The organism is Pseudomonas persica (assembly GCF_900291015.1).
GTDB lineage: Bacteria > Pseudomonadota > Gammaproteobacteria > Pseudomonadales > Pseudomonadaceae > Aquipseudomonas.
In genome coordinates this window covers 57,672-99,010 of record NZ_OLKL01000007.1, presented here as the reverse complement: position 1 = coordinate 99,010, position 41,339 = coordinate 57,672, and the positions used below count along the sequence as shown (strand labels likewise).

The 41,339-nt window shown below is 63.7% G+C and carries 39 protein-coding genes (1 of these 39 only partly in view); 19 read left to right on the top strand and 20 right to left on the bottom strand.

Annotated features, from left to right (window positions below):
* Positions 1-466 precede the first annotated feature (466 nt).
* Positions 467-1,666: a tyrosine--tRNA ligase gene (gene tyrS / locus FQ664_RS02625; protein ID WP_061550921.1), complete on the bottom strand. Its 1,200-nt coding sequence runs from the start codon at positions 1,664-1,666 to the stop codon at positions 467-469.
* Positions 1,667-1,878: 212 nt separating this feature from the next.
* On the opposite strand from tyrS, the gene FQ664_RS02615 reads away from it, so the two are divergent.
* Positions 1,879-3,300 (top strand): peptidoglycan DD-metalloendopeptidase family protein, encoded by a 1,422-nt coding sequence (locus FQ664_RS02615; protein ID WP_144170313.1) that lies wholly within the window; start codon positions 1,879-1,881, stop codon positions 3,298-3,300.
* A gap of 4 nt (positions 3,301-3,304) precedes the next feature.
* Positions 3,305-4,396: an anhydro-N-acetylmuramic acid kinase gene (locus tag FQ664_RS02610; protein WP_144170312.1), complete on the top strand. Its 1,092-nt coding sequence runs from the start codon at positions 3,305-3,307 to the stop codon at positions 4,394-4,396.
* Between the two features lie 59 nt (positions 4,397-4,455).
* Here the strand turns inward: FQ664_RS02610 and erpA are convergent, their stop codons facing one another.
* Complete coding sequence (erpA, locus tag FQ664_RS02605) at positions 4,456-4,806, bottom strand: iron-sulfur cluster insertion protein ErpA (RefSeq protein ID WP_015268740.1); 351 nt, start codon at positions 4,804-4,806, stop codon at positions 4,456-4,458.
* Positions 4,807-4,952: 146 nt separating this feature from the next.
* A complete protein-coding gene (gene argC, locus FQ664_RS02600; protein ID WP_144170311.1) occupies positions 4,953-5,987 on the bottom strand; it encodes an N-acetyl-gamma-glutamyl-phosphate reductase in 1,035 nt (344 codons plus the stop codon).
* Positions 5,988-6,128: 141 nt separating this feature from the next.
* Between argC and hemJ the strand changes: the two genes are divergently transcribed.
* The 6 genes from hemJ (at position 6,129) to FQ664_RS02570 (ending at position 10,555) form a co-directional block, all read left to right on the top strand.
* The gene (gene hemJ / locus FQ664_RS02595; protein WP_003258833.1) at positions 6,129-6,554 is read left to right on the top strand and encodes a protoporphyrinogen oxidase HemJ; all 426 of its coding nucleotides are present in this window, start codon (positions 6,129-6,131) and stop codon (positions 6,552-6,554) included.
* 28 nt (positions 6,555-6,582) lie between these two features.
* Positions 6,583-7,539: an NAD(P)H-dependent flavin oxidoreductase gene (locus FQ664_RS02590; protein WP_144170310.1), complete on the top strand. Its 957-nt coding sequence runs from the start codon at positions 6,583-6,585 to the stop codon at positions 7,537-7,539.
* Positions 7,540-7,606: 67 nt separating this feature from the next.
* Complete coding sequence (locus FQ664_RS02585) at positions 7,607-8,389, top strand: SDR family NAD(P)-dependent oxidoreductase (RefSeq protein WP_085626276.1); 783 nt, start codon at positions 7,607-7,609, stop codon at positions 8,387-8,389.
* A 63-nt stretch (positions 8,390-8,452) separates the two neighbouring features.
* Positions 8,453-8,791: a histidine triad nucleotide-binding protein gene (locus tag FQ664_RS02580; RefSeq protein ID WP_027594412.1), complete on the top strand. Its 339-nt coding sequence runs from the start codon at positions 8,453-8,455 to the stop codon at positions 8,789-8,791.
* 65 nt (positions 8,792-8,856) lie between these two features.
* A complete protein-coding gene (gene coq7, locus FQ664_RS02575) occupies positions 8,857-9,504 on the top strand; it encodes a 2-polyprenyl-3-methyl-6-methoxy-1,4-benzoquinone monooxygenase (protein ID WP_144170309.1) in 648 nt (215 codons plus the stop codon).
* Between the two features lie 10 nt (positions 9,505-9,514).
* Positions 9,515-10,555: a DUF2157 domain-containing protein gene (locus FQ664_RS02570; RefSeq protein ID WP_144170308.1), complete on the top strand. Its 1,041-nt coding sequence runs from the start codon at positions 9,515-9,517 to the stop codon at positions 10,553-10,555.
* A gap of 143 nt (positions 10,556-10,698) precedes the next feature.
* Here FQ664_RS02570 and FQ664_RS02565 read toward each other — a convergent pair whose 3' ends face one another.
* A complete protein-coding gene (locus FQ664_RS02565; protein ID WP_004376171.1) occupies positions 10,699-11,121 on the bottom strand; it encodes an OsmC family protein in 423 nt (140 codons plus the stop codon).
* 191 nt (positions 11,122-11,312) lie between these two features.
* Between FQ664_RS02565 and crp the strand changes: the two genes are divergently transcribed.
* Positions 11,313-11,957, top strand: coding sequence for a cAMP-activated global transcriptional regulator CRP (gene crp, locus FQ664_RS02560; RefSeq protein ID WP_144170307.1), 645 nt, complete (start codon positions 11,313-11,315; stop codon positions 11,955-11,957).
* Here the strand turns inward: crp and FQ664_RS02555 are convergent.
* The 4 genes from FQ664_RS02555 to FQ664_RS02540 all read right to left on the bottom strand — a co-directional run bounded on the left by FQ664_RS02555 (position 11,954) and on the right by FQ664_RS02540 (position 15,308).
* Positions 11,954-12,658: a lipoate--protein ligase family protein gene (locus FQ664_RS02555; protein WP_144170306.1), complete on the bottom strand. Its 705-nt coding sequence runs from the start codon at positions 12,656-12,658 to the stop codon at positions 11,954-11,956. The two genes, crp and FQ664_RS02555, sit on opposite strands and share 4 nt — an antisense overlap.
* Positions 12,659-12,825: 167 nt before the next feature.
* Positions 12,826-13,659 carry an indole-3-glycerol phosphate synthase TrpC gene (gene trpC / locus FQ664_RS02550; protein WP_063914595.1) on the bottom strand — a complete coding sequence of 278 codons (834 nt, stop codon included), beginning with the start codon at positions 13,657-13,659 and terminating at the stop codon, positions 12,826-12,828.
* Positions 13,656-14,705, bottom strand: a complete 1,050-nt coding sequence (trpD, locus tag FQ664_RS02545) for an anthranilate phosphoribosyltransferase (RefSeq protein ID WP_144170305.1) — start codon at positions 14,703-14,705, stop codon at positions 13,656-13,658. Before trpD ends, trpC begins: the two co-directional genes overlap by 4 nt.
* Positions 14,706-14,714: 9 nt before the next feature.
* Positions 14,715-15,308 carry an aminodeoxychorismate/anthranilate synthase component II gene (locus FQ664_RS02540; protein ID WP_003259809.1) on the bottom strand — a complete coding sequence of 198 codons (594 nt, stop codon included), beginning with the start codon at positions 15,306-15,308 and terminating at the stop codon, positions 14,715-14,717.
* Positions 15,309-15,677: 369 nt separating this feature from the next.
* Between FQ664_RS02540 and estP the strand changes: the two genes are divergently transcribed.
* On the top strand, positions 15,678-17,558 hold the full coding sequence (gene estP / locus FQ664_RS02535) for an esterase EstP (protein WP_144170304.1): 1,881 nt from the start codon (positions 15,678-15,680) through the stop codon (positions 17,556-17,558).
* Between the two features lie 131 nt (positions 17,559-17,689).
* Here the strand turns inward: estP and trpE are convergent, their stop codons facing one another.
* The 9 genes from trpE to FQ664_RS02490 form a co-directional block, all read right to left on the bottom strand.
* The gene (trpE, locus tag FQ664_RS02530; protein WP_144170303.1) at positions 17,690-19,171 is read right to left on the bottom strand and encodes an anthranilate synthase component I; all 1,482 of its coding nucleotides are present in this window, start codon (positions 19,169-19,171) and stop codon (positions 17,690-17,692) included.
* Between the two features lie 69 nt (positions 19,172-19,240).
* Positions 19,241-20,059 (bottom strand): phosphoglycolate phosphatase, encoded by an 819-nt coding sequence (locus FQ664_RS02525; protein WP_144170302.1) that lies wholly within the window; start codon positions 20,057-20,059, stop codon positions 19,241-19,243.
* Entirely contained in the window at positions 20,056-20,730 is a 675-nt protein-coding gene (rpe, locus tag FQ664_RS02520) for a ribulose-phosphate 3-epimerase (RefSeq protein ID WP_144170301.1), read from the bottom strand. The genes FQ664_RS02525 and rpe overlap by 4 nt, the downstream gene beginning before the upstream one ends.
* Before the next feature lie 178 nt (positions 20,731-20,908).
* The gene (locus tag FQ664_RS02515) at positions 20,909-21,736 is read right to left on the bottom strand and encodes an ABC transporter permease (RefSeq protein WP_144170300.1); all 828 of its coding nucleotides are present in this window, start codon (positions 21,734-21,736) and stop codon (positions 20,909-20,911) included.
* An 11-nt stretch (positions 21,737-21,747) separates the two neighbouring features.
* Entirely contained in the window at positions 21,748-22,995 is a 1,248-nt protein-coding gene (locus FQ664_RS02510) for an ABC transporter permease (RefSeq protein WP_144170299.1), read from the bottom strand.
* A gap of 60 nt (positions 22,996-23,055) precedes the next feature.
* Positions 23,056-24,090, bottom strand: coding sequence for an ABC transporter substrate-binding protein (locus FQ664_RS02505; protein WP_144170298.1), 1,035 nt, complete (start codon positions 24,088-24,090; stop codon positions 23,056-23,058).
* A gap of 40 nt (positions 24,091-24,130) precedes the next feature.
* A complete protein-coding gene (locus FQ664_RS02500) occupies positions 24,131-25,255 on the bottom strand; it encodes an ABC transporter ATP-binding protein (RefSeq protein ID WP_063914589.1) in 1,125 nt (374 codons plus the stop codon).
* 295 nt (positions 25,256-25,550) lie between these two features.
* Complete coding sequence (locus FQ664_RS02495) at positions 25,551-26,183, bottom strand: response regulator (RefSeq protein ID WP_170929296.1); 633 nt, start codon at positions 26,181-26,183, stop codon at positions 25,551-25,553.
* A 7-nt stretch (positions 26,184-26,190) separates the two neighbouring features.
* Positions 26,191-28,578, bottom strand: coding sequence for a PAS domain-containing sensor histidine kinase (locus FQ664_RS02490; RefSeq protein WP_144170297.1), 2,388 nt, complete (start codon positions 28,576-28,578; stop codon positions 26,191-26,193).
* Positions 28,579-28,673: 95 nt separating this feature from the next.
* Here FQ664_RS02490 and FQ664_RS02485 point away from each other — a divergent pair, with 95 nt between their 5' ends.
* Positions 28,674-29,672, top strand: a complete 999-nt coding sequence (locus FQ664_RS02485; RefSeq protein ID WP_144170296.1) for an alpha/beta hydrolase family protein — start codon at positions 28,674-28,676, stop codon at positions 29,670-29,672.
* Between the two features lie 108 nt (positions 29,673-29,780).
* On the opposite strand, the gene FQ664_RS02480 is transcribed toward FQ664_RS02485, so the two are convergent.
* Genes FQ664_RS02480 through FQ664_RS02470 form a run of 3 tightly spaced genes read right to left on the bottom strand, consistent with a single transcriptional unit; the run spans position 29,781 to position 32,237 of the window.
* Positions 29,781-30,548: a TerB family tellurite resistance protein gene (locus FQ664_RS02480; RefSeq protein ID WP_144170295.1), complete on the bottom strand. Its 768-nt coding sequence runs from the start codon at positions 30,546-30,548 to the stop codon at positions 29,781-29,783.
* A 1-nt stretch (position 30,549) separates the two neighbouring features.
* Positions 30,550-31,221, bottom strand: coding sequence for an N-acetylmuramate alpha-1-phosphate uridylyltransferase MurU (gene murU, locus FQ664_RS02475; protein ID WP_144170294.1), 672 nt, complete (start codon positions 31,219-31,221; stop codon positions 30,550-30,552).
* On the bottom strand, positions 31,218-32,237 hold the full coding sequence (locus tag FQ664_RS02470; protein ID WP_144170293.1) for an aminoglycoside phosphotransferase family protein: 1,020 nt from the start codon (positions 32,235-32,237) through the stop codon (positions 31,218-31,220). The genes murU and FQ664_RS02470 overlap by 4 nt, the downstream gene beginning before the upstream one ends.
* Positions 32,238-32,367: 130 nt before the next feature.
* On the opposite strand from FQ664_RS02470, the gene FQ664_RS02465 reads away from it, so the two are divergent.
* From FQ664_RS02465 to FQ664_RS02425, 8 genes are all read left to right on the top strand, one after another.
* Complete coding sequence (locus tag FQ664_RS02465) at positions 32,368-35,175, top strand: LPS-assembly protein LptD (RefSeq protein WP_144170292.1); 2,808 nt, start codon at positions 32,368-32,370, stop codon at positions 35,173-35,175.
* A complete protein-coding gene (surA, locus tag FQ664_RS02460) occupies positions 35,156-36,475 on the top strand; it encodes a peptidylprolyl isomerase SurA (RefSeq protein ID WP_144170291.1) in 1,320 nt (439 codons plus the stop codon). Before FQ664_RS02465 ends, surA begins: the two co-directional genes overlap by 20 nt.
* Positions 36,472-37,461, top strand: a complete 990-nt coding sequence (gene pdxA, locus FQ664_RS02455) for a 4-hydroxythreonine-4-phosphate dehydrogenase PdxA (protein ID WP_144170290.1) — start codon at positions 36,472-36,474, stop codon at positions 37,459-37,461. Before surA ends, pdxA begins: the two co-directional genes overlap by 4 nt.
* Positions 37,458-38,258: a 16S rRNA (adenine(1518)-N(6)/adenine(1519)-N(6))-dimethyltransferase RsmA gene (rsmA, locus tag FQ664_RS02450; protein WP_025337458.1), complete on the top strand. Its 801-nt coding sequence runs from the start codon at positions 37,458-37,460 to the stop codon at positions 38,256-38,258. Before pdxA ends, rsmA begins: the two co-directional genes overlap by 4 nt.
* A 206-nt stretch (positions 38,259-38,464) precedes the next feature.
* Positions 38,465-38,845, top strand: coding sequence for a Co2+/Mg2+ efflux protein ApaG (gene apaG / locus FQ664_RS02440; protein ID WP_012270198.1), 381 nt, complete (start codon positions 38,465-38,467; stop codon positions 38,843-38,845).
* The gene (locus FQ664_RS02435) at positions 38,845-39,711 is read left to right on the top strand and encodes a symmetrical bis(5'-nucleosyl)-tetraphosphatase (RefSeq protein WP_144170289.1); all 867 of its coding nucleotides are present in this window, start codon (positions 38,845-38,847) and stop codon (positions 39,709-39,711) included. Before apaG ends, FQ664_RS02435 begins: the two co-directional genes overlap by 1 nt.
* Positions 39,712-39,725: 14 nt before the next feature.
* Entirely contained in the window at positions 39,726-40,058 is a 333-nt protein-coding gene (glpE, locus tag FQ664_RS02430; RefSeq protein ID WP_144170288.1) for a thiosulfate sulfurtransferase GlpE, read from the top strand.
* A 283-nt stretch (positions 40,059-40,341) separates the two neighbouring features.
* Positions 40,342-41,339: the 5' portion of a PrkA family serine protein kinase gene (locus FQ664_RS02425; protein ID WP_144170287.1), read on the top strand. 925 nt of this gene lie beyond the right edge of the window; 998 of the gene's 1,923 nt are visible here — the first part of the coding sequence; the start codon lies at positions 40,342-40,344; its stop codon lies beyond the right edge, outside the window.

Genomic DNA, 41,339 nt, shown 5'->3' with positions numbered 1-41,339 from the left:
GAATTTGCGAGAAACTCGTTTGACTTCAAACACTTGACTCGCTGCGATCTCTCGTAGCGGGAGGCGAATCATACAGCACCTAGAAGCGCTGTCAACCATCATCTCAACCGCTGGCGATCAGTCGATCGTAGCGCTTCCGGCTTCTTCTGAACTATTTAACTCATTGAATTTCAAGGAGTTTGTCGTTCCGATGTCGCTGGAAGTGGGGCGCATTATAAGGGGATTCGAAAGGCCGTCAACCGTTAATTTCAAGAAAGTGAAATATAAGGGCAAAAGACCGCATCAGGGCCACCAGGTGCTCGTCAGAAGAGCAAAGGCAGGCACCTTCCACAGCCAACACCATCTCAAGACAGGCCCATAGCCGGCCTGACGCATCCAACAACCAAAAGCCAAAAACAAAACCCCAAAAACAAAGCGGGGAGGCCTACCGGCCTCCCCACTTCTATATAGCTACACCACCAGGCGATCATTCAGCCTTGAGGGTAACCCGCGCAAACGACTTCTTGCCCGCCTGGCACACATGCGTCGCACCCAGCGCAAACACGAAATCGCGATCAACCACCGCACCATCAACCTTGACCGCACCGCCACTCAGCAAATCCCGCGCCTGCGCCGAGTTCTTCACCAGGCCAGCCCGATTCAGCACGGCAGCAATCGGCAGGCTTTCCGCCGCAGCCACTTCGACTTCCGGCAGGTCTTCCGGCAGCTCGCCTTCCTTCATACGGTTACCCGCGGCACGGTGAGCATTGGCCGCAGCCTCCTCGCCATGGAAGCGCGCAACGATCTCTTCGGCCAGCTTGATCTTGATGTCGCGCGGGTTGGCGCCATTGGCAACATCGGCACGGAACTGCTCGATCTCTTCCATCGAACGGAAGCTCAGCAGTTCGAAGTAGCGCCACATCAGGGTATCCGGGATCGATACCAGCTTGCTGTACATCACCCCTGGCGCTTCCTGGATGCCTACATAGTTACCCAGCGACTTGGACATCTTCTTCACGCCGTCGAGCCCTTCGAGCAGCGGCATGGTCACGATGTTCTGCGCTTCCTGACCATAGGCACGCTGCAGCTCACGCCCCATCAGCAGGTTGAACTTCTGGTCAGTACCGCCCAGCTCGACATCCGCCTTCAGCGCCACCGAGTCATAGCCCTGCACCAGCGGGTACAGGAACTCGTGGATGGCGATCGGCTGGTTGGTGGTGTAGCGCTTGTCGAAGTCATCGCGCTCGAGCATGCGCGCCACGGTGTACTGCGACGCCAGGCGAATGAAGTCGGCCGGGGTCAGCTTGTCCATCCAGGTGGAGTTGAACGCAACCTCGGTCTTGGCCGGGTCGAGAATCTTGAACACCTGCTGCTTGTAGGTCTCGGCGTTTTCCAGCACCTGCTCGCGGGTCAGCGGCGGGCGTGTGGCGCTCTTGCCGCTGGGGTCGCCGATCATCCCGGTGAAGTCACCGATCAGGAAGATGACCTGGTGCCCCAGGTCCTGGAACTGGCGCAGCTTGTTGATCAGCACCGTATGCCCAAGGTGCAGGTCAGGCGCAGTCGGGTCGAAGCCGGCCTTGATGCGCAGAGGTTGGCCGCGCTTGAGCTTCTCCACCAGTTCCGACTCGACCAGTACTTCTTCCGCACCGCGCTTGATAAGCGCCAGCTGCTCTTCAACCGACTTCATAGACAAACCCGCAAGGCTCAGATTCAGGGGGAGCCAACCATACAAGATCGGCCGTCAATTACAAGTTTCGCAAAGGAATGTGACCCGAACGCAGGCTTGCGGCGTCTACGCGCCCTTGCGTGAAAATGGATTTGGTTATATTTTATACAGTTATTTCATCTTCATCATGTCATTCATCTTTTCCATTTCACTTTTTCAAAGTCACCTTGCCCATGACCAACGAACCGCCTAAAGCGCCCCCGCTTTATCCGAAAAGCCATCTGTTGGCCGCCAGCGGCATCGCCGCCCTGCTCAGCCTGGCCCTGCTGGTGTTTCCCTCCAGCGAAGTGGAAGCCAAGAAAACCACCCTCAACCTCGAGCTGGAGAGCCCTGCCGAGCAGTTGAAGGACGAATCCCGCGCTGCGCCCCTGGTTCAGGCCGAAGGTGAGCAAGGCTCGCCATTCGCCCAGATCGAAGATGCCACCCCCGAGACCCAGAAGGCCGAGCAGGAAGCCCCTGCTGCCGAACCGGTCGTCGAAGCCGCCAAGCAGCCCAGCCACCGCGAAGTCACCGTGGCCCGTGGCGATACCCTGTCCACCCTGTTCGCCAAGGTCGGCCTGCCGAGCAATGCGGTGCACGACCTGCTGGACAGTAACAAGCAGGCCAAGCAGTTCAGCCAGCTCAAGCACGGCCAGGTGCTGCAGTTCGAACTCGACAAGGACGGCCAACTGGCCAGCCTGCACAGCAAGGTCAGCAACCTCGAAACCATTCGCCTGACCAAGACCGACAAGGGTTACACCTTCAACCGCGAAATCAGCAAGCCGGTAGTGCGTACCGCCTACGCCCACGGCGTGATCAAAAGCTCGCTGTCGGCCTCGGCCCAGCGCGCCGGACTGTCCCACAGCATGACCATGGACATGGCCCGCGTGCTGGGTTACGACATCGACTTCGCCCAGGATATTCGCCCGGGCGATGAGTTCGACGTGGTCTATGAACAGAAGGTGATGGACGGCAAGGTCGTCGGCACCGGCAACATCCTGTCCGCGCGTTTCACCAACCGCGGCAAGACCTACACCGCCGTGCGCTATACCAACAAGCAGGGTAACACCAGCTACTACACCGCCGATGGCAACAGCCTGCGCAAGGCCTTCATCCGCACCCCGGTTGACTTCGCCCGCATCAGCTCGCGCTTCTCCGCCGGCCGCAAGCACCCGATCCTGAACAAGATCCGCGCCCACAAGGGCGTCGACTATGCCGCCCCACGCGGCACTCCGATCAAGGCAGCCGGTGACGGCCGCATCGAACTGGCCGGGCGTCGCGGTGGTTACGGCAACACGGTGATCATCCAGCACGGCAACCGCTACAAGACGCTGTACGGCCACATGCAGGGCTTTGCCAAAGGCATCAAGACCGGCAGCTCGGTCAAGCAGGGCCAGATCATCGGCTACATCGGCACCACCGGCCTGTCCACCGGCCCGCACCTGCACTACGAGTTCCAGGTCAACGGTGTCCACGTCGACCCGCTGAGCCAGAAAGTGCCGATGTCCGACCCGATCGCCAGGAACGAGCGCCAGCGTTTCCTGCAGCAGAGCCAGCCCCTGATCGCCCGCATGGATCAGGAAAAGGCCACTCTGCTCGCAGCGAACAAGCGCTAAGCCCATGGCGCTCTATCTGGGGGTGATGTCCGGCACCAGCCTCGATGGCCTGGACATTGCCTTGATCGAACAAGGCGAGCAGCCAGAACTGCTCGCCACCCACTACCTGCCCATGCCCAGCGACCTGCGCCAGGAACTGCTAAGCCTTTGCAGCAGCGGCCCTGACGAGATCGCCCGCGCCGCACTGGCAGAAAACCGCTGGGCCAGCCTGGCAGGCGAAGGCATCCGCCAACTGCTGGCCAGGCAAGGGCTGCAAGCCGATGCCATTCGTGCCATCGGCAGCCACGGTCAGACCATCCGCCACGAACCTGCACGCGGTTTTACCGTGCAGATCGGCAACCCTGCGCTGTTGGCCGAGCTTACCGGTATCAGCGTGGTCGCTGACTTCCGCCGTCGCGATGTGGCGGCCGGTGGCCAAGGTGCGCCACTGGTGCCGGCCTTCCATGAAACCCTGTTCAGCCACCTCGGCCAGCGCCTGGCCATCCTCAACGTGGGCGGTTTCAGCAACCTCAGCCTGATCGAACACGACAAGCCAGTCCACGGCTTCGACTGCGGCCCGGGCAACGTGCTACTGGATGCCTGGATCGAGCGCAAGCGCGGCCAGGCCTACGATGCGGATGGGGCCTGGGCTGCCTCGGGTGTGGTGCAGCCCGACTTGCTCAGCGCACTGCTGGCCGATCCGTTCTTCGCCGGTAGCGGCCCGAAGAGCACCGGCCGCGAAGTGTTCAACCTGCCCTGGCTGGATGGCCAGCTGGCCCGCCTGCCCGCTTACCGCGACGAAGATGTGCAGGCGACCTTGCTGGAGCTGACCGCACGCAGCATCATCGACTCGCTGAGCAACGCCCAGCAAGGCACCGAAGCGCTGCTGGTCTGCGGTGGCGGTGCGCGCAACGGCGCCCTCATGGCACGCCTCGGCCAGTTGCTGCCCGACGCCCGTGTCGCCAGCACCGGCGCCCATGGCGTGGACCCGGACTGGGTCGAAGCCATGGCCTTCGCCTGGCTGGCCCACTGTTGCCTGGAAGGCATCGCCGCCAACCGCCCTAGCGTGACAGCGGCCAAGGGCCTGCGCGTACTCGGCGCAATCTACCCGGCCTGAGCGCTACGCCAGAAAGCAAAACGCCGCGCAATTGCGCGGCGTTTTTGTATGGCCAGGCCTCAGATCGAGAACGAGGAACCGCAGCCGCAGGTGGTAGCAGCATTCGGGTTCTTGATCACGAAGCGCGAACCTTCCAGGCCTTCCTGGTAATCCACTTCGGCGCCGGCCAGGTACTGGAAGCTCATCGGGTCGACCACAAGGGAAACACCCTCGCGCTCGACGATGGTGTCGTCTTCGGCCACGTCCTCATCGAAGGTGAAGCCGTACTGGAAGCCCGAGCAGCCGCCACCAGTGACGAACACGCGCAGCTTCAGACGATCGTTGCCTTCCTCGGAAACCAGGTTCTTCACCTTTTGCGCAGCGCCGTGGGTGAATTCCAAAGCCGTGGGGGTGAAGGTTTCGACGCTCATGTTGATTCTCCCGGCGCGGTAGCCGCCATAAAACTCGATGACGCGCATTATCCGCTTTCCCGAGAAAATCGGTCAAGAATTGTGCGGCTTTAGTCGCGACATACAAAAAGGCCCGCACGACGCGGGCCTTTTCGAACGTTGGCAGCTTACGGCAGCAAGCCCGCGTGGGACAGGCCCATGCGCTCGTCCAGGCCGAACAGGATGTTGAGATTCTGCACCGCCTGGCCGGACGCGCCCTTGACCAGGTTGTCGATCACCGACAGCACCACCACCAGGTCACCACCCTGCGGGCGATGAACGGCAATGCGGCAGACGTTGGCGCCGCGCACGCTGCGGGTTTCCGGGTGGCTGCCAGCCGGCATCACGTCGACGAACGGTTCATCGGCGTAGCGCTTCTCGAACAGCGCCTGCAGGTCAACCGAGGTGTCGGCGACAGTCGCGTACAGGGTGGCATGGATGCCACGGATCATTGGTGTCAGGTGCGGCACGAAGGTCAGGCCGATCTCCTTGCCAGCGGCCAGGCGCAGGCCCTGGCTGATCTCCGGCAGGTGGCGGTGGCCCTTCACAGCGTAGGCTTTCATGCTTTCGCCGGCTTCGCAGAACAGCGAGCCCACCGCAGCACCACGACCAGCGCCACTGACACCCGACTTGCAGTCGGCGATCAGGCGCGACGGGTCGGCCAGGCCAGCTTCCAGCAGCGGCAGGAAGCCCAACTGGGTGGCGGTCGGGTAGCAACCCGGCACTGCAATCAGGCGCGCCTGGCGGATCTTCTCGCGGTTGACTTCAGGCAGGCCGTACACCGCGTCCTTGAGCAGCTCTGGCGCACCGTGCGGCTGGCCGTACCACTTGCCCCATTCGACGGCGTCCTGCAGGCGGAAGTCGGCCGACAGGTCGATCACCTTGGTACCGGCCGCCAGCAGCTCACCGGCCAGGGCGTGGGCCACACCGTGCGGGGTGGCGAAGAACACCACGTCGCAGGCGGCCAGGGTCTTGCTGTCCGGCACGCTGAACGCCAGCCCGTCATAGTGGCCGCGCAGGTTCGGGTACATGTCCGCCACTGCAACGCCCGCCTCGGAGCGCGAAGTGATGACCGCCACCTCGGCCTGTGGATGCTGTGCCAGCAGACGCAACAGTTCGACGCCGGTGTAACCCGTGCCGCCGACGATACCGACCTTGATCATAACGCTTGCCCCTTATCAACGAGCCGTCTGGAAAGCGCACGATAATAGGGGCGCAAGGCGCCTGTAACAACTCTTCGGGTGACCCTTCGGGCGCTTGACCACTACTATCTGACGACCGTGAATACCTGAAGGAACTCCCCCATGCTTTACCTATGGATCAAAGCGCTGCATATCGTCAGCGTGGTCTGCTGGTTCGCCGGCCTGTTCTACCTGCCGCGGCTGTTCGTCTACCACGCCCAAAGCCAGGACAGCATCAGCCAGGAACGCTTCGTGACCATGGAGCGCAAGCTGTTTCGCGGCATCATGAACCCGGCGATGATCGCCACCTACGTGTTCGGCGCGTGGATGCTCTACCTCACGCCCGGCTGGCTCAGCCAGGGCTGGCTGCATGCCAAGCTGACCCTGGTCATCCTGTTGACCGTCTACCATCACATGTGCGGCGCCCAGCGCAAACGCTTCGCCAGCGGCAGCAACACCCGCAGCCACGTCTACTATCGCTGGTTCAACGAAGTACCCGTGCTGTTCCTGCTGGGTATCGTAATTCTGGTGGTGGTCAAACCGTTCTGACCTAGCCACCCGCCCAAGGAGCCTTGCCATGTCGCTACCCGCCTCGCTCGAACAACGCCTGCGCCTGCCCGTGGTTGCCGCACCGATGTTCCTGATTTCCAACCCCAGGCTGGTACTGGCCTGCTGCGCCAGCGGCGTGGTCGGCAGCTTCCCGGCACTGAACCAGCGTGACAGCGCCGGTTTCAAGGCCTGGCTGGAGGAAATCGAGGCAGGCCTGGCACTGCTGCTGGCGCCAGCGCCCTATGCCGTCAACCTGATCGTCCACCAGACCAACCCGCGCCTGCAGGCCGACCTGGCGTTGTGCCTGGAACACCGCGTGCCGATCGTCATCACCAGCCTCGGCGCGGTGAAGGAACTGGTCGATGCCGTACACGGTTACGGCGGCCTGGTGTTCCACGATGTCACCACCCGCCGCCATGCCGAGAAAGCCGCCGAAGCCGGTGTCGATGGCCTGATCGCCGTCGCCGCCGGCGCAGGCGGCCATGCCGGCACCTGGAGCCCGTTTGCCCTGGCTGCGGAAATTCGCCAGTTCTTCGACAAGACCCTGCTGCTGGCCGGCTGCCTCAACCACGGCCACGAGATCCTCGCCGCGCAAATGCTGGGGGCGGACCTTGCGTACATGGGCACGCGCTTCATCGCCACCACAGAAAGCCAGGCCCCGGGCGAATACAAGCAGATGCTGCTCGATGCCCATGCCGCCGACATCATCCACACCCCGGCGGTGTCCGGCGTCCCTGCCAGCTTCCTGCGTCCGAGCCTGGAGCAGGCCGGTTATGACATGAACGCCCTCAAGAGCGGCCACGAGCAAGGCAAGCTCAAACCGATCGACGACGAAGCCAAGGCCTGGAAGACCGTGTGGTCGGCGGGCCAGGGTGTCGGTGGTATCGACGACCTGCCCAGCGCCAGCGCGCTGATCGAACGGCTGCATGACGAGTACCGGCACGCCCTGGAACGCTGCCAGGCCCTGCGCCCCCGTACCTTGTAGCAAAAGGCAACACCTTGCCCGGCCAAGCTGTACACTAGGCGCCCTCTTCAGCCCCCAGGAGCCTTGCATGACCCGTTACGCCATGATCACTGGTGCTTCCAGCGGCCTGGGCCTGGCCCTGGCGGAAGCCCTGGCGCGGCGCGGGCGCAACCTGATCCTGGTGGCACGCCAGCGTGAAACGCTGGAGCCAGTGGCCATCGAGCTGACCCAACGCTTCGGTGTCGAGGTGCTGTTCCGTGCCTGCGACCTCAGCCAGCCGCTGCGCCTGTCGGGCTTCGTGCTGGAGCTGGAAGAAGGCGAGCGGCGCATCGACCTGCTGGTCAATTGTGCCGGCCTGCGCACCTACGGGCCATTCCTGGCCCATGAGTGGGCCGACGAACAGGACCTGCTGGAAGTCAACGTGCTGGCCCTGAGCCGCCTGTGCCACGCCATCGGCAACCTGATGGCCGTGCAAGGCGGCGGGCAGATCCTCAATGTCGCCGGCCTGGCCGGGGTGGCGCCTGGCCCGTGGATGGCCACCTATGCCGCCAGCAAAGCCTATGTGCTGAGTTTCTCCCAGGCCTTGCGTGAAGAACTCAAGCGCACCGGTATCAAGGTCTCGGTATTGTGCCCCGGCCCGGTGCGCTCCTCGCGCCGGCGCATTCCGCGACTGGATGGCAAGCCGCGCTGCCTCAGCCCTGAGGAAGTGGCGCTGTACACCGTGCGCGCGCTGGACAAGAACCGCGCACTGATCCTGCCCGGCCGGCGCAACCGCTGGCTGGCGTTCGCCCCACGCCTGCTGCCGCGCTGGCTGGTGCGCAAGCTGGCCGGCGCAATCCACCGCCGCTACTGCCCGGTCGGCATGGAATAGCCACTGGGCGAGCGGCGCCCGGCTGAGTACACTCGGCCCGACCCTCACCATGGAGCAAGTGCTGTGGACGATTTATTCACCAGGATCATCAACCGGGAAATCCCGGCGAAGATCATTTACGAGGACGACCAGGTTCTGGCGTTCCACGATATCGCCCCCCAGGCGCCCGTGCATTTTCTGGTCATCCCGAAAAAGCACATTCGCACCCTCAACGACCTGACCGAAGAGGACAAAGGCCTGGCTGGCCACATCCTGTTCACCGCCCAGCGCCTGGCCAAGGAACTTGGCTGTGATGACGGCTTCCGCGTGGTCATGAACTGCAACGAGCAGGGCGGCCAGACCGTCTACCACATCCACATGCACGTGCTTGGCCAGCGCCAGATGCACTGGCCACCGGGCTGATCCACGGCAAGCGACCCCGCCACTATTGCGGTAAACTGTCGGGCACATTCTTGCGGAGGTGCCCGATGGCTACCGAACGTCACTACTCGCCGCTCGACCGCTTGTTGCTGCAGGCCGATACCGCCATGCGCACCCTGCTGCCCTTCAGCGGCCAACCCGCCCGCCCATCGCCGGCCATCGTCCAGGCGGACGTCGACCTGGACGAACAGCAGGCCCGCCATGTTGCCGGGCTGATGCGCATCAACCACACCGGTGAAGTCTGCGCCCAGGCGCTGTATCAGGGCCAGGCCCTGACTGCCAAGCTGCCCGAAGTGCGCAAGGCCATGGAACACGCCGCCGAGGAAGAGGTGGACCACCTGGCCTGGTGCGAACAACGCATTCGCCAGCTGAACAGCCACCCCAGCGTGCTCAACCCGTTGTTCTACGGTATGTCGTTCGGCATCGGCGCACTCGCCGGGCTGGTCAGCGACAAGGTCAGCCTGGGCTTCGTCGCCGCCACCGAGCACCAGGTGTGCAAGCACCTCGACGAGCACCTGGAACAGATCCCGCAGGAAGACGAAAAGTCCCGGGCCATCCTCGAACAGATGCGTATCGATGAGGAACAGCACGCCGAGTCCGCACTGGAAGCCGGCGGTTATCGCTTCCCCGCCCCGGTTCGCTTTGGCATGAGCCTGTTGGCCAAGGTCATGACCAAGAGCACCTACCGTATCTGAAGGCATCCCCATGACGGACCGTTTCGACGCCAAGGACCTGGCGCGCGCCGTGCAAGCCGGCATTCTCCAGCCGGGCCAGGACCAGGCCCTGCTGGCCTTCCTGCGCCAGCAACCGGCACAACGTGGCAGCTTCCAGCTGGCCCATGTCGCTTTCTACTTCGGCGCCATGCTGATCATGGCCGCGATGGGCTGGTTGCTCACCGAGGCCTGGATGAGCATCGGCGACTGGGCGCTGCTGGTCATCGCCAGCCTCTATATCCTGTTGCTCACGCTGTTCGCCGTTAACCTGCAACGGCGCGTACAGCCCGTCGCGGCCGGGGTACTGGCGGCGGTAGCGGTCAGCATCGTGCCGTTGGCGGTATTCGCCATCGAACGGCTGGCCGGCTGGTGGCCAATGGATGATGTGCAGGCGAACTATCACCAGTACTACACCTACGTGCAGGGCGGCTGGCTGGCGATGGAAGCGGCCACGGTACTCGCCGGGTTGTTGATGCTGAGGCTGATTCCCTACCCGTTCATCGTCATGCCGATTGCCGTGGCCTTGTGGTTCATGTCGATGGACCTGAGCGAATGGTTCTTCGGTTCGCCATTCAGCTGGGAGCAACGCCGCGAGGTTTCGTTGTGGTTCGGGCTGGGGATGCTGGTGGTGTTCGTCGCGGTGGATGGTCGCACCCGTGAAGACTACGCCCACTGGGGCTACCTGGCCGGGCTGGCGGCATTCTGGGGCGGGCTGACGCTGGTGGACAGCGGCAGCGAGTTGGGCAAGGCCCTGTACTGCCTGATCAATATTGCCCTGATGGGCATGGCAGTGCTGCTGCGTCGGCCGGTGTTCATGGTGTTCGGGGCGCTGGGGGTGGCGGCTTACCTGGGGTACCTGGCGTACGAGGTGTTTGCCGACTCGCTGCTGTTCCCGGTGGTGGTGACTCTGATCGGGCTGGGGGTTATCGGGCTGGGGCTGGTTTACCAGAAGCGGCGAGAGCGGTTGAGCCGGGTGATGCGCGGTTGTTTGCCGGGGTGGGTGCGTGCTGCACTGCCGGCGCTTCGGGGCTGATATTGCCGGGAGCCGCTTTGCGGCCCATCGCCGGCAAGCCAGCTCCCACAAACAAATACAGCACCGGCTTCGAAAACAGCGCTTGACCTGGGGGAGCTGGCTTGCCGGCGATGGGCTGCAACGCAGCCCCGAAAATCTGGGGTTCAACCCAGCTCTACAATCTCGTACCCGTGGGTAATCTCGACCCCGGCACGCTCGAGCATGATCGAAGCCGAGCAATACTTCTCCGCCGACAGCTCCACCGCACGCTTGACCTGGGCTTCTTTCAGCCCACGCCCCTTCACCACGAAGTTCATGTGGATCTTGGTAAACACCTTCGGGTCTTCGCTGGCACGCTCGGCCTCCAGGAATGCCTCGCAGCTTTCCACCGCCTGGCGCGACTTCTTCAGAATGCTGACCACGTCAAAGCTGCTGCAACCACCCAGGCCCAGCAACAGCATTTCCATCGGGCGCACGCCCAGGTTGCGGCCGCCGGCCTCGGGCGGGCCGTCCATCACGACGACATGGCCGCTCCCCGATTCGCCGAGGAACATCGCCTCACCGGCCCACTGGATACGTGCCTTCATCTACCCGGACTCCTGATATTCGGAAAAGGGTGTCAGCTTAGACCTTGTGCGGCCGTGGGAAAAGTACGAGTCGTGTCGGTTTAGTACCGAAACATTCTGTAGCGTCTGATAAGCTGGCGCCAAATGACTGGCGCGCGCCGCCAGCCAACCTTTATAAAAAGCCTATGCGTCGTATCGAACAGGATTTCGTGATGGTTGCCTCCGCCCTACCCGCCAAGATCAAGAACATCGACAAGTTGCTGGCGCACTGCCAGCGCCGCCGCTACACCGCCAAAAGCAACATCATCTGCGCCGGCGACCGGGCCGAGACACTGTCGTTCATCATCAAGGGTTCGGTCACCATCCTCATCGAGGACGACGACGGCCATGAAATGATCATCGCCTACCTCAACAATGGCGACTTCTTCGGCGAGCTGGGCCTGTTCGAACCGGCCGAGGGTGAACAGCAGCGCAGTGCCTGGGTGCGCGCCAAGACCGAATGCGAAGTAGCCGAAATCAGTTACGAGAAGTTTCGAGAACTGGCGCGCCAGGACCCGGAAATCCTCTACGCCCTGGGCAGCCAGATGGCCCAGCGTCTGCGCAACACCACGCGCAAGGTCGGCGACCTGGCGTTCTTCGACGTTACCGGGCGCGTCGCCCGTTGCCTGCTGGAGCTGTGCAAGCAACCCGACGCCATGACCCACCCCGACGGCATGCAGATCAAGATCACCCGTCAGGAAATCGGTCGTATCGTCGGTTGCTCCCGGGAAATGGTCGGCCGCGTCCTCAAGGACCTTGAAGAACGCAGCCTGGTGCAGGTCAAAGGCAAGACCATGGTGGTCTACGGTACCCGCTAGTCCTTGGGCAGGTCGGCCAGCACCTTGGCATAAGCCTGCGACAGCCGCTCGAACCAGGGCGCCGCGGGCGCCACTTCGTGCAGGGCGATGTGCGCATCGGCGCGGCAGCGCTGCTCCAGTTCGCAGCACTCGTTGAAGCGGTTGACCGCTGCCACCATCGACTCACGCTCGTTATCCAGCAACAGCGCACCGTGCACCAGCACCACCGGGCGCTTGCCGCCCAGCCCCTGGCGCCAGCGCTGGGCAGTGCCCACCAGTTTGCGGCCATTGAGGTTGACGTTGTAGCGGCCATCGCAGAAGGCGCCGTCGATTTCGCCCACCGACGCCACCCCGCCCCACTCGCGCAGCACATCGCACAGCGGCAGGCACAGGCGCTCGTAGGCGTTTTCGATACGGCCATGGTCGCCTTCGCAGCGTGGGGCGACATAGACCAGGGCAACGTTCACCGTCGAATGCGACTGCGGCACCGGCTCACCACCGGTCTCGCGCAGCAGCACCGGCCAGCCAGCGATTGCCAATTCCGCACAGGCGGCCTCGAAGTTGTCCAGCCGGCTCATGCGCCGGGGCATGACCAGGGCGTGGTCGGTCGGACGCCAGAACAGCACGCCACTGTCGCGCTCGCCACGGCAGACGGCGGCCAGCAATTCCTGTTCGGCGTGCAGGCCCTGTTCTACGGTCAGGGCCAGGGGTTGATCGGTCATTGATCCACCTTTGATGTTGTTATTGATGGCCTCTTCGCGGGTGAACCCGCTCCCGCTGGGACATCACGGGCCCTAGGGTGGTGGAGAACCTGTGGGAGCGGGTTTACCCGCGAAGAGGCCTTTGCCGGCATACAAAAAAGCCGGCAGTAACGCCGGCTTCGTTTCGATCAGTCCAGTTGCTGAACAGTCTTCTTCACCTGATCCGGGAAGAACAACCGCTGCAGCTCAAGCCCTGGCTGCTCGGCGCGCATGAACGCCTCACCGACCAGGAACGAGTAGACCTCGTTGATCGCCATCAGCTCCACATCGGCCCGATTCAAGATACCACTCTCGGTGATCGCCAGGCGATCACGCGGAATACGCGGCAGCAAGTCGAGGGTGGTTTCCAGGCTGACCTCGAAGGTGTGCAGGTTGCGGTTGTTCACCCCCACCAACGGTGTATCCAGGGTTTTCAACGCGCGCTCCAGTTCATCGCCGTCGTGCACTTCCACCAGCACGTCGAGGCCGACATCCTTGGCCGTGGCCGCCAGTTCGGCCATCTTCACGTCATCCAGCGCCGAAACGATCAGCAGTACACAGTCCGCACCCAGCGCCCGGGCTTCGACGATCTGGTACGGGTCAACCATGAAGTCCTTGCGGATCACCGGCAGCGACACCGCCGCACGGGCCTGCTGCAGGTACTCGTCAGCGCCCTGGAAGTAGTCCACATCGGTCAGCACCGACAGGCAAGTCGCCCCGCCCTTCTCGTAGCTGACGGCGATTTCCGCCGGCACGAAATGCTCGCGAATCACGCCCTTGCTCGGCGAGGCCTTCTTGATTTCGGCAATTACCGCCGGCTGCTTGCGCCCGGCTTGCTCGATCAGGGCCTTGGCAAAACCACGCGGGGCGTCGGCAGCCTTGGCCAGGCCCTCCAGTTCGGCGAGGCTGACGCGCGCGCTGCGCTCGGCCACTTCCTGGAACTTGCGGGCAATGATCCTTTCCAGCACCGTCGGCACACTCATGCTTCGTTCTCCACCTTGAATACTGCAGTAAAGGCACCCAGCTCCTGCAGCTTCTCCCAGGCCAGCCCGGTGTGCAGAACGTCGTGGGCCAGTTCCACACCGGCTTTCAGGCTCATGGCATGGTCAGCGGCATACAGCGCCGCGCCCGCATTGAGCACGATCATCTCGGCGGCCTTCTGGCCGTTTTCAGTCTTGCGGCGGCCCAGCGCATCGCGGATCAGCTCCAGCGACGCCTGCGGGTTCTCGACGGCCAGGCCGTGCAGGCTCTGGCTCTTCATGCCGAGGTCTTCCGGCTCGACCCAGTATTCGGTGATTGCGCCATTCTTCAGTTCGGCGACAAAGGTCGGCGCGGCCAGGCTGAACTCATCCAGACCGTCCTTCGAGTGCACCACCAGCACGTGCTTGCTGCCCAGGCGCTGCAGTACTTCAGCCAACGGGCGGCACAGGGTCTGGGCGAATACACCGACCACCTGATGCTTCACTCCGGCCGGATTCGTAAGCGGGCCGAGCATGTTGAACAGGGTGCGCAGCCCCAGGTCGCGACGCGGGCCGGCAGCGTGCTTCATGGCCGAGTGGTGGCTTTGCGCGAACATGAAGCCTATCCCTAAGCTGTCGATGCAGCGGGCCACCTGGGTAGGCGTCAGGTTCAGGTAGATGCCGGCGGCTTCCAGCAGGTCGGCACTGCCGCTCTTGCCCGATACCGCGCGGTTGCCATGCTTGGCCACGGTGCAACCCGCCGCCGCCAGGACGAACGACGAGGCGGTGGACACGTTGAAGATGTTGGCGCCATCACCGCCAGTACCGACGATATCGACCACGCCATCGAGGCTTTGCAGTTCGACCTTGTCGGCCAGCTCACGCATCACCGACACCGCACCAACAATCTCGTCGATGCTTTCGCTCTTCATGCGCATGCCCATCAGGAAGGCGCCGATCTGCGCTTCACTGCACTGGCCGGTCATGATCTGGCGCATGACGTCGCGCATTTCTTCGGTGGAAAGGTCCAGCTGGCCGACGATACGGCTCAACGCGCTCTTGATATCCATGTTCGATCCTTAGCGGCGGCCGCCGGTCTGCTTGAGGAAGTTGGCGAACAGTTCGTGGCCCTGTTCGGTCAGGATCGACTCGGGATGGAACTGCACCCCTTCGATATTCAGCGTTTTATGGCGCAGGCCCATGATCTCGTCGACCGAACCGTCAGCATGGGCGGTCCAGGCGGTCACTTCCAGGCACTCGGGCAAGGTTTCGCGCTTTACCACCAGCGAGTGGTAACGGGTCACGGTCAACGGGTTGTTGAGGCCGGCGAACACGCCCAGGTCACGGTGATGGACCGGGCTGGTCTTGCCGTGCATCACCTGGCGGGCACGTACCACATCACCACCAAAGGCCTGGCCGATGGACTGATGGCCCAGGCAAACGCCGAGGATTGGCAGCTTGCCGGCAAAATGCAGGATGGCCTCGATCGACACACCCGCCTCGCTCGGCGTGCACGGGCCTGGAGATACGACGATGCGCTCGGGGTTGAGGGCTTCGATCTGGGCGATGGTCATTTCGTCATTGCGAATGACCTTGACCTCGGCGCCCAGCTCGCCAAGGTACTGAACGACGTTGTAAGTAAATGAGTCGTAATTGTCGATCATCAGTAACATCGGGTTAAACCTCTTGAATCTACTGACTTCAGAATTCGAACCTTTCTGCCCCAGCCAACAGGCGCGGCTTTGCCACAAGGGGCGGTAGGCAGGAAGGCAAACGGGGGCGGGCCGGACGGGCCGGCAGGAGATAAAGTCAGGCGCGCCAACGCCAACGGGCGTGGGCCTTGATTACGCGCATCAAGAGTTTGCTGACGATCAACACAGGATAGGTCTCGCTCATACGTCACGGCACAGTAGCCTACCGGGGCGGCGGGCGCAATATGCCTGTAAACACGGGGAAACGAATGGACTTGGGAGGGATGCACTGCGATTTGCTAAGGTCGATCGGGTTGTCCTTCATAAAAACAAAGAAAAGGATGTTCACCGATGCGAAAAGCACCGTTATTGCGCTTTACCCTCGCCTCGTTGGCGTTAGCCTGCAGCCAGGCCTTCGCTGCACCCTCCCCCTACTCCGGCATGATCGTGTTCGGCGACAGCCTCAGCGACTCGGGGCAGTTTGGCGGCATACGTTTCACCAACCGCGATGCCAATGGCAACTATGCCCCGGTGTCGCCGATGATCCTTGGTGGGCGGCTCGGGGTAGACCCGACAGCGCTGGGCCCTTCCACCTCCCCCATCAACCCGGCGCTGGGGATTCCCGATGGCAACAACTGGGCCGTTGGCGGCTATACCACCCAGCAGATCCTTGATTCGATCACCAAGACGTCCAAGACGGTCATCCCACCCGGGCGCCCCGGCGCCGGGCAGGTACTGCGAGAAAAACCGGGCTACCTGGCCAACGGCCTGCGCGCAGACCCCAACGCGTTGTACTACCTGACCGGTGGCGGCAACGACTTCCTGCAAGGCCTGGTCAGCAGCCCGGCCGATGCCGTGGCCGCGGGCGTCCGCCTGGCCGCCAGCGCGCAGGCCCTGCAGCAAGGTGGCGCCCGCTACATCATGGTCTGGCTGCTACCCGACCTCGGCCAGACGCCGAACTACAGCGGCACGCCGCAGCAAAACCAGCTGTCGCTGCTGTCCGGTGCCTTCAACCAGTCGCTGCTCGGCCAACTGCGGCAGATCGATGCCGAGATCATTCCACTGAACATCCCTGTGCTGCTGAGCGAAGCATTGGCCAGCCCCGAGCAGTTCGGCCTGGCCATTGGCCAGAACCTGGTCGGCACCTGCTACAGCGGTGAAGGCTGCGTGGAAAACCCGGTGTATGGCATCAACGGCACCACGCCAGACCCGACCAAGCTGCTGTTCAACGACTCGGTACACCCGACCATTGCCGGCCAGCAACTGATTGCCGACTACGGCTACTCGATCCTTTCCGCTCCCTGGGAACTGACCCTGCTACCGGAAATGGCCCACGCTAGCCTGCGCGCCCATCAGGACGAATTGCGCAACCAGTGGCAGACACCCTGGCAGGCAATTGGCCAGTGGCAGGCCTTCGTCGCCACCGGTACCCAGGACCTGGACTTCGACGGCCAGCGCAGCGCAGCCAGCGGCGATGGCCGCGGCTACAACCTGACCCTGGGCGGCAGCTACCGCCTGAACGACGCCTGGCGCCTGGGCCTGGCCGGCGGTGTGTACCGGCAGAAACTGGAGGCCGGCGCACAGGACTCGAACTACAAGCTGGACAGCTACCTGGCCAGCGCCTTCGCCCAATACCGCCAGGACCGCTGGTGGGCCGACGCGACACTGACCGCCGGGCACCTGGCCTACAGCGACCTCAAGCGCACCTTCGCCCTTGGCGTGAACGACCGCAGCGAAAAGGGCGACACCGATGGCGAGGCCTGGGCGATGTCGGGGCGGCTGGGCTACAACCTGGCGGCCGAGGGCAGCAGCTGGCAGCTGGCGCCGTTCATCAGCGCCGACTATGCGCGGGTGAAGGTGGATGGCTATGACGAGAAGAGCGGGCGCTCGACGGCGCTGGGCTTCGATGACCAGGAACGTACATCACGCCGTTTGGGCGTGGGGTTGCTGGGCAGTGTGCAGGTGCTGCCGAGTACCCGGCTGTTCGCCGAGGTGGCGCAGGAGCATGAGTTCGAGGATGACCAGCAGGATGTGACGATGCACCTGACCAGCCTGCCGGCGAATGACTTCACCCTGACCGGGTATACGCCGCACAGCGACCTGACCCGGGCGAGCCTGGGGGTGAGCCATGAAGTGGTGGCGGGGGTGCATTTGCGCGGCAACTACAACTGGCGCAAGAGTGATGAGTTGACGCAGCAGGGGGTGAGTTTGGGGGTCAGCGTCGACTTCTGAATTGATGGGGCCGCTCTGCGGCCCATTCGCGGGTAAACCCGCTCCCACAGGGTCGGCACAGCTTTCGAACCTTGCGCTGTACCTGTGGGAGCGGGTTTACCCGCGAATGGGCTGTGCAGCACCCCAACTGTTTACTTCGCCGACGTCTGCTCAGCCAACGCCACCGCGCGGAACATCGCCCGGCGCTTGTTGATGGTCTCTTCCCACTCCAGCGCCGGCACCGAGTCGGCTACGATGCCACCCCCGGCTTGCACATGCAGCTCGCCGTCCTTGATTACCGCAGTACGGATGGCAATGGCGGTATCCATGTTGCCGTTCCACGCGAAGTAACCGACCGCACCACCATAAACCCCACGCTTGACCGGCTCCAGCTCGTCGATAATCTCCATCGCCCGAATCTTCGGCGCCCCCGAAAGCGTACCGGCCGGCAGGATCGCCCGCAGCGCATCCATCGCCGTCAGCCCTTCGCGTAGCTGGCCAGTGACGTTGGACACAATGTGCATCACGTTGGAATAACGCTCGATCACCATCTTCTCGGTCAGGCGCACGCTGCCGGTCGAGGACACACGGCCGACGTCGTTACGGCCCAGGTCGATCAGCATCAGGTGCTCGGCAATTTCCTTGTCGTCCGACAGCAGGTCGTCTTCCAGCGCGCGGTCGGCCTCTTCGCTAGCACCACGCGGGCGGGTGCCGGCAATCGGGCGCACGGTGACCAGGTTGTCCTCGACGCGCACCAGTACCTCGGGCGAGCTGCCGACCACATGGAAGTCACCAAAGTTGAAGAAGTACATGTACGGCGTCGGGTTGAAGCAGCGCAGCGCACGGTACAGGTCGATAGGCGCGGCCTTGAAGTCGATCGACATGCGCTGCGACGGCACCACCTGCATGCAGTCACCGGCCAGGATGTATTCCTTGATACGGCCGACGGCGTTCTCGTAATCCTCACGGGTGTAGCTGGAGCGGAACTCCGGCTCGGCAGCCTGCGGGCCACTCAGGTCCAGGCCACGGCGTGGGGTGATCGGCTGACGCAGGGTTTCCAGCAAGCCTTGCAGGCGCGCCTGGCCCTGCTCGAAAGCCTGCTCTTGAGCCGGGTCGACCAGCACGATCGCGTGCATCTTGCCCGCCAGGTTGTCGAACACCACCACCGCATCGGACACCATCAGCAGGATATCCGGCACGCCCAGCGGGTCCGGGTTGGGGCTGGCGCCCAGGCGCTTCTCCACATAGCGCACGCAGTCGTAGCCGAAGTAGCCGACCAAGCCGCCGTTGAAGCGCGGCAGGCCAGGGATATCGGCGACCTTGTAACGGTCTTTGAAGGTTTCGACGAAGGCCAGCGGGTCTTCGACATCATGGCTTTCCACCTCCACGCCATCCTGCAGGATGCTGACGTGGTAACCGTGCACACGCATCACGGTACGCGACGGCAGGCCGATCATCGAGTAACGGCCCCATTTCTCGCCGCCCTGTACCGATTCGAGCAGGTACGAGTTGGGCTGGTCGGCCAGTTTCAGGTAGATCGACAGCGGCGTGTCGAAGTCGGCCAGGGTTTCGCAGGCCAAGGGAATGCGGTTGTAGCCGGCAGCGGCCAGGCGCAGGAATTCTTCGCGGGTCATGGGTAGCCTCGTGGCAAGCAGCAATAGGTCAGGCAAACGGACGGGCCGGCACGCGCCGGCTGGCTAAAGTCAGGCGCGCCAACGCCAACGGGCCAGGGCCTTGATGACTTTCATCCAGAATTTGCCAGTAACCGCCACGGTGGACTCTCTGTCTTGTGAGGCTTGAAGGTCCGCCAACGTTATCCCAGTGGCCGGGTCTGCGCAACCGGGCAGCAATGCGCGCAGGTCGTCGATCACCAGGCTGGGCGATTCATCGTGGATCGGCCGGCCATGGTTGTAGCCGTAGGTCAGGCCTACGCACTGCACGCCAGCCGCCTTGGCCGCCAGCACGTCACTGCGCGAATCACCGACGAACAGCGACTGTTGCGGGGCAACGCCGGCCATCTGCATGACGAATAGCAGCGCCGCCGGGTCAGGCTTTTTCTGTGGCAGGGTGTCGCCGCCGATGATCCAGCGGAAGTAGTTGCCGATCTTCATCTGGTCCAGCAGCGGGCCGATGAAGCGCTCGGGCTTGTTGGTGATCAGCGCCATCTCCACGCCCTGCTTGCGCAGCCAGCGCAGGGTGTCCTGTACACCAGGGTAAACCACGGTCAGTTCGTGGCTTTCGGCATAGGCCTCCATGAACAGCGCCAACGCCTTGTCGGCCAGCGCATCATCCACGTCGGCGTGGTCGATCCCGCCCGCCAATGCCCTGCGCACCAGCACCTGGGCGCCATTGCCAACCCAGTGGCGCACCGCCTCAAGGCCGGCAGGCGGGCGCCCCAGTTCGAGCAGCATGCGGTCCACAGCGGTGGCCAGGTCTGGCACGGAATCGATCAGGGTACCGTCCAGATCGAACATCACCAGCCTGGGCAGCGTCCCCGGGAACAGCTGCTCGAAGCCGCTCATGGGCGGGCCTGAGCCAGTTCGGCGCGCATCCTGGCGATGACTTCCTGGTAGTCCGGGGCGTTGAAGATCGCTGAACCGGCCACGAAGGTGTCGGCGCCAGCGGCAGCGATCTCGCGGATATTGTTGACGTTGACGCCACCGTCGATTTCCAGGCGGATATCACGGCCACTGGCATCGATCAGCGCACGCGCCTCGCGCAGCTTGTCGAGGGTACCAGGGATGAACTTCTGCCCGCCGAAGCCTGGGTTGACGCTCATCAGCAGCACCATGTCGACCTTGTCCATCACGTACTTCAGGGCATCCAGGCTGGTGGCCGGGTTGAACACCAGGCCGGCCTTGCAGCCCCCGTCCTTGATCAGCTGCAGCGAACGATCGACGTGCTGCGAGGCTTCCGGGTGGAAGGTGATGTAGGTGGCACCTGCTTCGATGAAGTCACCGATGATGCGGTCGACCGGGCTGACCATCAGGTGCACGTCGATCGGGGCGGTGACGCCGTACTTGCGCAGGGCGCTGCAGACCATCGGGCCGATGGTCAGGTTGGGGACGTAGTGGTTGTCCATGACATCGAAGTGGACGATGTCGGCACCCGCGGCCAATACCTTGTCGACGTCCTCGCCCAGGCGGGCGAAATCGGCGGAGAGAATGGAGGGGGCAATAGCGTAGGGCTGCATGGCGCACCTGTTGGCAGAATCACGGTGGCGCGCATTGTAACCCAGGCAAGCGGATGAAGGCTGATTAGCATCAACCTGTGCCGACCTCTTCGCGGCTAAAGCCCACCGGGACCGAAAGCTACACAAATCCTGTGGGAGCGGCTTTAGCCGCGAAGAGGCCGGTACAGACAACACAACATCAACCAGGCTGCTGGGTTCTCAGCTTCTCGCTACGCCCACGTAACCACTCCAGGGTCAGCAGCAAGATCACCGAGAAGGCAATCAGCAAGGTCGCCGCCGCGGCAATGGTCGGGCTGAGGTTCTCGCGAATACCACTGAACATCTGCCGCGGCAGGGTCGCCTGCTCCGGCCCGGCCAGGAACAGGGTCACCACTACTTCGTCAAACGAGGTGGCAAAGGCGAACAGCGCCCCCGAAATCACCCCGGGCGCGATCAGCGGCAGGGTCACCCGGCGGAAAGTCAGCAGCGGCGAGGCGCCCAGGCTGGCTGCCGCGCGCACCAGGTTGTAGTTGAAGCCCTGCAAGGTCGCCGACACGGTAATGATGACGAACGGCACGCCCAGTACCGCATGCACCAGGATCAGCGAGGTGAAGCTGTTGCCCATGCCCAGAGGGGCGAAGAACAGGTAGCTGGCCACACCGATGATCACCACCGGCACTACCATCGGCGAAATCACCAGCGCCATCACCAGCGACTTGCCGGGGAAGTCGCCACGGGTCAGGCCGATGGCTGCCAGGGTGCCGAACACCATGGCCAGCACCGTGGCCGCCGGGGCGACGATGATGCTGTTCTTCAAGGCCCGCATCCACTCGGCCGAGGCGAAGAAGTCCTGGTACCACTGCAGCGAGAAGCCCTGCAGCGGGTACACCAGGAAACTGCCACTGTTGAACGACAGCGGCACGATCACCAGAACCGGCAGGATGAGAAACAGCAGGATCAAGCCGCAAAGAATGCGCAGGCTGTAGAACCACACCCGCTCCACGGGCGACATGTAAGGGCTCAGCATGACAAGGCTCCTCAGCTCAGGCGCAGGCGGCTGGCGCCGACCAGCCAGCTATAGATCAGGTACAACAGCACGGTCGCCAGCAGCAACAGCCCGCCCAGTGCGGTGGCCATGCCCCAGTTGATGCTGGTGTTGGTATAGAAGGCCACGAAGTAGCTGACCATCTGGTCATTCGGGCTGCCCAGCAGTGCCGGGGTGATGTAGTAGCCGATGGCCAGGATGAACACCAGCAGGCAACCGGCGCCAACCCCGGCGTAGGTCTGCGGGAAGTACACCCGCCAGAAGCTGGCGAACGGGTGGCAGCCCAGCGAGATTGCCGCACGCATGTAGCTGGGCGAAATACCCTTCATCACGCTGTACAGCGGCAGGATCATGAACGGCAGCAGGATGTGCACCATCGAGATGTACACACCGGTACGGTTGAACACCAGTTCCAGCGGCTGGTCGATGATGCCCATGGCCATCAGCGCGCTGTTGATCAGGCCACCCGACTGCAGCAGCACGATCCACGCCGCCACCCGAACCAGGATCGAGGTCCAGAACGGCAGCAGCACCAGGATCATCAGCAGGTTGCTCTGCCGGGTCGGCAGGTTGGCCAGCAGGTAGGCCAGCGGGTAGGCCAGCACCAGGCAGATGGCGGTAATCACCACACCCATCCACAGCGTGCGGGCGAAAATGTCCAGGTAGATGGCCTGGTCCGGGGTGGCCTTGGCCAGTTCGCCAAGGTCATCGATACGGTGATCGAGCGAAGCCAGCAGGTAGAACGAGGTGACCGTGCTGGTGTTGCGGCGGATCGCCTGCCAGTAGGCCGGGTCGCCCCAACGCTCGTCGAGGGCCTGCAAGGCATCTTTATAGGAAGCGGGTTCGCTCTTGAACGGCAGCGCCCGCGCGGTCTTGGCCAGCAGGCTGCGGTAGCCGGCCAGCTCCATGTTCAGGCGCTTGGACAGGTCGCCCAGGGTCTGGTTCTTGCGCGATTCGGCCAGGTCCTGGCTCAACGCCTTGTACACGTCCTCGCCCGGCAGGCTCTTGCCATCCCACTGGGTGATGACGCCCACGGTGCGCGGCAGGCCGCCAACCACTTCCGGGTTGCCGACACTCTTGTACAGCAGCGCCGCGATCGGCACCAGGAACACCAGCAGGAGAAACAGCGCCAGCGGCGCGATCAACGCCTGCGCCTTCCAGCGGTTGACCCGCTCGGCGTGCTTGAGGCGCTGCTTGAGACTTGGACCTGCGCCTTCGTTGAGGGGCACTGCAATGGCCATGGCGAACTCCGCGATACGAACTGAAAATGGGGCCGCGTTGCGGCCCCCTACGCTGGCCGTTTACTTCTTCGCCGCCCAGGCGTTGAAGCGTTGTTCCAGCTGCTCGCTGTTGTCAGCCCAGAAGGCCACGTCGATCTGCACCTGGTTGGCGATGTTCTCCGGCGTGGTCGGCATGTCCTTCTTCACCGCGTCCGACAGCAGGCTCACGGCCTTGGAATTGGCCGGGCCGTAGGCGATGTTCTCGGAGTAGGTCTTCTGCTGCTCGGGCTGCACGCTGAAGGCGATGAATTTCTTCGCTTCCTCGGCATCCTTGGCACCTTTCGGGATGGCCCAGGCGTCAAAGTCGTAGATGCCGCCGTTCCACACTACCTTGAGGTTGCTCTCTTTCTGCACTGCAGCAATGCGGCCGTTGTAGGCCGAGCTCATGACCACGTCCCCCGAGGCCAGGTACTGCGGTGGCTGGGCGCCGGCTTCCCACCACTGGATGCTTGGCTTGAGTTCGTCGAGCTTCTTGAAAGCGCGGTCCACGCCCTCTTTGGTGCCCAGCACCTGGTACACGTCCTTCGGCGCCACACCGTCGGCCATCAGGGCGAATTCCAGGGTGTACTTGGCGCCCTTGCGCAGGCCGCGCTTGCCCGGGAATTTCTTGGTGTCCCAGAAATCGGCCCAGCTGGTCGGTGCGGTCTTCAGCTTGTCGGCGTTGTAGGCCAGTACCGTGGACCATACGAAGAAGCCCACGCCGCAGGGCTGGATGGCGCCAGGCACGTAGTCACCCTCGTTGCCGAACAGCGCCGGGTCGAGCTCTTCGAACATGCCCTCGTCACAACCGCGGGCCAGCTCCGGCGACTCTACTTCCACCAGGTTCCACGACACGCTCTTGGTGTCGACCATGGCTTTGACCTTGGCCATTTCGCCGTTGTACTCGCCAGCGACGATCTTGCCCTTGCCGGCCTTCTCCCACGGCTCGTAGAACGCCTTGACCTGGGCCGCCTTGTTGGCACCGCCGAACGAGATCACAGTGAGGTCTGCGGCCATGGCCTGGCCAGCGGCGAACAGCCCCAGGGCCAGGGCGGTCAGTTTCAACTGCTTGCGCATTATTATTCTCTCCACAGTACAGGGTTGGTGAAGCAATCCATCAATGGGCTTCGGCAATCGGATCGAGCGCGCGGGCGTGCTCCACCTCCCAGCCCAGCGGTACCACATCGCCCACGGCCAGGGCCGGGTCGAGCTCGGCAATCGGCTGCTTCACGAAGAAGTCGCCCTTGCCGCAAACCTCCAGGCGCACCCGCACGTGGTCGCCCAGGTAAATGAATTCGGCCACCCGCCCCGAGAAACGGTTTACGCAGCTCTCGCTGTGGCCGTTCAGCCGCACGCGCTCGGGGCGAATCGACAGGGTCACCGGCTCGCCGGCCTGGCCGACATTCACCGCCAGCGCCTCGACCCGCTCGCCACGTGGCAGCTGCACCTGGCAGCGCTTGCCATCGCTGCCCAGCAGGGTGCCGTTGATGCGGTTGTTCTCGCCGATGAAGTTGGCGACGAAGGTGTTGCAGGGTTCTTCATACAGCGTGCGCGGGTCGGCGATCTGCTGGATTTCGCCCTGGTGGAACACGGCCACACGGTCGGACATGGTCAGCGCTTCGCCCTGGTCGTGGGTCACGTACACCACGGTCACGCCCAGGCGCTGGTGGATGTGCTTGATTTCCATCTGCATGTGTTCACGCAGCTGCTTGTCGAGGGCGCCCAGCGGTTCGTCCATCAGCACCAGCTGCGGCTCGAACACCAACGCCCGGGCCAGGGCCACCCGCTGCTGCTGGCCGCCGGACAGCTGGCCGGGGTAGCGCTTGGCGAAGGCGTCGAGCTGGACCATGTTCAGCACCCGCTTGACCCGCTCGCTGATGTCGGTCTTGCTCAGGTTGCGCACGGTCAGCGGGAAGGCCAGGTTCTCGGCCACGGTCATGTGCGGGAACAGCGCGTAGTTCTGGAACACCATGCCGATGTCGCGCTTGTGCGGCGGCACGTTGTTGATCGAGCGCCCGGCCAGCTGGATTTCACCGGCGGTGGGGGTTTCGAAGCCGGCCAGCATCATCAGGCTGGTGGTCTTGCCCGAGCCGGACGGGCCAAGCAGGGTGAGGAACTCGCCCTTGCGGATATCCAGGTTGAGGTCTTTGACGATCAGCGACTCGCCGTCGTAGCTCTTCTGCACACCACGGAAGCTGACCAGCGTTTCGCTGGTTGCAGCGTTCGACTTCGCCTCGCTCATGCCTGCACCTTCTTGTTGGATGACTGCGTAGGCAAAGACTAGACAAGCGGCAAGCGCCAGGAAATCGGGGGTGCTGAGAGAATGCCATCATCCGGATGGAAGATTTTTTGTAGGGATTCCCCTACAAAGATGGCGGGTTTGGAATGCTCCCCTGAGCCCTGCTGCGGTCCTTGTGGGAGCGGGTTCACCCGCGAAAGGGTCTAGCCTGCCATGCGCGGTGCCTAGGCAGGCCTCTTCGCGGGTGAACCCGCTCCCACAAGGGGCCGGTACAGGCTGCAAGAAGTGCATGTCGCAATCAGACCAGCTTGTGCTCCATGGCGTACTTCACCAGTTCTGCCAGCGAGTTCACTTTCAGCTTCTGCATCAGGCGCGCCTTGTGGGTGCTGATGGTCTTGCTCGACAGCGCCAGCTGCTGGGCGATGTCGTTGACGTTGGCGCCCTGGGCCAGGCGCTCGAACACCGAAAACTCCCGCTCCGACAGCAGCGTGTGCAGCGGCCGCGACTCGGTCAGGCCCACTTCGAAGACCATACGGTCGGCCAGCGCCGGGTCGATATAGCGCCCGCCAGCGGCAACCCGCCGAATCGCGGTCAGCAACAGCGCCGGGTCGCTGTCCTTGGTGGCATAGCCCGCCGCCCCGGCCTTCAGCGCCCGCGCCGCCATCTGCGCTTCGTCGTGCATCGACAACATCAGGATTGCCGGCGCATCGTGCAACGCACGGATCCTCGGGATCGCCTCCAGGCCATTCACGCCCGGCATCGAGATATCCAGCAACACCACTTCGCACGGCGTGTGGCGCAGGGTTTCCAGCAACTGCTCGCCATTACCGGCCTCGCCCGCCACCTGCATGTCCTTGGCCAGGCCAATCAACTGCTTGATGCCCTCACGGACAATGGTGTGGTCTTCGGCCACCAGCACTCGAATCACGATCGCTCTCCTACTCCAACGGTATGGCCACGCTCAGGCTGGTGCCTTCGCCCGGTTCACTGTCCAGCGCCATGCTGCCGCCCAGCATCAGCACCCGCTCACGCACCCCTACCAGGCCGAACGAGGTGGGCCGGGGCTGGTCACGGCAAAAACCCTGGCCGTCATCGCTGACGGTCATGCGCAATTGCCCGTGCTCACGCACCAGTTCGATCTCCACGCTGTGCGCCTGGGCATGGCGCATCACGTTGGTCAGCGCCTCCTGGAGAATACGGAACAGCCCGATGGCCTTGGCATCGCTCAATGCTGGCAGATTATCCGGTACTTGTACCAGGCAGGGGATCTGGGTGCGTGCTTCAAAGCGCCGCGCCTGCCATTCGATGGCCGAGGCAATGCCGGCATCGAGAATCGGCGGGCGCAAGGCGGTGGCCACGTCGCGCACCAGCTGGAACAGTTGGGCGATCAGGCGCTTCATGCTGGCCAGGCGCTCGTTCAGGCCCGGGTCCAGCTCGGCAAAGGCCAGCTCGCACATCGATACCTCCAGCTTGAGCACGGTCAGCATCTGCCCCAGTTCATCGTGCACTTCCCGGGCGATGCGGGCCTTTTCTTCCTCCCGCACACTCTCCAGATGGGCCGACAGTTCGCGCAGTTGCTCCTGGGATCTGGCCAGCGCCAACTCGGCCCGCTTGCCCTGGGTGATGTCCCACACCACGCCATCCCACACCACCCGGCCGTTGCCCAGGCGCCGGGTACTGGCCTTGATGTCGGCCCAGCGCTGTTCACCCTCGCGGGTGAGGATGCGCCCCTGCCAGGACCAGTCCTGATCGCTGGCCAGGGCCAGATCCTGCACCCGGTGGTAATCGGCGCGGTCCTCGGGATGTACCAAATTGCGCAGGCCCATCTGCGGGTGCTGGATCTCGCTGGGCGCATAACCCACCAAGGCCTCGCTGCCCTCGCTGATGTAGGGGAACTCCAGGTCGCCCTCGGCCGGGTCGCGCTCCAGGCGGAACACCAGCCCCGGCACATTGCCAGCAATGCCCTTGAGCCGCGCCTCGCTTTCGCGCAGGGCCGCCAGGGCGCGGTGGCGCTCGGTGACATCGGCGAGGTAGACCACCAGGTACTCGGAGTCACGAAAGCGCAGAAAACTCAGCGACAGCTCGACCGGCAGCAGGCTGTGGTCAGCCCGCCGGCACTGCGTCTCGAACTGGCCGATACCGCCCGACCCGGTGCGCGCGCCCTTCCACAGCTCCAGCCAGCGGTCCATGCTCAGGCTGGGTTCAAAGTCGCTCAGCGGCCGCTCCAGCAGCGCGCCTTCACCGTAGCCCAGCATGCGCTCGGCGGCATGGTTGGCGTAACGTACGTGGCTGTCCCAGTTGACCCAGAGGATGCCCACCGTACTCTGGTCGATGGCGAACTGGCTCAGGCGCAACGCTTCTTCGCGCACCTGCCGCTCCGCCAGGCTTTCTCGCGTCGCCAGCAGGCTGCGCTCCAGCTGGCGCTGCTGCCGACGCTGCCACACCAGGGTAGCCAGTGCGCATAACAGCAGCATGCCCGACAGCAAGGCCAGGTTCTGCCAGAAACCGGTCGACTCGCTCAGGCGTGGGTACTTGGGCTGCAGCCAACGCTGGTGCAACTGCTCCAGTTCCTTGGCCGGCAACGCCTGCAGGCCACGCTCGAGCACATCGGCCAGCAGCGGCCAGTCGCGCCGCGAACCGATGCGCAACAGCTGCGGCAGGCCGATATCACCGACCACCGCCAGCTCGCCGAACTCGCTCTCGCGCGACAGGCGGCTGAGCTGGGCTTCGTCCAGCACCGCGAAACTGGCCTGGCCACCCACCACCAACTGCAGGGCCTCGCGCTCGTTGGGCACCCCTTGCAGGTTGAGGTTGCTGTAGTTGCCGCGCAGGTAGTCCGCCAGCTGGCCAGGCATGCGCACCGCCACCCGCTGCTCGGCTTCGAGCGTTTCCAGGTCCACCGCCATGGCCCCGGTGCGCGGCCCCACCACCAGTTGCGGCACGCGCATGTACGGGTCGCTGAACAGCCACAGACGCAGGCTGGCGGGGGTCTGGGTAAGCCCCGGGGCAAAGTCGATTTCACCGGCCTGCAGGGCATGTTCGAGGCTGGCCTGGTCGGCGAAGTTGCGCCAGGTAAGGTCCAGCCGCAGCACCTGCGCCAGGCTGCTTACCAGTTCCACGTTGGCCCCGTACAGTTGCTGCAGGCGCCGGTCGAACTGAGCGTAGGGCGCCTGCAGCACCAGGCCGACGCGCAGGCTGCGGTGCGTATCCAGCCATTGCTGCTGGGCCGGATCCAGGGCAACCGTGGGCACTGCCTCGGGCCTGGCCAATGCAATCAAGGGCAGCCACAAGCAGCCGATAACCAACAGGCGACGCACTCGCTTCATCTACACGCTCGTCTTGGCAAAGGCGGCCATGCAGCATGGCCGTCACGGGCAAATACTATTAGGCTGCCGGTATCATTCTGGCCCCGGGTTGACTCATGTCCACACTTTATCGCACGACGCTGGCAATGTGCTGCCTGGCCTCGATCGTTCCACTCGGCGCCCTGGCCGCCGATGCCGAAAAACCATCCACCACCACCGAGGCACCCGCTGCCCAAGCCCCGCGCCCACCGTTGCTGGAGCGCAGTCAGGAGGATGCCCAGGCCCTCGAGCGGCTGGTGCCCAAGGCCGAGCAGCAGACCCTGCAGGCCGGTGCCGACAGCTTCCTGGCACTGTGGAAACCAGCCAACGACAGCGACCCGCAAGGGGCGGTCATCATCATCCCGGGCGCTGGCGAAACGGCTGACTGGCCGAATGCAGTCGGCCCGCTGCGGCAGAAGTTCCCCGATATCGGCTGGCACAGCCTGAGCATCAGCCTGCCCGACCTGCTCGCTGACAGCCCGCAGGCGCGGGTCGAAGCCAAGCCGGTTGCCGAGCCGGAGCAGGACAACGGCGAAAGTGCCCCGGCCAAGGACGTGCCGGCCGATGCCAATGCCAACGTCGCCCAGGCTACGGCAGCCGATGCCGACACCGCAGAGAGCACTGACGCCAAACAGGCCAGCGAGCAAACCGACCCGGCCGATGCCGAGCGCATTTTCGCCCGCCTGGATGCCGCGGTGGCCTTTGCCCAGCAGCACAATGCTCGCAGCATCGTGCTGATCGGCCATGGCAGCGGCGCGTATTGGGCGGCCCGTTACCTGAGCGAGAAACAGCCACCGCAGGTGCAAAAACTGGTGATGATCGCCGCCCAGACACCGGCGCGGGTGGAGCATGACCTGGAAAGCCTGGCCCCGACCTTGAGAGTACCGACTGCCGACATCTATTACGCCACCCGCAGCGGTGACCGCAATGCAGCCGCGCAGCGCCTGCAGGCCAGCAAGCGGCAGAAGGACAGCCAGTACCGGCAGTTGTCGCTGATTGCCATGCCGGGGAACAAGGCGGCCGAGCAGGAGCAACTGTTCCGCCGGGTGCGGGGGTGGATGAGCCCGCAGGGGTAAGGGCTGTATTGATGGCCCTATCGCCGGCAAGCCAGCCCCCACCCCGACCGCGCTGCCCTCCAGGCCTGTGCAGTACCTGTGGGAGCTGGCTTGCCGGCGATGAGGCCCTTACAGGCCCCGCCGCTTGCGGATCATTGCGTAGGCCTGATGCAACTCCCGGGTCCGCTCGGTCGCTTCGCGCACCTGCGCTTCGCTGGCACCGGTCCCCGCCAGCTTGTCCGGATGATACCGGCTGACCAGCCGACGATACGCCTGCTTGACCTTGTCGCCATCGGTATCGGCCTCGACCGCCAGCAAGCGCAACGCCGCCGCATAGGTCATGGCCACCCCTTCCGGCCCCGCCGCCTTGCGCGGCTCGTACTCCAGCGACATGGCCTGCACCTGCCGCCGGCTCAGGCCCAGTTTCTGCCCCCAGTCCAGTAACAGTTCACGCTCCTTGTTGCCCATTTTGCCGTCGGCCCAGACCATGCGCCAACAGGCACGCAGGGTGCCTTCGGCCGCATGCGGCTGCTGGCGAATACGCCGCAGGTGCCCACCCAGCCGGTCCTTGCCCGCCTTGCCGCGGTTGAACGCGGCAATCGCGCGCAGCCGGGCCGCTTCGGCCAGGTCCAGGCGCACCATTTCCTGGCGTGCCTGCTGGATATGCTGCTCTCCCACCCGGCCATCGCACTTGGCCAGGCGCCCGAGCATCACGAACAGCAACTCGTCATCCTGCAAGGCCGGGCGCCCGCCCAGGCGTTCGCGCATGTCCTCCCAGCCTTGCAAACGCAGGCGGCGGTCCATGGCCTGCCCGAGCAACGCACCGAGCAAGGCGCCGGGGATGCTAGCAACGGCAAAGCCGGCACCGGCACCAATCACCGTGCTTGGCCACCACATGTCAGGCGCGCTCGCCGATCAGGCGCTCGGCCTCGGCCAGGCGTTCGAGCGTACCGACATCCACCCAGTGCCCACGGTAGTGCTCGCCACTGACCTGGCCCGCCGCCATGGCCTGGCGCAGCAATGGCGCCAGCTTGAAGGCTCCGGGCCGGCAGCCTTCGAACAGCGCCGGGTGCAGCACCGAAAGGCCGCTGAAGGTCAGCGTGCCGGGCGCATCGTCACCATCGACCACCCGTTCGCCCACCAGGCGGAAGTCGCCGCGGCCGTGATGGCCAGGGTTGTCGACCAGCACCAGGTGAGCCAGGCCTTGCAGGGGGGCCTGCAGGCGCGCGAAATCGTAGTCGGTCCAGATATCGCCGTTCACCAGCAGGAACGGCGCATCCCCCAGCAGTGGCAGGGCCTTGAAGATGCCGCCGCCGGTTTCCAGCGGCTCACCTTCGGGCGAATAGCGGATACTCAGGCCGAAACGGCTGCCGTCACCCAGGTGGTCCTCGATCTGCTGGCCGAGCCAGGCATGGTTGATCACCACCTCGGTGACGCCCGCCGCAGCCAGGGCCCGCAGGTGGTACTCGATCAGTGGCTGGCCGGCGACCGCGACCAGCGGTTTGGGGGTGTGCAGGGTCAGCGGGCGCATGCGCTCACCTTTGCCCGCTGCCAGGATCATTGCCTTCATGCACGCGCTCCGGCCTGCAACTCGGCAATCAGCTCACCCAGCTCCGCCAATTCGGGCCGGCGGCTGATCACTTCCTTTATATAGGCGAAGAAGCGCGGCACGTCGCCCAGGTAACGGGGTTTGCCGTCGCGGTGGCAGATACGGGCGAAGATGCCGATCACCTTCAGGTGGCGCTGCACCCCCATCAGGTCGCTGGCACGCAGAAACGCGTCGAAGTCGGCCTGCACCGGGATGCCGGCAGCCTGCGCCTGCTGCCAGTAGTCGCGCAGCCAGCCTTCGACCCGCGTCTGCGGCCAGCTGAGGAAAGCGTCCTTGAACAGGCAGGTGATGTCGTAGGTGACCGGTCCGTACACGGCATCCTGGAAGTCCAGCACGCCGGGGTTGGGCGTGCTCTGCATCAGGTTGCGCGGCATGTAGTCGCGGTGCACCAGCACCTTGGGCTGGGCCAGGGCGCTGTCGATCAGCAGCTGGCTGATACGCTGCCAGGTGGCTTTCTGGGCTTCGCTGAAGGTAACGCCAAGCTCACGCCCCACGTACCACTCGGGGAACAGTTCGACCTCGCGGCGCAGCAGCGCATCGTCGTAGCTGGGCAGCGGCGCATCCATCGGCAGGCGCTGGAACGCCAGCAATGCACCGATGGCATCGGCGAACAGGCCGTCGGCGTTGTCCGCATTAATGATATCAAGGTATGTCTGGTGGCCCAGGTCACCCAGCAGCAGGAAGCCGCGGTCCAGGTCCTGGGCGTGGATCAGCGGCACATGCACATCGGCACTGGCCAGCAGGTGGTCGATGGCGACGAACGGTCGGCAGTTTTCCTGCGGCGGTGGCGCATCCATGATCACGAAGCTGTGGCCGGCACCCTGCCAGCGGAAATAGCGGCGGAAGCTGGCGTCGCTGCTGGCCGCGGTCAGGCTGCCTGCGGGCACATCGCCCCAGGCGTTTTTCCGGAAAAGATCATTGAGCTGCTCATCGAGCCAGACCGTCAGTTGTTGCAGGCGTACATCGTGTTCAGGCATTACAAGGGTCTCCGACGGCCCTAGCCGTCAAGCGGGTCATGCTTTATTATCCAGCATCTTTTTCAGACCATCGAGAGGCGTGCGGCCCCACACGCGGGCAGATGGCACGCAGGAAGCCCGGACTAATAAGATGGCATTGAAATCCCCCGCGTTTCGTAGAAAGTTTCCGTTGCTGGTAACCGGCGGTCTGCTGGCCCTGCAACCTCTGGCCACGTCGTACGTGGTGGCAGCCGAACAGTTCGACTGCCAAGTGTCCGCCTCCGGTGGTTGGGACTGCAAGCCCAAGACCCCAGTCAACAACCTGCCACCGCGCCCGGTGCACGAGGGTGCTGCCGTCAGCACCGGCACCGAAGCCGCGAGCGAAGGCGAAACTGCGGACCGGCCTGTGCTGGTCACCGAGGCCAAGGGCCGTGCCCTGAAGTCGCGTAGCGAAGACTACAGCCACCTGGACTGGGTTCCGCGTGAAAAGCTCACTGCCGCGCAGCTGGCCGAAACCGGCCCGTACTGCGGTGGCGCGTACATCGAGCCAACCCGCCCGGGCATGGCCGACACCACGCCGAAGGACGAGTCGCCGACCTACATCAACGCCAAGGTGTCCAAGTACCAGCAGGAGCAGCAGATCGCTACTCTCGCCGGCGACGTGGTGATGCGCCAGGGCAGCATGCAGGCCGAGGCCGACGAGGCCAACCTCTACCAGACCGAAAACCGTGGCGAGCTCAAGGGCAACGTCAAGATTCGTGACAACGGTTCGCTGGTGGTCGGTGACGAGGCACAGATCCAGCTCGACACGGGTGAGGCCCAGGTCGACAACGCCGAATACGTGATGCACAAGTCGCACATCCGCGGCAGTGCCCTGTACGCCAAGCGTGGCGAAAACGCCATCATCCGCCTCAAGGACGGTACGTACACCACCTGCGAACCAGGCAGCAACGCCTGGCAGCTGAAGGGCAACAACATTACCCTGAACCCGGCCACCGGTTTCGGTACCGCGACCAACGTTACGCTGCGGGTCAAGGATTTCCCGGTGTTCTACACACCGTACATCTACTTCCCGATCGACGACCGTCGCCAGTCCGGCTTCCTGCCGCCATCGTTCAGCAGCACCAGCGACACCGGCTTCATGCTGGTCACGCCGTACTACTTCAACCTGGCGCCGAACTACGACGCCACGTTGTACCCGCGCTACATGACCAAGCGCGGCCTGCTGATGGAAGGCGAGTTCCGCTACCTGACGCCTTCCAGCGAAGGCCAGTTCGGTGGCGCGTACCTCAACGACAAGAACGACGACCGCAAAGACCAGACTGACTACAAAGAGCAGCGCTGGATGGTCAACTGGCAGCACAAGGGCGGGCTGGACGAGCGCCTGATGGCCGAGGTGGACTACACCGACATCAGCGACCCGTTCTACTTCCAGGACCTGGAGTCCGACCAGATCGGTATCGAAACCCAGGACCTGCTGAACCAGCAGGGTGCTCTGACCTACCGTGGTGACAGCTACACCGCGCGGTTGAACGTGCATGCCTACGAGATGGCGACCATCTCGAAGATTACGCCGTATGACCGCCTGCCGCAGATTACCTTCAACGGCATGCTGCCGTACCACCCGGGCGGCTTCGACTTCAGCTACAACACCGAAGCCGTGCGCTTTGATCGCGACCTGAAGACAGGCCCGGTATTCAACGAAGATGGGGTACTGGACACTACTGCCGGGCCCAATGGCCAACGTCTTGACGAGAACATCTTTGGCCTCGCAAGGGCCAACGGCACCCGTCTGAACCTCGCACCGTCCATCAGCCTGCCGATGGAGGCCAGCTACGGCTACCTCAAGCCGAAACTGACCTACATGTACACCAATTACGACCTGGACCTGGACAGCGAAGGCAAGGCTGACCTGGCCAACGCCTCACAAGCTACCCGCGACCTGCGCGGTGATTTCTCGAGCACCCAGAACCGCGATATCCCTATCTTCAGCGTCGACAGTGGCCTGTACTTCGACCGCAACACTTCCCTGTTCGGCACGAACTACAAGCAGACCCTCGAACCGCGCCTGTTCTATCTCTACGTTCCGTACAAGAACCAGATGGACATCCCGCTGTTCGACACGGGTGAGTCGTTGTTCAGCTTCGACTCGCTGTTCCGTGAAAACCGCTTCAGCGGCACCGACCGCATCGGTGACGAGAACAAGCTCTCGCTGGGCGTGACTACCCGCTGGATCGAAGAAAACGGCTTCGAGCGTCAGAACTTCAGCATCGGTCAGGCGTACTACTTCAAAGATCGTAAAGTCCAGCTGCCGGGTATTAACTACAAGACCCGCACCGACTCGCAGTCCGACGTATCACCATACGCTCTGGTGTACAACTACTACTTCAACCGCGATTGGCGCTTCAACTCGGACTTCAACTGGGATCCGGACAGCCGCAGTACCCGTTCGGGCAGCGCGATGTTCCACTACCAGCCAGAGGACAATCCGAACAAGGTGGTCAACCTTGGTTATCGTTATCGTAACGACACCATCTCCTACGACTCCACCACCGGTGAGTGGAAAGTGGGCGGTGGCGACTACGGTGTTCCTGGTAGCCCGAACTACGTCAAGGACTACTACAAGATCCAGCAGCATGACTTCTCGGTCATCTGGCCGATCGTTCCGCAGTGGAGCGTCATCGCTCGCTGGCAGCATGACTACAACCGCAACCGCACCCTGGAAGCCATGGGCGGTTTCGAGTACGACAACTGCTGCTGGAAGCTGCGCCTGATCAACCGCTACTGGATCGACTACGACGACTTCAGCCAAGCCCTTCCGACGAACGAAAAAGGCGACCACGGCATCTTCCTTCAGATCGTCCTGAAAGGCCTCGGTGGTGTAGTCGGCAACAAGGTCGAGTCTTTCCTCGACCAAGGCATTCAAGGTTACCGTGAACGTGAAGACCAAGCTTATTGATCGACTGCGCCCGGCGTTGCTGGGCGTTGCATTGCTGAGTGGCGCGGTGCATGCCGCGGTGCAACCTCTTGATCGCGTGGTGGCCATCGTCGACAACGACGTGGTCATGCAAAGCCAGCTGGACCAGCGTGTCCGCGAGGTCCAGCAAACCATCGCCAAGCGCGGCGGCGGCATGCCGCCGGCCGGCGCGCTGGACCAGCAGGTGCTGGAGCGCCTGATCGTCGAGAACCTGCAGCTGCAGATCGGCGAGCGCTCCGGCATCCGCATCACTGACGAAGAGCTGAACCAGGCCATCGGCACCATTGCCCAGCGCAACGGCATGTCGCTGGACCAGTTCCGCGCCGCCCTGGCCCGTGACGGCCTGTCGTTCGACGACGCCCGCGAGCAGGTCAAGCGCGAGATGATCATCAGCCGCGTGCGCCAGCGCCGCGTGGCCGAGCGCATCCAGGTGTCCGAGCAGGAAGTGAAGAACTTCCTCAACTCCGACCTGGGCAAGATGCAGATGTCGGAAGAGTACCGTCTGGCCAACATCCTGATCCCGACCCCGGAAGCGGCCAACTCGGAAGCCATCCAGACCGCCGCACGCCAGGTCGGCGATGTGTACCAGCAGCTCAAGCAGGGCGCGGACTTCGGCCAGATGGCCATTGCCCGCTCCGCCAGCGAAAACGCCCTGGAAGGCGGCGAGATGGGCTGGCGTAAAGCCGGCCAGCTGCCGCCAGACTTCGCCAAGATGCTCAGCAGCATGGCGGTGGGCGACATCACCCAGCCCATTCGCATCCCCAACGGCTTCATCATCCTCAAGCTCGAGGAGAAGCGCGGTGGCAGCGAGAACGTGCTGCGTGACGAAGTGCACGTACGCCACATCCTGATCAAGCCAAGCGAAATCCGCAGCGATGCGGCCACCGAACAACTGGCCGAGCGCCTGTACGATCGCATCAAGAACGGTGAAGACTTCGCCGAGCTGGCGAAGAGCTTCTCGGAAGACCCGAGTTCGGCGCTCAACGGCGGCGACCTCAACTGGGTTGACCCGAACAGCCTGGTACCGGAGTTCCGCGAGCAGATGGCCAACGCCGCCCAAGGCGAAGTCACCCGCCCGTTCAAGACCCAGTACGGCTGGCATGTCCTGGAAGTGCTGGGCCGCCGCGCCACCGACAGCACCGAGCAGGCTCGTGAACAGCAGGCCATGAACGTACTGCGCAACCGCAAGTACGACGAAGAGCTGCAGACCTGGCTGCGCCAGATCCGCGACGAGGCCTACGTAGAAATCAAGCTGCCTGGCGCTGACCAGGCCGCCCAGTGAAGCCCCTGCGCTTCGCCGTCACCCCCGGCGAGCCGGCCGGCATAGGCCCCGACCTGTGCCTGCTGCTCGCCGCAGACGCCCAGCCCCACCCCCTGATCGCCATCACCAGCCGTGACCTGCTCGCCGAGCGGGCCACGCAGCTGGGGCTGGCCGTCAACCTGCTGCCGGTAGCGCCGGGCCAATGGCCCGAGCAGCCGGCGCCAGCGGGTAGCCTGTACGTCTGGGATACCCCCCTGGCGGCCGCGGTAGTGCCAGGCCAGCTCGACAAGGCCAACGCTGCGTTCGTGCTGGAAACCCTGACCCGTGCCGGGCAAGGCTGCCTGGACGGGCATTTCGCCGGGATGATCACCGCCCCTGTACACAAGGGCGTGATCAACGAAAGTGGTATCGCCTTCTCCGGGCATACCGAATTCCTCGCCGAACTGACCCACACCGCGCAAGTGGTGATGCTGCTGGCCACCCGTGGCCTGCGCGTGGCCCTGGTGACCACGCACCTGCCGCTGCGCGAGATTGCCGGCGCCATCACTGCCGAGCGCGTCGAACGTGTAACCCGTATCCTGCATGCCGACATGCGCGACAAGTTCGGCATTGCCAACCCGCGCATCCTGGTGTGCGGTCTCAACCCGCACGCGGGTGAGGGCGGCCACCTGGGCCGCGAGGAAATCGACATCATCGAGCCGACCCTGGCCCGCCTGCGCACCGAAGGCATGGACCTGCGCGGGCCGCTGCCGGCCGATACCCTGTTTACCCCCAAATATCTGGAGCACTGCGACGCGGTGCTGGCGATGTACCACGACCAGGGCCTGCCCGTACTCAAGTACAAAGGCTTCGGTGCTGCGGTCAACGTGACCCTGGGCCTGCCGATCATCCGCACGTCGGTCGACCACGGCACCGCCCTGGACCTGGCCGGCACCGGCAAGGTCGACACCGGCAGCCTGCGCGTCGCGCTGGAAACCGCCTACCAGATGGCCGAGAACCGACCATGAACGAGCAATACCAACACCGGGCGCGCAAGCGCTTCGGCCAGAACTTCCTGCACGACGCCGGCATCATCGACCGCATCCTGCGTGCCATCAACGCCAAGGCTGGCGAACATCTGCTGGAAATCGGCCCGGGCCAGGGCGCCCTGACCGAAGGCCTGCTGGGTAGCGGCGCACAGCTGGACGTGGTGGAACTGGACAAGGACCTGGTGCCGATCCTGCAGCACAAGTTCGCCGGCCGCAGCAATTTCCGCCTGCACCAGGGCGACGCCCTGAAGTTCGACTTCAACCAGCTGGGCGTGCCACCGCGTAGCCTCAAGGTGGTGGGCAACCTGCCCTACAACATCTCCACCCCACTGATCTTCCACCTGCTCAGCCATGCCGGGCTGATCCGCGACATGCACTTCATGCTGCAGAAGGAAGTGGTCGAGCGCATGGCCGCCGGCCCTGGCGGTGGCGACTGGGGGCGTTTGTCGATCATGGTGCAGTACCACTGCCGGGTCGAGCACCTGTTCAACGTTGGCCCTGGCGCCTTCAACCCGCCGCCGAAAGTGGACTCGGCCATCGTCCGCCTGGTACCGCACGAAGTGCTGCCGTACCCGGCCAAGGACGCAAAGCTGCTGGAGCAGGTGGTACGCGAAGCCTTCAACCAGCGCCGCAAGACCCTGCGCAATACCATGAAAGGCCTGCTCGACAGCGCGGCCATCGAAGCGGCCGGGGTGGACGGCAGCCTGCGCCCTGAGCAACTGGACCTGGCCGCCTTCGTGCGCCTGGCTGACCAGTTGGCCGATCAGCAAGCCTGATATCGCCTGTACCGGCCTCTTCGCGGGTAAACCCGCTCCCACAGGAATCGCACAATCCTTGAAATCTGTGTGTTCCCTGTGGGAGCGGGTTTACCCGCGAAAGGGCCGGCACTGACAACAAAGACCTCAAGCCCCTGCACCGCTGGCCCTCCCCCCTCTCAATGGCCTAGACTGCATTATTGCGTCAGTTCGCCCAAGGCCCTTGCATGTCCGACCCCCGCTATCAGATCGACGTCAGCGTCGTGACCCGCTACCTCAAAGAACAATCCGACCCCGAAAACAGTCGTTTCGCTTTCGCCTACACCATTACCGTGCAGAACAATGGCTCGCTCAAGGCCAAGCTGCTGTCACGCCACTGGCTGATCACCAACGGTGACGGCGAGGTCGAGGAAGTGCGCGGCGCCGGTGTAGTCGGCCAACAGCCCAATATCGACCCGGGCCAGAGCCACACCTACAGCAGCGGCGCGGTGATCAGCACCCGCGTGGGCACCATGCAGGGCAGCTACCAGATGTTCGCCGAAGACGGCAAACGCTTCGATGCCGAGATCGCCCCCTTCCGCCTGGCGGTGCCCGGGGCACTGCACTGATGGCTACCTACGCCGTCGGTGACCTGCAGGGCTGCCTGCAGCCACTCAAGTGCCTACTCGAACGAGTCAACTTCAACCCCGCCGTCGACCGCCTGTGGCTGGTCGGCGACCTGGTCAACCGCGGCCCCGAGTCACTGCAAACCCTGCGCTTCCTTTATTCGATCCGCCAGTCGCTGGTGTGCGTGCTGGGCAACCATGACCTGCACCTGCTGGCCGCCTGGCACAACGTCGAACGCTTGAAGAAAAGCGACACCCTGCGCGAGATCATCGAAGCGCCGGACGCCGACCTGCTGTTCGACTGGCTGCGCCAGCAAAAGCTGCTGCACTACGACGAGCCCCGTGGCATTGCCCTGGTGCACGCCGGCATTCCGCCGCAATGGACTTTGGGCAAAGCCCTGGCGCTGGCCGCCGAGGTCGAGGAAGTGCTGCGCGACGACGAGCGTCTGAAGCTGTATCTGGACGGCATGTACGGCAACGAGCCGAACAAGTGGACCAAGAACCTCAACGGCATCGAACGCCTGCGGGTCATCACCAATTACCTCACGCGCATGCGCTTCTGCACCGCCGAGGGCAAGCTCGACCTCAAGAGCAAGGAAGGCCTGGAGACCGCGCCCAAAGGCTACAAGCCCTGGTTCGCGCACAAGGACCGCCGCTCACGCCACGTGAAGATCATCTTCGGCCACTGGGCCGCCCTGCAGGGGCAGGTAAACGAGCCCGGCATCATCGCCCTGGACACCGGTTGCGTGTGGGGCGGCGCCATGACCCTGTACAACGTCGACAGCGGCGAGTACCACCGCTGTGACTGTGCCGACGACGGCACCCTGCGCCAACCGGCACAACCCACTACACTCAACGACCACACCTGAAGGAAGTAGTACCCATGAGCGAATTCAAGCGCATCCCTCCCGACCAGGCCTTGGAGCTTCGCAAGAAAGAAGGTGCGGTCGTCGTCGATATTCGCGACCCCCAAGCTTTCGCCGCCGGCCATATCACCGGTGCCAGGCATCTGGATAACCACTCGGTCGCCGAGTTCATTCGCAATGCCGACCTCGATGCTCCGACCCTGGTGGTGTGCTACCACGGCAATTCCAGCCAGAGCGCTGCCGCCTACCTGGTGAACCAGGGCTTCTCCGACGTGTACAGCGTGGACGGCGGCTTTGAGCTATGGCGCGCCACCTACCCGGCCGAGACGGCCCAGGGCACTGCCGAATAATTTTTTCATTTTTACTCCAGCCCGCGCCCCGTGCGGGCTTGCGGCTTATCTGACGAACGGTCGTTCGCAACTTCTCCGCCCCGCGCCCTTGACCTTGCGGATAACCAACTATTCTTAAGCGCAGGCCATCCAGAAAAAGGGGAGAGCCGGTACACCGGCGTGCGGGTCATCGGTAGCGTTACAGGGTGTTCTGGGGGGTATACAGCAGCCGGCGAACCCGGTTGCATGCCAGCATCAGCTGACTGATCCGGCGTCGTCTCCACGTATCGAGCGAGGTGACGTCATGAGTATTTTTAGCCACTTCCAACAACGTTTCGAGTCTACGCGCCAGGAAGAGCTCTCGCTGCAGGAGTACCTCGAGCTGTGCAAAGAGGATCGCAGTGCCTACGCATCGGCGGCCGAACGGCTGTTGCTGGCCATCGGTGAGCCGGAGCTGATCGACACCTCCACCAACTCCAGACTGTCGCGAATCTTCTCCAACAAGGTTATCCGCCGCTATCCGGCCTTTGCCGACTTCCATGGCATGGAAGAGTGCATCGACCAGATCGTGTCCTACTTCCGCCACGCCGCCCAAGGTCTGGAAGAAAAGAAACAGATCCTCTATCTGCTGGGCCCGGTGGGCGGCGGTAAATCGTCGCTGGCCGAAAAACTCAAGCAGCTGATGGAAAAGGTACCGTTCTACGCCATCAAGGGCTCGCCGGTATTCGAGTCGCCCCTGGGGCTGTTCAACGCCACCGAAGACGGGGCCATCCTCGAGGAAGAGTTCGGCATCCCGCGGCGCTACCTGAACACCATCATGTCGCCCTGGGCCACCAAGCGCCTGCAGGAGTTCGGCGGCGACATCAGCAAGTTCAAGGTGGTCAAGCTGTACCCATCGATCCTCAACCAGATCGCCATCGCCAAGACCGAGCCCGGCGACGAGAACAACCAGGACATTTCGGCCCTGGTCGGTAAGGTGGATATCCGCAAGCTCGAGGAATTCCCGCAGAACGACGCCGACGCGTACGCCTATTCGGGCGCGCTGTGCCGGGCCAACCAGGGCCTGATGGAATTCGTCGAGATGTTCAAGGCCCCGATCAAGGTCCTGCACCCGTTGCTTACCGCCACCCAGGAAGGCAACTACAACAGTACCGAAGGCCTCGGCGCCATCCCCTATTCCGGGATTTTGCTGGCCCACTCCAACGAATCGGAATGGCACACCTTCCGCAACAACAAGAACAACGAGGCGTTCATCGACCGGATCTACATCGTCAAGGTGCCGTACTGCCTGCGCGTCAGCGA

Coding starts and splice junctions, on each gene's coding strand:
- tyrS (WP_061550921.1), bottom strand. CDS start 1,666: ATGAAGTCGGTTGAAGAGCAGCTGGCGCTTATCAAGCGCGGTGCGGAA.
- FQ664_RS02615 (WP_144170313.1), top strand. CDS start 1,879: ATGACCAACGAACCGCCTAAAGCGCCCCCGCTTTATCCGAAAAGCCAT.
- FQ664_RS02610 (WP_144170312.1), top strand. CDS start 3,305: ATGGCGCTCTATCTGGGGGTGATGTCCGGCACCAGCCTCGATGGCCTG.
- erpA (WP_015268740.1), bottom strand. CDS start 4,806: ATGAGCGTCGAAACCTTCACCCCCACGGCTTTGGAATTCACCCACGGC.
- argC (WP_144170311.1), bottom strand. CDS start 5,987: ATGATCAAGGTCGGTATCGTCGGCGGCACGGGTTACACCGGCGTCGAA.
- hemJ (WP_003258833.1), top strand. CDS start 6,129: ATGCTTTACCTATGGATCAAAGCGCTGCATATCGTCAGCGTGGTCTGC.
- FQ664_RS02590 (WP_144170310.1), top strand. CDS start 6,583: ATGTCGCTACCCGCCTCGCTCGAACAACGCCTGCGCCTGCCCGTGGTT.
- FQ664_RS02585 (WP_085626276.1), top strand. CDS start 7,607: ATGACCCGTTACGCCATGATCACTGGTGCTTCCAGCGGCCTGGGCCTG.
- coq7 (WP_144170309.1), top strand. CDS start 8,857: ATGGCTACCGAACGTCACTACTCGCCGCTCGACCGCTTGTTGCTGCAG.
- FQ664_RS02570 (WP_144170308.1), top strand. CDS start 9,515: ATGACGGACCGTTTCGACGCCAAGGACCTGGCGCGCGCCGTGCAAGCC.
- FQ664_RS02565 (WP_004376171.1), bottom strand. CDS start 11,121: ATGAAGGCACGTATCCAGTGGGCCGGTGAGGCGATGTTCCTCGGCGAA.
- crp (WP_144170307.1), top strand. CDS start 11,313: ATGGTTGCCTCCGCCCTACCCGCCAAGATCAAGAACATCGACAAGTTG.
- FQ664_RS02555 (WP_144170306.1), bottom strand. CDS start 12,658: ATGACCGATCAACCCCTGGCCCTGACCGTAGAACAGGGCCTGCACGCC.
- trpC (WP_063914595.1), bottom strand. CDS start 13,659: ATGAGTGTGCCGACGGTGCTGGAAAGGATCATTGCCCGCAAGTTCCAG.
- trpD (WP_144170305.1), bottom strand. CDS start 14,705: ATGGATATCAAGAGCGCGTTGAGCCGTATCGTCGGCCAGCTGGACCTT.
- FQ664_RS02540 (WP_003259809.1), bottom strand. CDS start 15,308: ATGTTACTGATGATCGACAATTACGACTCATTTACTTACAACGTCGTT.
- estP (WP_144170304.1), top strand. CDS start 15,678: ATGCGAAAAGCACCGTTATTGCGCTTTACCCTCGCCTCGTTGGCGTTA.
- trpE (WP_144170303.1), bottom strand. CDS start 19,171: ATGACCCGCGAAGAATTCCTGCGCCTGGCCGCTGCCGGCTACAACCGC.
- FQ664_RS02525 (WP_144170302.1), bottom strand. CDS start 20,059: ATGAGCGGCTTCGAGCAGCTGTTCCCGGGGACGCTGCCCAGGCTGGTG.
- rpe (WP_144170301.1), bottom strand. CDS start 20,730: ATGCAGCCCTACGCTATTGCCCCCTCCATTCTCTCCGCCGATTTCGCC.
- FQ664_RS02515 (WP_144170300.1), bottom strand. CDS start 21,736: ATGCTGAGCCCTTACATGTCGCCCGTGGAGCGGGTGTGGTTCTACAGC.
- FQ664_RS02510 (WP_144170299.1), bottom strand. CDS start 22,995: ATGGCCATTGCAGTGCCCCTCAACGAAGGCGCAGGTCCAAGTCTCAAG.
- FQ664_RS02505 (WP_144170298.1), bottom strand. CDS start 24,090: ATGCGCAAGCAGTTGAAACTGACCGCCCTGGCCCTGGGGCTGTTCGCC.
- FQ664_RS02500 (WP_063914589.1), bottom strand. CDS start 25,255: ATGAGCGAGGCGAAGTCGAACGCTGCAACCAGCGAAACGCTGGTCAGC.
- FQ664_RS02490 (WP_144170297.1), bottom strand. CDS start 28,578: ATGAAGCGAGTGCGTCGCCTGTTGGTTATCGGCTGCTTGTGGCTGCCC.
- FQ664_RS02485 (WP_144170296.1), top strand. CDS start 28,674: ATGTCCACACTTTATCGCACGACGCTGGCAATGTGCTGCCTGGCCTCG.
- FQ664_RS02480 (WP_144170295.1), bottom strand. CDS start 30,548: ATGTGGTGGCCAAGCACGGTGATTGGTGCCGGTGCCGGCTTTGCCGTT.
- murU (WP_144170294.1), bottom strand. CDS start 31,221: ATGAAGGCAATGATCCTGGCAGCGGGCAAAGGTGAGCGCATGCGCCCG.
- FQ664_RS02470 (WP_144170293.1), bottom strand. CDS start 32,237: ATGCCTGAACACGATGTACGCCTGCAACAACTGACGGTCTGGCTCGAT.
- FQ664_RS02465 (WP_144170292.1), top strand. CDS start 32,368: ATGGCATTGAAATCCCCCGCGTTTCGTAGAAAGTTTCCGTTGCTGGTA.
- rsmA (WP_025337458.1), top strand. CDS start 37,458: ATGAACGAGCAATACCAACACCGGGCGCGCAAGCGCTTCGGCCAGAAC.
- apaG (WP_012270198.1), top strand. CDS start 38,465: ATGTCCGACCCCCGCTATCAGATCGACGTCAGCGTCGTGACCCGCTAC.
- FQ664_RS02435 (WP_144170289.1), top strand. CDS start 38,845: ATGGCTACCTACGCCGTCGGTGACCTGCAGGGCTGCCTGCAGCCACTC.
- glpE (WP_144170288.1), top strand. CDS start 39,726: ATGAGCGAATTCAAGCGCATCCCTCCCGACCAGGCCTTGGAGCTTCGC.